General features: G+C 65.5%; 52 protein-coding genes, 1 tRNA gene and 2 riboswitches (1 of these 55 only partly in view). Of the genes, 31 read left to right on the top strand and 22 right to left on the bottom strand.

Annotated features, from left to right (window positions below):
- On the bottom strand, nt 1-1,350 hold the 5' portion of the coding sequence (locus CVV68_RS17850) for a DEAD/DEAH box helicase (RefSeq protein WP_110502355.1). It extends 339 nt beyond the left edge of the window; the window shows 1,350 of its 1,689 coding nt (coding positions 1-1,350); it begins with the start codon at nt 1,348-1,350; its stop codon lies beyond the left edge, outside the window.
- Nucleotides 1,351-1,611: 261 nt separating this feature from the next.
- Nucleotides 1,612-2,628, bottom strand: a complete 1,017-nt coding sequence (locus CVV68_RS17845) for an Lrp/AsnC family transcriptional regulator (RefSeq protein ID WP_110502373.1) — start codon at nt 2,626-2,628, stop codon at nt 1,612-1,614.
- Nucleotides 2,629-2,722: 94 nt separating this feature from the next.
- Between CVV68_RS17845 and CVV68_RS17840 the strand changes: the two genes are divergently transcribed.
- The 9 genes from CVV68_RS17840 to CVV68_RS17800 all read left to right on the top strand — a co-directional run bounded on the left by CVV68_RS17840 (nt 2,723) and on the right by CVV68_RS17800 (nt 18,385).
- Nucleotides 2,723-4,018: a M20 metallopeptidase family protein gene (locus CVV68_RS17840; protein ID WP_110502354.1), complete on the top strand. Its 1,296-nt coding sequence runs from the start codon at nt 2,723-2,725 to the stop codon at nt 4,016-4,018.
- A complete protein-coding gene (locus tag CVV68_RS17835; protein ID WP_110502353.1) occupies nt 4,015-5,319 on the top strand; it encodes an MFS transporter in 1,305 nt (434 codons plus the stop codon). Before CVV68_RS17840 ends, CVV68_RS17835 begins: the two co-directional genes overlap by 4 nt.
- 136 nt (nt 5,320-5,455) lie before the next feature.
- Nucleotides 5,456-6,412, top strand: coding sequence for a tRNA (guanosine(46)-N7)-methyltransferase TrmB (gene trmB / locus CVV68_RS17830; RefSeq protein ID WP_110502352.1), 957 nt, complete (start codon nt 5,456-5,458; stop codon nt 6,410-6,412).
- A 179-nt stretch (nt 6,413-6,591) separates the two neighbouring features.
- The gene (locus tag CVV68_RS17825) at nt 6,592-10,305 is read left to right on the top strand and encodes a nitrate reductase subunit alpha (protein ID WP_211320892.1); all 3,714 of its coding nucleotides are present in this window, start codon (nt 6,592-6,594) and stop codon (nt 10,303-10,305) included.
- Complete coding sequence (narH, locus tag CVV68_RS17820; protein WP_110502350.1) at nt 10,305-12,017, top strand: nitrate reductase subunit beta; 1,713 nt, start codon at nt 10,305-10,307, stop codon at nt 12,015-12,017. The genes CVV68_RS17825 and narH overlap by 1 nt, the downstream gene beginning before the upstream one ends.
- A complete protein-coding gene (gene narJ, locus CVV68_RS17815) occupies nt 12,014-12,646 on the top strand; it encodes a nitrate reductase molybdenum cofactor assembly chaperone (RefSeq protein ID WP_245933625.1) in 633 nt (210 codons plus the stop codon). Before narH ends, narJ begins: the two co-directional genes overlap by 4 nt.
- Nucleotides 12,647-12,648: 2 nt before the next feature.
- A complete protein-coding gene (narI, locus tag CVV68_RS17810; RefSeq protein ID WP_110502349.1) occupies nt 12,649-13,395 on the top strand; it encodes a respiratory nitrate reductase subunit gamma in 747 nt (248 codons plus the stop codon).
- Nucleotides 13,396-13,426: 31 nt separating this feature from the next.
- Nucleotides 13,427-14,668: a nitrate/nitrite transporter gene (locus CVV68_RS17805; RefSeq protein ID WP_110502348.1), complete on the top strand. Its 1,242-nt coding sequence runs from the start codon at nt 13,427-13,429 to the stop codon at nt 14,666-14,668.
- A gap of 273 nt (nt 14,669-14,941) precedes the next feature.
- Nucleotides 14,942-18,385, top strand: a complete 3,444-nt coding sequence (locus CVV68_RS17800; protein WP_110502347.1) for a DEAD/DEAH box helicase — start codon at nt 14,942-14,944, stop codon at nt 18,383-18,385.
- Nucleotides 18,386-18,565: 180 nt separating this feature from the next.
- Here CVV68_RS17800 and CVV68_RS17795 read toward each other — a convergent pair whose 3' ends face one another.
- From CVV68_RS17795 to dnaK, 4 genes are all read right to left on the bottom strand, one after another.
- Nucleotides 18,566-19,006: a heat shock protein transcriptional repressor HspR gene (locus CVV68_RS17795; protein ID WP_110502346.1), complete on the bottom strand. Its 441-nt coding sequence runs from the start codon at nt 19,004-19,006 to the stop codon at nt 18,566-18,568.
- Nucleotides 19,007-19,092: 86 nt separating this feature from the next.
- Nucleotides 19,093-20,079 (bottom strand): DnaJ C-terminal domain-containing protein, encoded by a 987-nt coding sequence (locus CVV68_RS17790; protein WP_110502345.1) that lies wholly within the window; start codon nt 20,077-20,079, stop codon nt 19,093-19,095.
- A gap of 137 nt (nt 20,080-20,216) precedes the next feature.
- Nucleotides 20,217-20,789 (bottom strand): nucleotide exchange factor GrpE, encoded by a 573-nt coding sequence (locus CVV68_RS17785; protein WP_110502344.1) that lies wholly within the window; start codon nt 20,787-20,789, stop codon nt 20,217-20,219.
- Between the two features lie 2 nt (nt 20,790-20,791).
- On the bottom strand, nt 20,792-22,663 hold the full coding sequence (dnaK, locus tag CVV68_RS17780; RefSeq protein WP_110502343.1) for a molecular chaperone DnaK: 1,872 nt from the start codon (nt 22,661-22,663) through the stop codon (nt 20,792-20,794).
- Between the two features lie 409 nt (nt 22,664-23,072).
- On the opposite strand from dnaK, the gene CVV68_RS17770 reads away from it, so the two are divergent.
- The 8 genes from CVV68_RS17770 to pabB all read left to right on the top strand — a co-directional run bounded on the left by CVV68_RS17770 (nt 23,073) and on the right by pabB (nt 30,182).
- A complete protein-coding gene (locus tag CVV68_RS17770) occupies nt 23,073-23,915 on the top strand; it encodes a methyltransferase domain-containing protein (protein WP_110502341.1) in 843 nt (280 codons plus the stop codon).
- Between the two features lie 41 nt (nt 23,916-23,956).
- Nucleotides 23,957-24,556, top strand: a complete 600-nt coding sequence (locus tag CVV68_RS17765) for a TMEM175 family protein (protein ID WP_110502340.1) — start codon at nt 23,957-23,959, stop codon at nt 24,554-24,556.
- A 177-nt stretch (nt 24,557-24,733) separates the two neighbouring features.
- Nucleotides 24,734-25,354, top strand: coding sequence for a LysE family transporter (locus CVV68_RS17760; RefSeq protein WP_110502339.1), 621 nt, complete (start codon nt 24,734-24,736; stop codon nt 25,352-25,354).
- A gap of 91 nt (nt 25,355-25,445) precedes the next feature.
- A complete protein-coding gene (locus CVV68_RS17755; RefSeq protein ID WP_146238950.1) occupies nt 25,446-26,486 on the top strand; it encodes a WXG100 family type VII secretion target in 1,041 nt (346 codons plus the stop codon).
- A gap of 80 nt (nt 26,487-26,566) precedes the next feature.
- The gene (locus tag CVV68_RS17750; RefSeq protein WP_110502337.1) at nt 26,567-27,241 is read left to right on the top strand and encodes a hypothetical protein; all 675 of its coding nucleotides are present in this window, start codon (nt 26,567-26,569) and stop codon (nt 27,239-27,241) included.
- Nucleotides 27,238-27,576: a hypothetical protein gene (locus CVV68_RS17745; protein ID WP_110502336.1), complete on the top strand. Its 339-nt coding sequence runs from the start codon at nt 27,238-27,240 to the stop codon at nt 27,574-27,576. Before CVV68_RS17750 ends, CVV68_RS17745 begins: the two co-directional genes overlap by 4 nt.
- Nucleotides 27,577-27,607: 31 nt before the next feature.
- The gene (locus CVV68_RS17740; RefSeq protein ID WP_110502335.1) at nt 27,608-28,111 is read left to right on the top strand and encodes a low molecular weight protein-tyrosine-phosphatase; all 504 of its coding nucleotides are present in this window, start codon (nt 27,608-27,610) and stop codon (nt 28,109-28,111) included.
- Nucleotides 28,104-30,182, top strand: a complete 2,079-nt coding sequence (pabB, locus tag CVV68_RS17735; RefSeq protein ID WP_110502334.1) for an aminodeoxychorismate synthase component I — start codon at nt 28,104-28,106, stop codon at nt 30,180-30,182. The genes CVV68_RS17740 and pabB overlap by 8 nt, the downstream gene beginning before the upstream one ends.
- 432 nt (nt 30,183-30,614) lie before the next feature.
- Here the strand turns inward: pabB and cls are convergent, their stop codons facing one another.
- Nucleotides 30,615-32,108, bottom strand: coding sequence for a cardiolipin synthase (gene cls / locus CVV68_RS17730; protein WP_110502333.1), 1,494 nt, complete (start codon nt 32,106-32,108; stop codon nt 30,615-30,617).
- A 153-nt stretch (nt 32,109-32,261) separates the two neighbouring features.
- On the opposite strand from cls, the gene CVV68_RS17725 reads away from it, so the two are divergent.
- Together CVV68_RS17725 and CVV68_RS17720 are read left to right on the top strand one after the other, a co-directional pair.
- Nucleotides 32,262-32,873, top strand: a complete 612-nt coding sequence (locus tag CVV68_RS17725; RefSeq protein WP_110502332.1) for an HdeD family acid-resistance protein — start codon at nt 32,262-32,264, stop codon at nt 32,871-32,873.
- Nucleotides 32,874-32,947: 74 nt separating this feature from the next.
- On the top strand, nt 32,948-33,865 hold the full coding sequence (locus CVV68_RS17720; protein WP_110502331.1) for an aminodeoxychorismate lyase: 918 nt from the start codon (nt 32,948-32,950) through the stop codon (nt 33,863-33,865).
- Here the strand turns inward: CVV68_RS17720 and CVV68_RS17715 are convergent.
- Nucleotides 33,837-34,475 (bottom strand): Pr6Pr family membrane protein, encoded by a 639-nt coding sequence (locus CVV68_RS17715; protein WP_110502330.1) that lies wholly within the window; start codon nt 34,473-34,475, stop codon nt 33,837-33,839. The two genes, CVV68_RS17720 and CVV68_RS17715, sit on opposite strands and share 29 nt — an antisense overlap.
- A 124-nt stretch (nt 34,476-34,599) precedes the next feature.
- Nucleotides 34,600-34,721: riboswitch (SAM riboswitch) on the top strand.
- An 85-nt stretch (nt 34,722-34,806) separates the two neighbouring features.
- Here CVV68_RS17715 and CVV68_RS17710 point away from each other — a divergent pair.
- From CVV68_RS17710 to CVV68_RS17700, 3 genes are read left to right on the top strand one after another with little or no spacing between them, the layout of a single operon-like run.
- Nucleotides 34,807-35,067, top strand: coding sequence for a DUF1737 domain-containing protein (locus CVV68_RS17710; RefSeq protein ID WP_110502329.1), 261 nt, complete (start codon nt 34,807-34,809; stop codon nt 35,065-35,067).
- Nucleotides 35,064-35,456, top strand: a complete 393-nt coding sequence (locus CVV68_RS17705) for a rhodanese-like domain-containing protein (protein ID WP_110502328.1) — start codon at nt 35,064-35,066, stop codon at nt 35,454-35,456. Before CVV68_RS17710 ends, CVV68_RS17705 begins: the two co-directional genes overlap by 4 nt.
- A gap of 57 nt (nt 35,457-35,513) precedes the next feature.
- Complete coding sequence (locus CVV68_RS17700) at nt 35,514-36,725, top strand: O-succinylhomoserine sulfhydrylase (protein WP_110502327.1); 1,212 nt, start codon at nt 35,514-35,516, stop codon at nt 36,723-36,725.
- Nucleotides 36,726-36,956: 231 nt separating this feature from the next.
- Here CVV68_RS17700 and CVV68_RS17695 read toward each other — a convergent pair whose 3' ends face one another.
- The 4 genes from CVV68_RS17695 to CVV68_RS17680 form a co-directional block, all read right to left on the bottom strand.
- On the bottom strand, nt 36,957-38,489 hold the full coding sequence (locus tag CVV68_RS17695; protein ID WP_110502326.1) for a UDP-N-acetylglucosamine 1-carboxyvinyltransferase: 1,533 nt from the start codon (nt 38,487-38,489) through the stop codon (nt 36,957-36,959).
- Between the two features lie 262 nt (nt 38,490-38,751).
- Nucleotides 38,752-39,549, bottom strand: coding sequence for an energy-coupling factor transporter transmembrane component T family protein (locus tag CVV68_RS17690; RefSeq protein WP_110502325.1), 798 nt, complete (start codon nt 39,547-39,549; stop codon nt 38,752-38,754).
- Nucleotides 39,546-41,132 carry an ABC transporter ATP-binding protein gene (locus CVV68_RS17685; protein ID WP_110502324.1) on the bottom strand — a complete coding sequence of 529 codons (1,587 nt, stop codon included), beginning with the start codon at nt 41,130-41,132 and terminating at the stop codon, nt 39,546-39,548. The genes CVV68_RS17690 and CVV68_RS17685 overlap by 4 nt, the downstream gene beginning before the upstream one ends.
- A gap of 2 nt (nt 41,133-41,134) precedes the next feature.
- On the bottom strand, nt 41,135-41,761 hold the full coding sequence (locus CVV68_RS17680) for an ECF transporter S component (RefSeq protein WP_110502323.1): 627 nt from the start codon (nt 41,759-41,761) through the stop codon (nt 41,135-41,137).
- Nucleotides 41,762-41,805: 44 nt separating this feature from the next.
- Nucleotides 41,806-41,927, bottom strand: a riboswitch (TPP riboswitch).
- Between the two features lie 153 nt (nt 41,928-42,080).
- Here CVV68_RS17680 and CVV68_RS17675 point away from each other — a divergent pair.
- Nucleotides 42,081-42,341: a DUF4235 domain-containing protein gene (locus CVV68_RS17675; RefSeq protein ID WP_110502322.1), complete on the top strand. Its 261-nt coding sequence runs from the start codon at nt 42,081-42,083 to the stop codon at nt 42,339-42,341.
- On the opposite strand, the gene mnhG is transcribed toward CVV68_RS17675, so the two are convergent.
- From mnhG to CVV68_RS17645, 6 genes are read right to left on the bottom strand one after another with little or no spacing between them, the layout of a single operon-like run.
- Nucleotides 42,338-42,703, bottom strand: a complete 366-nt coding sequence (mnhG, locus tag CVV68_RS17670) for a monovalent cation/H(+) antiporter subunit G (RefSeq protein WP_110502321.1) — start codon at nt 42,701-42,703, stop codon at nt 42,338-42,340. The genes CVV68_RS17675 and mnhG overlap by 4 nt on opposite strands.
- Nucleotides 42,700-42,966 carry an MrpF/PhaF family protein gene (locus CVV68_RS17665; protein ID WP_110502371.1) on the bottom strand — a complete coding sequence of 89 codons (267 nt, stop codon included), beginning with the start codon at nt 42,964-42,966 and terminating at the stop codon, nt 42,700-42,702. Before CVV68_RS17665 ends, mnhG begins: the two co-directional genes overlap by 4 nt.
- 5 nt (nt 42,967-42,971) lie before the next feature.
- On the bottom strand, nt 42,972-43,559 hold the full coding sequence (locus CVV68_RS17660; RefSeq protein WP_110502320.1) for a Na+/H+ antiporter subunit E: 588 nt from the start codon (nt 43,557-43,559) through the stop codon (nt 42,972-42,974).
- Nucleotides 43,556-45,184 carry a Na+/H+ antiporter subunit D gene (locus CVV68_RS17655; protein WP_110502319.1) on the bottom strand — a complete coding sequence of 543 codons (1,629 nt, stop codon included), beginning with the start codon at nt 45,182-45,184 and terminating at the stop codon, nt 43,556-43,558. Before CVV68_RS17655 ends, CVV68_RS17660 begins: the two co-directional genes overlap by 4 nt.
- Nucleotides 45,181-45,693, bottom strand: coding sequence for a Na(+)/H(+) antiporter subunit C (locus CVV68_RS17650; RefSeq protein ID WP_110502318.1), 513 nt, complete (start codon nt 45,691-45,693; stop codon nt 45,181-45,183). The genes CVV68_RS17655 and CVV68_RS17650 overlap by 4 nt, the downstream gene beginning before the upstream one ends.
- A complete protein-coding gene (locus CVV68_RS17645) occupies nt 45,690-48,683 on the bottom strand; it encodes a Na+/H+ antiporter subunit A (protein WP_110502317.1) in 2,994 nt (997 codons plus the stop codon). Before CVV68_RS17645 ends, CVV68_RS17650 begins: the two co-directional genes overlap by 4 nt.
- Before the next feature lie 198 nt (nt 48,684-48,881).
- Between CVV68_RS17645 and CVV68_RS17640 the strand changes: the two genes are divergently transcribed.
- Entirely contained in the window at nt 48,882-50,207 is a 1,326-nt protein-coding gene (locus CVV68_RS17640) for an MFS transporter (protein ID WP_245933624.1), read from the top strand.
- A 35-nt stretch (nt 50,208-50,242) separates the two neighbouring features.
- Here CVV68_RS17640 and dcd read toward each other — a convergent pair whose 3' ends face one another.
- Nucleotides 50,243-50,818 carry a dCTP deaminase gene (dcd, locus tag CVV68_RS17635; RefSeq protein ID WP_110502315.1) on the bottom strand — a complete coding sequence of 192 codons (576 nt, stop codon included), beginning with the start codon at nt 50,816-50,818 and terminating at the stop codon, nt 50,243-50,245.
- A gap of 133 nt (nt 50,819-50,951) precedes the next feature.
- Between dcd and CVV68_RS17630 the strand changes: the two genes are divergently transcribed.
- The 6 genes from CVV68_RS17630 to CVV68_RS17610 all read left to right on the top strand — a co-directional run bounded on the left by CVV68_RS17630 (nt 50,952) and on the right by CVV68_RS17610 (nt 54,683).
- The gene (locus tag CVV68_RS17630; RefSeq protein WP_110502314.1) at nt 50,952-51,437 is read left to right on the top strand and encodes a cation:proton antiporter regulatory subunit; all 486 of its coding nucleotides are present in this window, start codon (nt 50,952-50,954) and stop codon (nt 51,435-51,437) included.
- A 7-nt stretch (nt 51,438-51,444) separates the two neighbouring features.
- Nucleotides 51,445-52,638 carry a cation:proton antiporter gene (locus CVV68_RS17625; protein WP_110502313.1) on the top strand — a complete coding sequence of 398 codons (1,194 nt, stop codon included), beginning with the start codon at nt 51,445-51,447 and terminating at the stop codon, nt 52,636-52,638.
- A gap of 124 nt (nt 52,639-52,762) precedes the next feature.
- Nucleotides 52,763-53,056, top strand: coding sequence for an SHOCT domain-containing protein (locus CVV68_RS17620; RefSeq protein WP_110502312.1), 294 nt, complete (start codon nt 52,763-52,765; stop codon nt 53,054-53,056).
- A gap of 107 nt (nt 53,057-53,163) precedes the next feature.
- Nucleotides 53,164-53,234: transfer RNA gene (locus CVV68_RS17615), tRNA-Gly, on the top strand.
- A 142-nt stretch (nt 53,235-53,376) separates the two neighbouring features.
- Entirely contained in the window at nt 53,377-53,511 is a 135-nt protein-coding gene (locus tag CVV68_RS24665) for a hypothetical protein (RefSeq protein WP_281268300.1), read from the top strand.
- On the top strand, nt 53,508-54,683 hold the full coding sequence (locus CVV68_RS17610) for a N(5)-(carboxyethyl)ornithine synthase (RefSeq protein ID WP_110502311.1): 1,176 nt from the start codon (nt 53,508-53,510) through the stop codon (nt 54,681-54,683). The genes CVV68_RS24665 and CVV68_RS17610 overlap by 4 nt, the downstream gene beginning before the upstream one ends.
- A gap of 21 nt (nt 54,684-54,704) precedes the next feature.
- Here the strand turns inward: CVV68_RS17610 and CVV68_RS17605 are convergent, their stop codons facing one another.
- Both CVV68_RS17605 and CVV68_RS17600 read right to left on the bottom strand, forming a co-directional pair.
- A complete protein-coding gene (locus CVV68_RS17605) occupies nt 54,705-55,118 on the bottom strand; it encodes a VOC family protein (protein WP_110502310.1) in 414 nt (137 codons plus the stop codon).
- Between the two features lie 33 nt (nt 55,119-55,151).
- Entirely contained in the window at nt 55,152-55,445 is a 294-nt protein-coding gene (locus CVV68_RS17600) for a ribbon-helix-helix protein, CopG family (protein ID WP_110502309.1), read from the bottom strand.
- Between the two features lie 163 nt (nt 55,446-55,608).
- Between CVV68_RS17600 and CVV68_RS17595 the strand changes: the two genes are divergently transcribed.
- Complete coding sequence (locus CVV68_RS17595; protein WP_110502308.1) at nt 55,609-56,064, top strand: very short patch repair endonuclease; 456 nt, start codon at nt 55,609-55,611, stop codon at nt 56,062-56,064.
- Nucleotides 56,065-56,313: 249 nt separating this feature from the next.
- Here CVV68_RS17595 and CVV68_RS17590 read toward each other — a convergent pair whose 3' ends face one another.
- Entirely contained in the window at nt 56,314-57,360 is a 1,047-nt protein-coding gene (locus CVV68_RS17590; protein WP_110502370.1) for a fatty acid desaturase family protein, read from the bottom strand.
- Between the last annotated feature and the right edge of the window lie 171 nt (nt 57,361-57,531).

The raw sequence follows: 57,531 nt of genomic DNA, 5'->3' as shown, positions 1-57,531 counted from the left end.
GTCGGCGGGGCCGTCGGAGGAGACCCGACCGCGCCCTCCACGGCCGCCACGGCCCCCGGCGGTCGGGGCTGCGCCCCGGCGGGCGCGCTTTCGCTCGGCGTTGGCACCGGTGGACTCGCCACCGCCATGGGACGGCTGCTTGGCCGCCAGCAGTGCCGCCCGGGTGCGGGGGTCAATCTTGCCGGCAACCTCGCCCACCAGGTTCGCGATGGTGGGCGAGCTGGCGGTGACGCGCTCAAAGTTCACGTCAACGCCGGCGGCCCTCATCAGCTTCTTCACATCGCTCTGCTGCTCGGGAAGCGTCAGGGTGACGACAACGCCGTCGGACCCGGCGCGAGCCGTACGGCCTGAGCGGTGCAGGTATGCCTTGTGCTCTGTGGGCGGGTCAACGTGGATTACCAGTTCAATGTCATCAACGTGGACGCCGCGGGCGGCAACGTCGGTGGCCACCAGGACGCGGACGCCGCCGGTGGAGAACTCTGCCAGGTTCCGGTCACGCGCGTTCTGTGAAAGGTTTCCGTGGAGGTCGACGGCGGGAATGCCGGCGTCGGTCAGAGTCTTGGCCAGCTTGCGGGCATGGTGCTTGGTGCGCATGAACAGGATGCGTCGCCCGGCACCGGAGGCCAGCTCCACGATGACCTGCTTCTTCACGGTCTGGTCGTTGACCACCAGAACGTGGTGCTCCATGGTGGAGACGGCGGCCGTGGCCTCGTCCACTGAGTGGGTGAGCTGGTTGGAGAGGTAGCGCTGGACAATCTTGTCCACGCCGTTGTCGAGGGTGGCGGAGAACAGCATGCGCTGGCCCTGGGTGGGCGTGGTGTCCAGCAGGCGCTTGACGACGGGCAGGAAGCCGAGGTCGGCCATGTGGTCGGCCTCATCCAGGACGGTGATCTCGACGCTCTCCAGCGACACGATGCGCTGCTTCATGAGGTCTTCGAGGCGGCCCGGGCAGGCGATGACGATGTCGACGCCGGCGCGCAGCGCCTTTTCCTGGCGGGCCTGGGAGACGCCACCGTAGATGACCGTGGTGTTCAGGCCCATGGCCTTGGCGAGCGGCTCAATGGTGTTGTTCAGCTGGGTGGCCAGCTCGCGGGTGGGCGCCAGGACCAGGCCCATGGGGCGGCCGGGCTTGCGGAAGTACGGCGCCTCGCGCTCGGCCAGGCGGGCCACGAGCGGGATGGCGAAGGCGATGGTCTTGCCGGAGCCCGTCCGGCCGCGGCCCAGAACGTCGCGCCCGGCAAGTGTGTCGGGGAGGGTCTTGACCTGAATGGGGAATGCTTCCTCAATGCCGTTGGAGGCAAGTGAAGCAACGATTTCCTTGGGCGCGCCAAGGGCAGCAAAAGTTGTCATGTAAAGAAGGAGTCTTTCTTAAGGCGGTTCAACGGCCCGCGGACAGTTTTGACCACGGGTTCGCCGATTCAAAGCCAGAGCGTGTCAACCACCACCCTGTGGGCCCGGATGCGGGTTGCCGGTGGGACAAGTTGAATGCGTTCATCGACGCAGAATGCGCATGAAACGCATTAAGTGTTTCCATTCTAGCAGTGGCACGACGCCGGACGGTCACCTTGGTGGGGCATCTCACCTTTAGCCGGTGGCCGGGCCTGCCCCGACTCAGCGCACCTCCGTGCCGGGCCCGGCAACGGCGGCCAGCGCGGTGCCGTCCGGGCGCAGTTTTCGTCCCACCCGTTTGGCGCAGGCCAGCATCACTACGCTTTCCTGCAGCTCAATGTCGGGGATGTTTTGCTGCAGCGTCAGCTCCACGTCCATGATGTCCGCCACGGAACGCAGCCACATGATGATGGTGAAGTTGCTTTGCCCGGTTGTGGAGGCGATGAAACGGACATTTCGTAGCCGCCGCAGTGTTGCCGCGGCCGCCTCGTGCTGGCCGGCGGGCACCTTGGCAAACCATTGGCATGTCACCGGATAGCCGGAGAGTGACTGGGCCATGTCACAGCGCAGGGACACGGTGCCCGAGGCGAGGACCCTGTTCAGCTGCCGCTGCACCGTGGCGGCCGTCCGCCCCAGCTCGCGCGCCATCGACGCGGCGGTGGCCCGGCCGTCGCGGGCCAGAAATGGCAGCAGGTCCAAGTGGCTTTGCGGCAGGTGTCCGGGCACATGCTCGGTCCGGGCCAACTCCCGCATGTGTTGCTGCTGGCCGCGGGAAAGCACATTCAGCCGCCATGAGCTGCCGTTGAAATGCTGACGCGTGCAGAGTGAAACATCGAAGCCAAGCACGCCGTCAATGGCGCGCAGGCGCGGGATGACGTCCCCGCTGAGCTGGGCCATGGACTCCGTGATCACGGTCAGGACGAGGGCGCGACTGCTGGCGGTCTGCTCCACGGTGATGATTTCCGGCATGGCGCACAGCTTGTCCACCACCTGCGACTGGTCTTCCATGACGGCATCCACACCGATAAACGACAGCGACACCTCCTGGGGATCACCCATCGGATGGGCTGTCACCCAGGCGGCGCCCGACGTCGTCAGTCGTTCCCAGCGGGCCGCCGCAGAGGTGGGGTGGATGCCAAGTACAGCACCCACGTCCGTCCAGCCTGCGCGTGGCGCGATCTGCAGCACCTGGATGAGTGCCAGATCCTCCTCGCTGAGCGATGCATGAAAATTCGTCATTTTAATAAAGATTTGCATAATTTCATGAATTTGACCAGCTGTGATGCACTTCACGTCACACTTTTAAGCACACCCAATCCCTACAGGAGCTTCCATGCCACTCTCTGCCGCAGACCTCACCGAGGACCTGGTCCGATTCCGCCATGGGATGCACGAGGATCCCGAGATTGGTCTGGACCTGCCACGCACCCAGGAACGCGTGCTCAAGGCACTGGATGGCCTGGGCTACGAAATTTCGGTCGGTGCGGACACCACCTCGGTCACGGCCGTGCTTCGCGGCGGAGCCCCGAAAACAGCGCAGGCACACACCACCTCGGCAGCCGCAGCGGAGGGCAGCAAGCCCGTGGTCCTCCTCCGGGCCGACATGGATGCGCTGCCCGTCCAGGAACGCAGCGGCGTCAGCTTCACCTCCCGGGTCGACGGGGCCATGCATGCCTGTGGCCACGACCTCCACACCGCCATGCTGACGGGAGCCGCCACGCTCCTGTCCGACCGGCGTGAGCAGCTTGAGGGCGACGTGGTCCTGATGTTCCAGCCCGGCGAGGAAGGGCTCGACGGCGCGTCCGTGATGATCCGCGAGGGCGTCCTGGACGCCGCGGGAGGCCGTGCCGACGCGGCGTTTGGCATGCACGTCTTCTCAGGGCTCGCCCCGCACGGGCAGTTCGTCACCAAACCCGGCGTCATGATGAGCGCTTCCGACGGTTTGGTGGTGACAGTACTCGGCGCCGGCGGCCACGGCTCCGCCCCGCACATGGCCAAGGACCCCGTGCCCGTCATCACCGAAATCGTCACCGCCCTTCAGGTCATGGTCACCCGCCAGTTCGACATGTTCGATCCGGTGGTGCTTAGCGTGGGCCTGCTCCGGGCCGGCAGCAAGCGCAACGTCATTCCGGAAAGCGCCCACTTTGAGGCCACCATCCGCACCTTCTCCGAGGCATCCCGGGAAAGGATGCGCATGGCAGCACCCCGGCTCGTGAAGAACATCGCCGCCGCCCATGGCCTGGACGTGGACGTCGACTACCAGACCGAATACCCCGTCAGCATCACCGACCTCACCGAAACCGAACACGCCGAAGGCATCATCTCCGGAATGTACGGTACCGAGCGCCTCACCCGCCTGGCCACCCCCATCAGCGGCTCCGAGGACTTTTCGCGTGTGATGGCCGCCGTCCCCGGAACGTTCATCGGCCTCAGCGCCGTTGCCCCGGGGCAGGACCACACCGCCACGGCGTTCAACCACTCCCCCTACGCCACGTTCGACGACGCCGTGCTCACCGATGGCGCCGCCCTCTACGCCGAGCTGGCCACCAGCCGCCTGGCCACCCTTGCCGCCGCCCGGCCGGCCCTTTCAACAACACCGCAGCCCAATAAGACGAAGGTTTCATCATGACAACCGCAATTAACCCGAAGGCAGCCACGGCGGCCGCCCGCCGCCCGCTGTGGCGGACCCTGGTCGGCACCGGCATCGGCAACGCCGTTGAATGGTACGACTGGGCTGTTTACGCCACTTTCACCCCCTTCCTGGCTGGCGCCCTGTTCAGCAAGGCAGACAAAACGTCGGCCGTCCTGGCCACCCTTGCCATCTTCGCGGTTGGCTTCGTGGCCCGCCCGTTTGGCGGATTCCTGTTTGGCTGGATCGGGGACAGGATCGGGCGCAAGTCCTCCATGACATTGGCCGTCGGCCTGGCCTCGCTGGGCAGCCTGTTGATCGCCGTCGCCCCCGGCTACGCCCAGGTCGGAGCGCTGGCATCGGCCACGCTCCTGGTGGCCCGCCTCCTGCAGGGACTGGCACACGGCGGCGAGCTCCCGTCGTCGCAAACGTACCTGTCCGAGATGGCACCCAAGGAGCACCGCGGCTTCTGGGCGACGTTGATCTACACCTCCGGCACCGCCGGCATCCTGTTCGGCACCCTGCTGGGTGCGGTCATGACAGTGGTCCTGCCCAAGGTGGACATGCAGGTGTGGGGCTGGCGTGTGCCGTTCGCCGTCGGTGCCGCATTGGGCCTGTACGCGCTGTACATGCGGTCCCGGTTGCATGAGTCGGAGGTCTTCACCGGCGAGGAAGCAAAGGCCAAGCGCGCCCGGATCTGGCCGCAGATTGTGCGCCACCGCAAGCAGGCCCTGCAGGTGATCGGGCTGACCGTGGGCCTGACCGTGATCTATTACGTCTGGGGCGTGGTGGCACCTAGCCATGCGGCCACCGACTTGGGCATGGACCGCGGTGCTGCCCTGTGGGCCAGCGTCATCGGCAACCTCGTGTTCATCGCAGCCCTGCCGTTCTGGGGCAAGCTTTCCGATCGGATCGGCCGCAGGAAGGTGCTGTTGACCGGGGCGATTGGCACCGCCGTCCTGCACTTCCCCATGACGTGGCTGTTGAAGGACCAGCCGTGGGAACTGGCGGTCAGCATGTCGGTGATGCTGATCTTCATCGCCGCCAGCGCCTCCATTGTGCCGGCTGTCTATGCCGAGCTGTTTCCCACCAGCATCCGCACCATTGGCGTCGGCGTTCCGTACTCCATCTGCGTGGCTGTCTTTGGCGGCACGGCGCCGTACCTGCAGTCGTGGCTCGGGTCCATCCACCTGGGCGTCCTGTTCAGCGTCTATGCCGTGGTCCTGCTGCTGGTGAGCGCAGCGTTCGTCTTCACCCTCCCGGAGACCATGGGCAAGGACCTCGCGGAGGACGCCGTGTGATTGGCCCATCCGGCGGGCAACGACGCCACGCCGGGCCGAGAGCACAGCTATGGCGGCCTTCCCCGAGGTCAGGCCGCCATAGCAGTACCCTGGGCCGCAACGGCGGGGGCCGTGGAACCCCGGTACGCTTAACTCGATGACCGAAATCCCAGCTTCCGCCCCCGCCACGCCCGCTGCTGCTGCTGCTGCTTCAGGACGCATCCCCGCCCCGGCAGGACAAATAGCCCCGGCGGAGCAAAAGGCCCCACGCACCGAGGACGGCACGGCCCGCCCCGTCACGCCGGGAAGCCAGGCGGCCGAGGGCACGTACCGCAACCAGCCCGTCTCCTTTGTGCGCCGCGGAACCCGGCTGCAGGGCCGCCGTCAAAAGGCCTGGGACGACCACTCCGCCACCTTGGCCGTGGACGTCCCCCGCCACATCTCGGACACGTCCGTCCACCCGGACTATGTCTTCAACGCGGCACAGACCTTTGGCCGTACCGCACCGCTGGTGGTCGAAATCGGCTCCGGTCTTGGCGACGCGGTGGTCCACGCCGCCAAGGAAAATCCAGACAAGGACTTTTTGGCCGTGGAGGTTTACACGCCGGGGCTGGCACAAACCATCCAAAAGATCGTCGCGGCCGGGCTGGACAATGTCAGGGTGGTCCAGGCCAACGCCCCTGAAGTCCTCTCCACCATGCTCCCGGCCGGCTCCGTCAGCGAGGTCTGGGTGTTCTTCCCTGACCCGTGGCACAAAACCAAGCACAACAAGCGGCGCATGGTCAAGGATTCGTTCGCCCCGCTGGCGGCACGCGTGCTGGCACCGGGCGGGCTGTGGCGCCTGGCCACGGACTGGTCCACCTATGCCGAACAAATGCGCGGGGTAGGCGCCGCCTCCCCGGACTTTGAGAACGTACACGACGGCGAGCGTGCCGGCTCCGAAAGCCCACTCACGCAGGCGAGGCTCACCGGCGTCGACTGTGAGGCCAGCAACGAGCCGGACAGTGCCGGCGGCTGGGCACCGCGCTTCGACGGACGGGTCTTGACAAGTTTTGAAAACAAGGCTCACAAAGCCGGGCGGGCCATCTTTGATCTGACCCTTCGGCGCAGTTGAGGCTGACAAATCATAGCGTCACAAAAACTGTTCGTCACGTAACATTCAACGCCCTCCGGCGTACACGGAATCCACAAAAGCCTAAAAGTCGCATAGTTTGTGCAAGAAATGCAACACCCTCCTGTGGGCTAATTCAAGGGGCGTAGAACCCCCCACTTGATCCGCCCTAGTGTGTTGCCATGACTGTAGAACCTTTTGTTGCCGGGGTCGATGGACCGGCTTCCGATGTGATGTTGAAGCTGGGCCGGTTCTTCACCAAATGGGACGAGACCGCCGATTCACGGGCAGTTTTCCGCGAGGGGGGACGCAAGGGCGACATCTTCTACCGGGACAGGTGGAGCCACGACAAGGTGGTGCGCTCCACGCACGGGGTGAACTGCACGGGCTCGTGTTCGTGGAAGGTCTACGTCAAGGACGGGATCATCACCTGGGAATCCCAACAGACCGATTACCCGTCCGTGGGGCCGGACAGTCCGGAGTACGAGCCGCGCGGCTGCCCCCGTGGCGCGGCGTTCTCCTGGTACACCTACTCACCCACCCGGGTCCGCTTCCCGTATGCCCGCGGCGTGCTCGTGGAAATGTACCGCGAGGCCAAGGCGCGACTGAAGGACCCGGTACTGGCCTTTGCCGAAATCGCCGGCGATCCCGAAAAGCGCCGCCGCTACCAAAACGCACGCGGCAAGGGCGGCCTGGTCCGCACCACCTGGGCCGAGGCCCTTGAAATATCGGCCGCCGCGCACGTGAACACCATCAAGAACTACGGCCCCGACCGGGTCTCGGGCTTCTCCCCCATCCCAGCCATGTCCATGGTCAGCCACACCATCGGCACCCGCTTTGTGCAGCTCATCGGCGGCGTCATGACGTCCTTCTACGACTGGTACGCCGACCTTCCCGTCGCCAGCCCGCAGGTGTTTGGCGATCAGACCGACGTCCCGGAGTCCGGGGACTGGTGGGATGCCACCTACCTGATGATGTGGGGCTCCAACGTCCCCGTCACGCGCACCCCCGACGCCCACTGGATGACCGAGGTCCGGTACCGCGGCACCAAGGTGATCGCCGTCAGTCCCGACTATGCGGACAACACGAAGTTCGCCGACGAATGGCTCCCCGCTGCGGCCGGCACCGACGCCGCCCTCGCCATGGGCATGGGCCACGTCACGCTCAAGGAATTCTTTGTCGATCGGCAGGTGCCATACTTCCAGGACTACGTTCGCCAGTACACCGACCTGCCGTTCCTCCTCCGCCTGGAAAAGCGCGACGACGGGACGTACAGCGCCGGGAAGTTCCTCACCGCCGCGGATGTCCCGGCAGTCGCGGACACTGAGGACGCCGCTTTCCGAACCATGATGTTTGACAAGGCAACCGGGCGGGCGGTGGTGCCCAACGGCACCCTGGGCGACCGATATTCCAAGTCGGGGGAAGGCAAGTGGAACCTGGACCTGGCTGGCTTGGAGCCGGCCCTGAGCCTGGCCGAAGTATCCTCCGAGTCGGTGGAAATCCTGCTGCCGTGCTTTGAGGATCCGGCGGGCAACGGCTCGGTCCTCCGGCGCGGCGTGCCCACCACCATGGTGGACGGCCACCTCGTCACCACGGTGTTCGACCTTATGCTGGCCCAGTACGGTGTGGGCCGCCCTGGGCTCCCCGGGGATTGGGCCAAGGACTACAACGATGCCAGCACCCCCTACACCCCGGCCTGGCAGGAGGAGATCACCTCCGTGCCCGCCCAGGCCTGTATCCGCGTGGCCCGCGAATTTGCCCGCAACGCCGAGCAGTCCAACGGCCGGTCCATGATCATCATGGGCGCCGGCATCTGCCAGTGGTTCCACGGCGACACGACCTACCGTGCCATCCTGGCCATGGTCATGCTGACCGGCTGCATGGGCCGCAACGGCGGCGGCTGGGCCCACTATGTGGGCCAGGAAAAGACCCGCCCGCTCACCGGCTGGGTGTCGCTGGCGAACGCGCTGGACTGGTCGCGGCCGCCGCGGACCATGATCGGCACCGGCTACTGGTACATGCACACCGACCAGTGGCGCCAGGACGGTTATTCCGCCGATGCCTTGAAGTCGCCGCTGTCCACGGGACACCTGGACGGCATGCACACGGCCGACGCGCTGGCGCTGTCGGCGCGGCTGGGCTGGATGCCGTTCTACCCCTACTTTGATACGAACCCGCTGGACATCGCCGACCAGGCAGCCGCCGCGGTCGCCGCCGGGGAGGCCCCCGATGAAAAGACCTGGGTGGCGCAGTCCCTGAAGAACAGGACCCTGAACCCCGCCATCGAGGACATCGATGCCCCGGAGAACTGGCCCCGGACGCTGGTGCTGTGGCGCTCGAACCTGTTTGGCTCCTCGGCGAAGGGCAACGAATACTTCCTGCGCAACCTGTTGGGCACACACAACAACGTGATGGGCCAGGACAGCGAGGCGTCCCTGAAACCCCGGGATGTGAAATGGCATGACAAGGGCCCCGAGGGCAAGCTGGACTTCCTGATGTCCGCGGACTTCCGCATGACCAGCACCACCCTGCTTTCGGACGTCGTGTTCCCGGCCGCTACCTGGTATGAAAAGCACGACCTCTCCTCCACGGACATGCACCCGTTCGTGCACGCCTTCACCCCGGCCATCGACCCACCGTGGGAGACCAAGACGGACTTTGAAATGTTCACGCTGCTGGCGGAGGAATTCTCCCGCCAGGCCGCCGTGCACCTGGGCACCCGCAGGGACCTGGTCACCGTCCCGATGATCCACGACACTGTGGGCCAGATCGCCCAGCCAGGCGGGGTGGTCCGCGACTGGCGCGAGGACGGCATCGAAGGGGTGCCCGGACAAAACATGCCCAATTTCACTGTTGTGGAGCGGGACTATACGGCCATCGCCCACAAGCTGGCCGCCGTCGGGCCCCTGGCAGACAAACTCGGATTCACCGTCAAGGACGTCAACTACAAGCTGGAGAAGGCCCTCGGGTACCTGGCCAAGGCGAACGGCGTCATGATGGGCGGCTTTGCCCACGGGCGGCCGGCCATCGACACCGACGCCAAGATGGCCGAGGCCATCCTGACCTTCTCCGGAACCTGCAACGGCCAGCTGGCCGTGGCAGGGTTCAAAGAGCTGGAAAAGCGCACGGGTGTGAAGCTGGCGGACCTGGCCGAAGGATCCGAGGAAAAGCACATTTCCTTCGCCATGACCCAGGCCGGGCCGGTGCCGGTCATCACGTCCCCGGAATGGTCCGGCTCGGAGACCGGCGGGCGCAGGTATTCCCCGTTCACGCAGAACATTGAACGGCTCAAGCCGTTCCACACGCTGACCGGGCGCATGCACTTCTTCCTCGACCACGACTGGATGATCGACATTGGCGAGGCGCTGCCAATCTACCGGCCGCCGCTGGACATGCAGCGCCTGTTCGGCGAGCCGAAGTTTGGCCCGAACGGGGAGAAGGAGGTGGTGGTCCGCTACCTGACACCGCACTCGAAGTGGTCCATTCACTCCGAATACCAGGACAACCTGTTGATGCTCTCGCTCTCCCGCGGCGGCCCCACGGTCTGGATGAGCCCGCAGGACGCCAAGTCCATCAAGGTGCTGGACAACGACTGGGTGGAATGCGTGAACATGAACGGCGTGTTCGTGGCCCGCGCCGTGGTCAGCCACCGCATGCCGGAGGGCGTGGTGTACGTCTACCACGCACAGGAACGCACCATCGACGTGCCGAAATCGGAGGCCACCGGGCGCCGCGGCGGCATCCACAACTCGCTCACGCGCCTGCTCGTCAAGCCCTCGCACCTGATCGGCGCCTACGGGCAGCAGACCTACGCGTTCAACTACCTGGGGCCCACGGGCAACCAGCGGGACAACATTTCCACCATCCGCCGGCGTTCCCAGGAGGTGCAGTACTAATGCGTGTTATGGCCCAGATGGGCATGGTCATGAACCTGGACAAGTGCATCGGCTGCCACACGTGCTCCGTCACGTGCAAGCAGGCATGGACCAACCGGGCGGGGGTGGAATACGTCTGGTTCAACAACGTGGAAACCCGCCCCGGGCAGGGCTATCCGCGCCGGTACGAGGACCAGGAAAAGTGGAAGGGCGGCTGGGAGCTGAACAAGCGCGGCCGCCTGAAACTGAAGGCCGGCGGGCGCGTGAAGAAGTTGTTCGGGCTCTTCGCCAGCCCCGTCCAGCCCGAGCTGAAGGACTACTACGAGCCCTGGACCTACGACTACAAGACACTGGTGGACGCGCCCCTGGGCGACGATTTCCCGGTGGCCCGGCCCAAGAGCCTGATCACCGGCAAGGACACCAAGATCACGTGGAGCGCCAACTGGGACGACGACCTCGGCGGCACCGAACAGCTGGGTCACCTGGACCCGATCGTGGAGAAGGTGCGCCGCGAGTCCGAGGACAAGATCAAGTTTGAGTTTGAACAGACGTTCATGTTCTACCTGCCGCGCATTTGCGAGCACTGCCTGAACCCCTCCTGCATGGCCTCCTGCCCGTCCGGCGCCATTTACAAACGCGTGGAGGACGGCATTGTGCTGGTTGACCAGGACCAATGCCGGGGCTGGCGCCAGTGCATGACCGGCTGCCCGTACAAGAAGATCTACTTCAACCACAAGACCGGCAAGGCCGAAAAGTGCACCTTCTGCTATCCGCGCATCGAGGTCGGCCTGCCCACCGTGTGCTCCGAGACATGCGTGGGCCGGCTGCGGTACCTGGGGCTTTTCCTCTACGACGCCGACGCCGTCACCGCCGCCGCCTCCGTCACCGACCCGAAGGACCTGTACCAGTCCCAGATGGACGTCCTGCTGGACCCGAACGACCCGGCCGTCATGGCTGCGGCCCGCGAGCAGGGCATCGCCGAGGACTGGATTGAGGCAGCCCAAAAGTCGCCCGTGTACGCGCTGACCAAGGTGTACAAGCTGGCCCTGCCGCTGCACCCGGAGTACCGGACCATGCCGATGGTCTGGTACATCCCGCCGCTGTCCCCCGTGGTCGACCTGCTGCGGGACCAAGGGCACGACGCCGAAAACCAGGACGTGCTGTTCGGCGCCATTGACGCCCTGCGCATCCCGGTCGAGTATCTGGCCGAGCTGTTCACGGCCGGGGACACGGAGCTGGTCACGGAGGTGCTGCGCAAGCTGGCGGCGATGCGCGCCTACATGCGCGGCATTTCGCTGGGCAACGACCCGGACGACTCCATCCCCGCCTCGGTGGGCATGGACGGGGCCACCATGTACGAGATGTACCGGCTCATGGCCATCGCCAAGTACGACGAGCGCTATGTCATCCCCAAGGCGCACGCCGAGCAGGCCCACGATCTGGAGGAGATGGGCTGTTCGCTGGACTTCGACGGCGGGCCCGGCATGGGTGCCATGGGCAACTCCCCCTTTGGCGAGGCCAGCGGGCGGCCCACGCCGGTGGCCGTGGAAACCTTCAATGCGCTCAAGGACCGGCAGACCTCCGACTCGGTGGCCGGCGCCGACACCTTAAGCGGGCGGGTGAACCTGCTCAACTGGGACGGCAACGGCGCACCGCCCGGGCTGTTTCCGCAACACCACCCCACCGAGCCGCCCGCCGACGTACCGGCCCTGGAAGGTGGTGGCGGGGCATGAGCGGGGGATTGAACAAAAGGACACGCATTACCTACCTGGCCGCGGCATGGTGCCTTTCCTACCCCGACGCCGAACTGGTCGCCCGGGTGCCGATGATGCGGTCCGCGCTGGACGAGTTCGCCGGCGCCCTGGCCCCGTTTGAGGAGGTGCTGCGCCGGCTTGAGTCGCAGGACCTGATGGCCGTGCAGGCGCAGTACGTGCAGGAATTTGACCTGGGCAAGCGGCACGCCCTGCACCTTTCCTACTGGACGGACGGGGACACGCGGCGCCGCGGCGAGGTGCTGGGCGCCTTCAAGAAGGTGTACCGCGGCGCTGACATTCTCGTGGACACCCACGGCGAGCTGCCCGACTACCTGCCCATGGTGCTCGAGTTTTCCGCGACGGTGGACCTGGCTGCCGGACAGGATCTGCTCCAGTCGTACCGGCCCAGTCTGGAACTGATCAAGTTCGGGCTGCTGCGCGACAAGCTGCCGCACACACACATCGTGGCCGCCGTGTGTGACACCCTGCCCGGCGCGTCACCCGTGGACGAGCAGGCCGTCATGCGCATGGCCGGCCATGGCCCGCCCACCGAATCCGTGGGGCTCGATCCCTATGATCCCCGGCTGCTGCCCATGAAAGGGGCATAAAAGTGGACATCATCCTGTGGGGCGTGCTTCCGTACGTCATGATCGTGGTGCTCGTTGGGGGGCTCATCTGGCGTTACCGCTATGACCAGTTTGGCTGGACTACCCGGTCCTCCCAACTGTATGAATCCAGGCTGCTGCGTATCGGCTCGCCCGTCTTCCACTTTGGCCTCCTGGCCGTCATTGCCGGACACTTCTTTGGCTTGGTCATCCCGAAGTCATGGACCGAGGCCCTGGGCATGTCCGAGAGCCTGTATCACTTCAACGCCTTGTTTGTGGGGTCCGTTGCCGGGCTGGGCACGCTGAGCGGGATCATCATCCTGATCTACCGCCGCCGCAAGACCGGCCCGGTCTTCATGGCCACCACCAACAATGACAAGCTCATGTACGTGGTGCTGCTGGCCGCCATTCTCTTTGGCCTGTGGACCACGCTCGCCAGCGTGTTCTTCGACGAGCACGGACTCACCTATCGCGACACCGTCTCACCCTGGTTCCGTTCGCTATTCATCTTCCAACCGGACGTGGCCTCCATGGCCGCGGCGCCGACGTCGTTCCACATCCACACGCTGGTGGGCATGCTGCTGTTCATCGTGTGGCCGTTCACCCGCCTGGTGCACGCCTTCACCGCACCCCTGCATTACCTCTTTCGCCCCTACATTGTCTACCGCTCCCGCGACAAGGGCGCCAGCGTTCCCAACCGCAGCGGCTGGTCCGACGTGGGCACCCGCGACCGCGACACCCGACAACGCTAATTTCCGCGCACGTTTTTTTGAGGGAGAAACCATGACGCAGCCAAAGCCGGCAACGGCGGCAGCACCGCCGCCCCTAAAGGGCCAGGCCCTGAACCTGGTCCTGGCAACCGTCGCCTCCGTGGTGGGGTTCTGGGCCTGGAACGTGGTTGCCACCCTGAGCACCCACTACGCAAAGAACATGGACCTCTCCGCCGGGGCCATGGGTATCCTGGTGGCCATGCCCATCTTCGTCGGCTCACTGGGCCGGGTCGTTGTCGGCACCATGACAGACCGCTTTGGCGGCCGCGCGCTGTTTACCTTTGTGCTCCTGGCCAGCATCCCGCCGGTGCTTCTTGTTGCCCTCGGCGGCTCGCTGAATTCCTTTGTCATGGTGCTTGTGGCCGGCTTCCTGCTCGGTGTGGCGGGTACGGTGTTCGCCGTTGGCATCCCCTTCGTCAGCGCCTGGTACCCGCCGGCCCGCCGCGGCTTCGCCACCGGCATTTTCGGTACCGGCATGGTCGGCACCGCCCTGGCGGCGTTCCTGAACCCGCGCCTGGTGAAGTCCATCGGCTACGTGCCCACGCACTTCCTGCTGGCCGCCGTGCTGGCCATCATGGCGGTGGTGGTGTGGCTCTTCATGAAGAACGCCCCCGGCTGGCAGCCCAGCAAGGAGCCGGTCCTGCCCGAGCTGATGGATGCCGCCAAGCTGGCCGTGACCTGGAAGATGTGTTTCCTGTATGCGGTGGTGTTTGGCGGCTTCGTCTCCTTTGCCACCTACCTTCCCACCTATTTGCGCGATGTGTATGACTTCGACCCCAGCGCCGCGGGGGCCCGCACGGCCGGCTTTGCCGTGGCCGCTGTGATCGCCAGGCCCATCGGCGGCGTGTTGGCGGACAAGATCGGCTCCAAGCCCGTGGTACTCATTTCCCTGGCCGGCGTGGCAGTGCTGGGCTGGCTGGTGGCCCTGCAGCCAGCCGCCGATGTGCAGGCCGGCCCGGTGTTCCTGGCCCTGGCCGCCTCCCTGGGGCTGGGCACGGGCGGCGTTTTTGCCTGGGTGGGGGTGCTGGCCCCGGTCGGAAAGGTGGGCAGCGTCAGCGGGATCGTCAGCGCCGCCGGCGGGCTGGGCGGCTATTTTCCCCCGCTCATCATGGGCTTGACGTACAACCCGGACGCGGCGAACTATAAGTATGCCATCGGCCTGTCGCTGCTGGTGGCCACCGCCCTTGTCGCGCTGGTGTTCACCCTGGTGTTTGTGAAGGCCCCGTCGCGCCAGCCGGTCCGCGTCCCCCAATAGAGGTTCAGGGACTGGGCCACAGTCGCCGGGCCCACGGGCGCGAGGACCAGCGGGCGACCCGGCGCGAGGACCGGCGGGCGACCCGGCGCGAGCCTGCGAGCGTCTGGGGATTACCGCGCGGAACCCCTTGCCTTAAGGCGAAACAGGGGTGCTCTGCCCCCTGATTAGTGCCGTGCTGAACGACGGGATGAAATTGTCGGCCAATCCCGCCTAAGATTGGTTAGATGTGGTTCCCCGATTGGGGCCGCACAATTCCGTTAGGAAGAAAGCTCTGTGACGTATTCCTCTGCCGATTCACGCTTGCTGACGCGGATCGCCGAGTTCACCGAAAATTCGATCACTGCCGGCCGCGCCTACGCCGACGAGGACCGGGTTCAGGACATCACACTCGAGCCGGCCACCGGGCTGCTGTCCGGAAAAGTCATGGGCAGCATCGCCTACCGCTCCACGGCCAAGCTGGTGCGCGAGCACGACGGCGTGGTGGCCTGCCGCGTGGGCATTTGCAACTGCCCGGTGCGCCAGAACTGCAAGCACGTGGTGGCGTTGATTGCCGCCGCCGAAGCCGACCCCAGCTTTCAAGACTTCTTTGTCCCTGAGGAAACAGTCCACGAGCCAACCTATCTGGAAACCCTGCTGGCCAACGCCAAGGGCGGCAGGCCGGGAAACACCGGGAAGGTCGCTGCCGCGCCCGCCACGAACGGTGACACCCCCGACTGGGAAGCCTCGCTGGCCGAACTGCTGCCGGCCGCCGTGCATGCCCCGCCCGCCGACACACCCGCCCTGGGCCTGCAATTTGAGCTCCAGGTGCCGCCGCCCCGCTTTTCCTACCGGGGCAAGGGCGGCAAGGTTGACTCGGCGCCCATTCTCAACGTCCGTCCCGTAGTCATGGGCACCCGCGGCAAGTGGGTCAAGACGGGTGTCAGCTGGAACACGCTGGGCTACCTGAGCTATGGCCGCCAGCATGATCCCGCCCAGCTGGAATGGCTGAGCGAATTCCTGACCTCGCACAGCCCCCGGCAATACAGCCACAGCAGCGCCGCGTCCTGGCTGGCCGTCAACGACTTTGCCGGCCGCAACCTGTGGCAGCTGCTGGCGGACGCACACAAGCACGGAGTGGCCCTGGTCCAGGCCGGCACCGGGGACCCCGTGCGGATTTCCACCGACGACGCCTCAGTGCAGCTTGACGTCTCGCGGGCCCAGTCCGGCGGGCTGGACGTGGGACCACTGATCGAGGCCGGAGGGGTTCCCGTCACCGAAGCCATTGTGGGCACCATCGGCACACCCGTCCACGGCCTGTTCTTCAGCGACCAGAACGACGGTGCACTCAACGTGGGCAGCGGCACCTCCGGGCGTAACGCCGTCGTGCGGGGGACCATCACGCTGGCGCCGCTGGCACCGAACACCTCCGCACAGATGCTGGAGTTCGCCCTCCGCAAGCAGTCCGTGCACGTGCCCCAGGCGGGCGAGGAGAAATTCCTTACACAGATCTACCCGCAGCTGAAACAGGCGGCGCCCGTGGTGTCGGCGGACCAGTCGGTGGAACTGCCGGCGTACGTTGAACCCACGCTGTCGCTGCTGGCCGCCTACGGCGACGACCACACCCTGCGGCTGCACTGGGAATGGCACTACCAGGTGGGCAGCAGGGTCAACTCGCGCCCGCTGTGGCCCGAGCCCGGTGAATCCGCGGTCCGCGACGCCGGCGCCGAGGAACGCCTCATCAAGAGCGTGGGACAGCCGTGGACGTCCGTCGCCGCCATGGGCGTGGCCGCGAACAGCGCGTGGGGCGAGCCCAAGCTGGCCGGCTCCGCCACCCTGACCGGCCTTGACACCATGGCGTTCACCGAGACCGTCCTCCCGGAGCTGCGCGAACTGCCCGGGGTCACGGTGGAAACCAGCGGCGACATTGCCAGCTACCGCGAGGTCACCGAGGCGCCGATCGTGAAGATTTCCACGCACGCCACGGACGAACGTGACTGGTTTGACCTGGGCATTGTCATCACGGTGGAGGGCCAGTTTGTCTCCTTCGCGGCCGTGTTCTCGGCCCTGGCGGCGGGGCAGAGCCGGATGCTGCTGCCCAGCGGCGCCTACTTCTCCCTAGACCGCCCGGAACTGCACGAACTGCGCGCCCTCATTGACGAAGCGCGCGGCATGAACGATTCCAAGGACGGCGAGCTGCGCATCAGCCGCTTCCAGGCCGGGTTGTGGGACGAGCTGGCCCAGCTGGGCATTGTGGATGAGCAGGCGGAGGCCTGGCGGAAGTCGGTGTCCGGCCTGCTCGACGGCGGCCCCTTGGAACCGCTCCCCACCCCCCCTGCGCTGAACGCCACCCTGCGTCCCTACCAGGGCGACGGCTTTAACTGGCTGAACTTCCTCTACACCCATGGGATGGGCGGGGTGCTGGCGGACGACATGGGCCTGGGCAAGACCGTGCAGACGCTGGCGTTGATCACGCAGGTCAAGGCCTCGGGCACGAACGACCTGCCGTTCCTAGTGGTGGCCCCGACCTCCGTGGTGGGCAACTGGGCCAGTGAAAGCGCGAAGTTTGCGCCGGGGCTGAAGGTGGTGACGGTATCGGAAACCTTTGCCAAGAGCGCGATGAACTCGGCCGCCTTCTTTGCCGGAGCCGACATTGTCATCACGTCCTACGCGCTGTTCCGCATCGATTTCGCCGAATACGGGACGCAGCCGTTTGCCGGCTTGATCCTTGACGAGGCCCAGTTTGTAAAGAACCACCAGTCGAAGGCGTACCAGTGTGCGCGCAAGCTTGACGCCCCGTTCAAGCTGGCCGTGACCGGCACGCCGCTGGAGAACAACCTGATGGAACTGTGGACGCTGCTGTCCATTGTGGCTCCGGGCCTGTTCCCCAGCCCCAAGCGCTTTGCCGAGTTTTACCAGCGCCCCATTGAAAAGAACGGCAATGCCAAGCTGCTGGGCAAGCTGCGCACGCGCGTGAAGCCGCTGATGCTGCGCCGCACCAAGGAACAGGTCATCAAGGACCTGCCGGCAAAGCAGGAACAAATTCTGGATGTGGTGCTGAACCCGCGCCACCAGAAGGTCTACCAAACGCACCTGCAGCGGGAGCGGGCCAAGATCCTGGGCCTGTTGGAGGACGTGAACAAGAACCGCTTCACCATTTTCCAGTCGCTGACACTGCTGCGCCAGCTCAGCCTCGATGTTTCGCTGGTGGACGAGGAACATGCAGGCGTGCGGTCCTCCAAGCTCGACGTCTTGTTTGAACAGCTCGAGGACGTGGTGAAGGAAGGCCACCGTGCGCTGATCTTCAGCCAGTTCACCGGATTCCTGGGCAAGGTGCGCGAACGCCTCGTCGCCGAGGAAATCCCGTTCACCTATCTGGACGGCTCCACTCGGAACAGGGCCGCCGTCGTCGATGAATTCAAGAACGGCGATGCCCCGCTTTTCCTGATCAGCCTCAAGGCCGGTGGCTTTGGCCTGAACCTGACCGAGGCCGACTATGTGTTCATCCTGGACCCGTGGTGGAACCCGGCCTCGGAGGCACAGGCCGTGGACCGAACACACCGCATCGGCCAAAAAAAGAATGTCATGGTGTACCGCCTGGTCGCCAAGGACACCATCGAGGAGAAGGTCATGGCGCTGAAGGCGAAAAAGTCGCAGCTGTTCTCAGACGTTATGAGCGGGGACTCGCTGTCCGGCGGCGCCCTGACGGCCACCGATCTGGCCGGCCTGTTCAGCGAATAGCGGGTTCTGGAATGGCGGCGGAGCCGGCATTTTTTGTAGGCGACGCAAAGGAAACGCCAAAGGCCGCCCGCGGCCGACGCGTCGGATGGGCCCCAAGCGCTCCCACTGCTCGCAAACTCGCAGCGGGGTCCTCGCGGTTGTGGGCCCAGCCGGAAAAATGCCGGACCGCCGCCATTTACATCAGCGCTGGGGGCGCCAGACGACGACGGCCTGGCTGCGGGCGCGCGGACGCTGGCCCCGCGCCAGGGCCACGATGTCGCCGCCGGACAGGCCCGCCGCAAACACCCGGCTGCCGGGCCGCTGCGGACGTGACTGGATTTCCTCCGCTGCGGACTCCAACTGCTCGCTGAGCTCAGCGACCTTCAACCGCAGAACCTCGACCTGGTTCTCCAGCTGCATGATGCGCCGGATTCCTTCCAGGGAGACACCTTCCTGGGAGAGCCGCTGCACCTCGCGCAACATGGTCACGTCATGCTGTGAATAGCGCCGCGAACGCCCGGGGGCGCGATTTGGCTTCACAATGCCCAGACGGTCGTATTGCCGCAGGGTTTGCGGGTGCATGTCGGCCAGTTCGGCCGCCACGGAGATCACAAAGATGGGCGCGTAGGGGTCAACGTTCATGGTGATCTCCTTCCTTCCCACCACTCCACCACCTCGTTTCCCGGCCGGGGAACGAGGTGGGCGTGAGCCCAGTGGGTAATTGTTGATTAAAGCCTGGCTTTGGCCTGCAGCCCGGCCCGGGGGTTGCCGTCCGTGGTGGCTTCGGCGAACGCCTTGACCGCCTCTTCGGCCTCCTTGGTCAACTTCTGCGGCACCGTGACGTCGATGGTCACCAGGAGGTCGCCGGTGGACTTGGACGTTTTCACGCCTTGGCCCTTGACCCGCAGGGTGCGCCCGGACGGGGTCCCCGCAGGGACGCGCAGACGGACGGATTCACCGGTCAGCGTCGGGACGTCGATGTCGGCCCCCAGTGCTGCTTCAGGGAACGTCACGGGCACGTGAATGCGGATGTTGTTGCCGTCGCGGGTGAAGAAATCGTGCCCCTTGACGGAGACGGTGACCATCAGGTCGCCGGGTCCGGCTGCTCCGCCCTGGCCCTTGCCCTTGACCCGGACCTTTTGGCCGTCCTTGATGCCGGCCGGGATGCGCACGTCAATGACCTCGCCGTTCGGCTCACGCAAGCCAATCTTGGTGCCGTTGATGGAACCACCAAAGGAGATGCTGGTCGACGCCGTCCGGTCCGCACCCTTGGTGGGCGTTGGCTGGTAACCGCCAAATCCGCCGTTCCCAAAGAGGTCCGCGAATTCCGGGGGCAGCCCGGATCCGCCGGCTCCGCCGAATCCGGGTGTGGCCCGGCGGCCTCCGCCGCGTCCTCCCCCAAAGAGGTCGCCGAAAACGTCCTCAAATCCTGCGGGGCCGCCCTGCCCGCCGGCGCCGCCGGCACTGAAACGGGCACCGCCGCCCATCGCACGGATGGCATCGTACTGTTCGCGGTCTTCCTTGTCGGAGAGCACGGAATACGCCTCGGAGACGTCCTTGAAAGTCTTTTCCGACGCCGCATCCCCGGGGTTGGTGTCCGGGTGGTATTTGCGGGCCAGCTTCCGGTAGGCCTTCTTGATGTCGGCGTCCGACGCATCTTTGGTCACCCCAAGAATCTTGTAAAAGTCCTTATCGACCCAGTCCTGACTTGCCAAGACGCCTCCTTTTCTAAAGTTTGTTGGTTAATCCCCAGACGCTCCCTAGCCTCGTTCCTCGGCCAGGGTCCCTCGCGTCCGTGGGCCCCCGTCGAGACCGTAGTCTCGACGGGGGCACTCGATCAAGGGATTATGTGTTACTCCGGTACGGCGACAATCACCTGGGCGGCGCGCAAAATGCGTTCCCCGGACTTGTAGCCCTTGCGCAGCACCTGGCTGACAGTGTCAACCTCGACGTCGCCCGACGGCTGCTGGATGAGTGCCTCGTGGACGGTCGGATCGAAGGGAACACCGGTGTCGGCAATCCGTTCCAGTCCGTACGTTTCCAAGGCCGTCTCCAGCTTCGCCGCAATCGCGGCAAACGGGCCGTCCACAATGTCGCCATGGACACGCCCGGCGTCAATGTCGTCAAGGACCGGCAGAAGCGAGTTCAGCACGCCGATGACGGCCATCTGGCCGGCCACTGCCCGGTCCCGCTCAACGCGCTTGCGGTAGTTGACATACTCGGCCTGGAGGCGAAGAAGGTCGTTCTTCAGCTCAGCGGCCTGAGCCTTGTCGGTTCCCTGCGCCACGGCCTCCCCGGCCGGAACCTCAACATCGTTGAGGATGTCCTCGGCCTGGGAGAGCGCGTCGCCGCTGGGGGTCTCGACTGGCTCGACCACCGGATCTGCCTCCGGCTTGCCCTCTTCGGGGTTTACGGATTCAGACATGGCTACTTCTTCTCGTCTGCGTCTTCGTCGATGATTTCGGCGTCAACGATGTCCTCGTCGGCACCGGGCTCCGAAGCTGCGGCACCGTCGGAAGCACCGGCGTCGGCCGTTGCACCCTCAGCGGAAGCGGCCGCGTAAATGGCCTCGCCCAGCGTGGACTGGGAAGCCTGCAGCTTCTCAAACGCGGCCTTCACGGCTGCGTCGTCGTCGCCGGCGAGAGCGGTCTTGAGCGCGGTGACATCTTCCTTCACCGGGTTCTTGACGTCATCGCTGAGCTTGTCGTCGTTGTCGGCCAGGATCTTGTCCACCGAGTAGTGCAGCTGCTCGGCGGAGTTGCGAAGGTCAGCTGCCTCGCGGCGGGCCTTGTCCTCGGAGGCGTGCTCCTCAGCTTCGCGGACCATGCGCTCGATGTCGTCCTTGGACAGCGAGGAACCACCCGTGATGGTCATGGACTGCTCGACGCCGGTGCCCTTGTCCTTGGCGGACACGTGCACGATGCCGTTGGCGTCGATGTCGAAGGTGACCTCAACCTGGGGGACGCCGCGCGGGGCCGGGGCAATGCCGGTCAGCTCGAACGTGCCCAGCGGCTTGTTGTCGCGGGTGAACTGGCGCTCGCCCTGGAAGACCTGAATGGCGACGGACGGCTGGTTGTCGTCAGCGGTCGTGAACGTCTCGGACCTCTTGGTGGGGATGGCCGTGTTGCGCTCGATCAGGTTGGTCATCACTCCGCCCTTGGTCTCGATGCCCAGGGACAGCGGGGTGACGTCGATGAGCAGGACATCCTTGCGCTCGCCCTTCAGCACGCCGGCCTGCAGTGCGGCGCCAACGGCCACAACCTCATCCGGGTTGACGCCCTTGTTGGGCTCCTTGCCGCCGGCCAGTTCCTTTACCAGGTCGTAGACGGCGGGCATGCGGGTGGAACCACCGACGAGCACGATGTGGTCGATGTCGGAAACCTTGATGTTGGCTTCCTTGATGACGTCGTTGAACGGCTTCTTGGTGCGCTCGAGCAGGTCCTTGGTCAGTTCCTGGAACTTGGCGCGGGTGAGCTGCTCGTCCAGGTGCACGGGACCGTCGGGAGTGACGGAGAGGTACTGGAGGGAGACGTTGGTGGAGGACGAGGAGGAGAGTTCCTTCTTGGCCTGCTCCGAGGCTTCCTTCAGGCGCTGCAGGGCGATCTTGTCCTTGGACAGGTCGATGCCCTTGACCTTGAGCTGGTTCAGCAGGTAGTCAACAACGCGCTGGTCCCAGTCGTCGCCGCCGAGGCGGTTGTCGCCGTAGGTGGCGCGGACCTGGATGGTGGAGAAGTCGTCCTCATCCTTGCCCACTTCCAACAGGGAGACGTCAAACGTTCCGCCGCCGAGGTCGAAGACCAGGATGAGCTCATCTTCCTTGCCCTTGTCCAGGCCGTATGCGAGGGCGGCGGCAGTGGGCTCGTTGACAATGCGCAGCACGTTCAGGCCGGCAATTTCGCCGGCCTCCTTCGTGGCCTGGCGCTCAGCGTCGTTGAAGTAGGCCGGGACGGTGACCACAGCGTCGGTGACCTTCTCGCCCAGGTACGCTTCGGCGTCGTTCTTGAGCTTCATGAGTACGCGGGCGGAGATTTCCTGCGCCGTGTACTTCTTGTCGTCGATGGCGACGGACCAGTCGGTGCCCATGTGACGCTTGACGGAGGCGATGGTGCGGTCGATGTTGTTGACCGCCTGGCGCTTGGCGATTTCGCCGACCAGGACCTCGCCGCTCTTGGAGAACGCGACGACGGACGGGGTGGTGCGGCCGCCTTCAGCGTTGGCGATGACGGTGGGCTCGCCGCCCTCCAGCACGGAGACGACTGAGTTGGTGGTTCCGAGGTCAATACCTACGGCACGTGACATAAGTGGTGTTCCTTTCATGGGCCGCTGTGTGAACAAAATCCGCCTTGGGATTGGCGGCGGCTTCGCTCAACCAGCGGGTATTGAGCGTTCTGGACTCAACTTTACTCAGGCTCGTTTCCATGTCAAATGAAGTTGAGTGATGTTGGCTCAACTTTCGCTTTGGGCGTACATGTTCGACGGCGGATGGCCGGGTCCGCCGCTCGGCGTCACCTCTTGCGGGGCTGAGTGTGCCTCGGCGGACTTGGTTTTGCCCCAGGCACGGAAAATGACACCGATCCCGCTTTCTGACCCCGGGATCCCGGGGTCAGAAAGCGGGATCGGTGTCATTTTTGAACGGAGGTTCCGGTGTGGAGGACCGCTTCCTGGGATCCTGTGGCCCCTGGCAGCTCGAAGGCGTACGCTCCCTTTTATGAGCGATCACTCCACCCACGGTCAGGACAAAAGCTCGATTCAGGGCGATGTTTACACCCACGGGCACCACGAAAGCGTGCTGAGATCTCACGCCTCACGGACGGCCGCGAATTCAGCGGCCTACCTCATTCCGCACCTCAGCCACGGGCTCCGGGTCCTGGATGTGGGGTCCGGTCCGGGGACCATCACGGCCGACTTTGCCCGGCTGGTGGCGCCCGGAGAGGTGCTGGGGCTGGACCGCTCGCCGGAAGTGGTCGCTGCCGCCACCGCACTCGCCTCGCAGCAGCACCTCTCCAACTTGAGCTTTGACACCGGCGACATCTACGGCCTCGATTTCCCGGACGACTCCTTTGACGTGGTCCACGCCCACCAGGTGCTGCAGCATTTGACGGACCCGGTGGAAGCGCTGCGCGAGATGCGCAGGGTGGCCAGGCCCGGCGGCATTGTGGCGGTGCGCGACGCGGACTTCCATGGCATGTCCTGGTACCCGCAGCTTCCCGAGCTTGACGACTGGATGGAGCTGTACCAGCGGGTTGCCCGGCACAACAACGCCGAGCCCGACGCCGGCCGGCGGCTGGTTCATTGGGCGCAGGCCGCCGGGCTGAGTGAGGTGGCGCCGTCGTCGGCCAACTGGCTTTACGCCACGGATGACCAGCGCGCCTGGCTGGCGGGGGTCTGGTCGGACCGGGTGGAGAAGTCGGCGTTTGCCCAGCAGGCAGTGGCTTACGGGATGGCCGACGCCGCAGGGCTGGCCAGGATCGCAGCCGGCTGGCGCAGCTGGGGCGCCACCAAGGACGGCTGGTTCCTGATGCCCAACGCCGAGATCATCGCCCGGGCATAACACGCTTCCGGCCGCGAAAACCGCGACGGCGAGGAGACCGCATGGACAAGAACCGACTTGAGGCGCTCAGCGACGGCGTCCTGGCGATCATCATCACCATCATGGTGCTGGAGTTCAAGACCCCGGAGACCGCGGACTGGGCGGGCCTGGCGGGCATCTTTCCGACCCTGCTGAGCTATCTGCTGAGCTTCATTTACATCGGCATCTATTGGAACAACCATCACCACATGATCAAGCTGGCCAATGAGGTGACCGGCGGCATCCTGTGGGCCAACCTTCACCTGCTGTTCTGGCTGTCCCTGGTGCCGTTCATGACCCGCTGGATGGACGAATCCGGCTTCGCTACGGTCCCGGTCTTCGTTTACGGCGTCAACCTGATGTTGGCCGCCGTCGCGTACGCCATTCTGCAGACCGGATTTGTCCGCCAGCAGGGCCCGGACGGCCGCCTTGCCAGCGCGCTGGGGAAAAACGTCAAGGCCCGCGTCTCCCCCGTCATCTACATTGCGGGCTGCGCACTGACTTTCGTCTCGCCAGTGTTTGGCCTTGCCGCCTACGCCGTGGTGGCCGCCATCTGGCTGGTCCCGGACCGCGGGATGGAGCGCGCCATCCGTGGCGGATTGGCTGGATCCCCGGGACATTAGTGCTGGCGGCACGGGCAGCTGAAACGACAGCCGCTCATTGCTCCGCTTGGCGGGCGGGGAGCCGCGGGCGCGTAGGCCTGGTGGAGTATGAGCTCCGTGCCGGAAAGGGGCGGGACACGATTTTGGCGGAGCGGCCCCAGGTGAGGGCGCGGCCCCGGCGCACCGTAAGCTTGGCTGGTGCAATTCTCCTTGTGGCTGGCCCTCGCCGGTGCCGGCGCCATGATCAGCCTCACGCCCGGCGCCGGTGCCATCAACACCATGTCCAACGCGCTTACCTCCGGCTTCAAACGCTCCTTCTGGGGCATTCTTGGCCAACAGCTTGCCCTCGTCATCCACGTGGTCATTGTGGCCGCCGGCGTGGGCATCATCGTTTCCAGCTCCCCCTTCCTCTTCCACCTGATCCGGTACGTGGGCGCCGCCTACCTGGTCTATTTGGGTATCCGGAAGTTGCTGGCCAAGGCGGAGAAGAACGACGGCGACGGCTCACCCGCCGTTTTTGAGTCCGGGTTCTCGATGTTCCGCCGGGGGCTGTGGGTGAACCTGCTCAACCCGAAGGCCATCGTGTTCTTTCTGGCCTTCATGCCCCAGTTCATCCGGCCGGAACAGCCGCTGCTGCCACAGTATGTGGTCCTCACGGCCACCGTGGTGGCAATCGACATTGTCGTCATGTGGTTCGTCTTCGCCGCAGGCGCCAAACAGCTCAAACACCTGACCACCAGCAAGCGCGGGCAGTTGACCCTGAACCGGATTTTCGGCATCCTGTTCATCGGTGTCGGCATCTTGCTTGCACTGGTTTAGCGCAGATGGGCAGCGCTCCCCATTGGCACCACCGCGAAGTCGTGTTTGGGTGGAAGCTGACACTATTTGGATACGCGGGAAGGCCCCTTCGGTGAACGACACAATGCTTGGTGCGGATCCCCAACAGCTGCGCAATCTGGCCAAGGACTTCTCCCACGCCGCGCAGCAGCTCATGCAATTGAGCACCACACTGACCCAGCGGGTCAACCGCCCGGGAAGCTGGAGCGGCCCGGATGCGGACCGCTTCCGCAGCGAGTGGAACGCCAGCCTCCGCCCCAAGATCATGGCGGCCAACAAGTGCTTCGACCAAACGGCGGACGCCCTCCTGCGCAACGCCAAGGAGCAGGACACGGCCAGTGCCGTTTCAGGCCTGGGCGGGACCCCCGGCATTCCCGGCGTTCCCGGCATGCCAGGTTTTCCCGGCTTCCCCGGCTTTCCGGGCGGCGGAAATCCGCCGGGTCTGCTGAAGGGCTTGTTGGGCAACGGCCTTCTGGGCACGGGGGAAACCCTGGCCACCTGGTACACGGCGTTGGCCGGCGGAACCAATGCCTTGAACCTGGCCGGCGTGCTGCGGCTCGGCGGCAGCTTCGCCTCGCTGGAGGGTGCCATGAAGTTTTCCCGCCTGGCGGGCGCGTTTGGGAGCCTGGATGACTTCGCTGCGGGCGGCAACTGGGGAGCGTTGGCCCAAAAGGCCGGCGCACTCATGGGCGACGGCGCCATCGCCGGGAAAATCGGTTCCCTGGCCGGCCCACTCGCAACGGCGGGCAAGGTTCTGGGGCCGGCCGGCGCCGTGCTCGGCGTGCTGACAGTTGGCACGGACATCGCCAAGGGCGACTACGGCCGCGCCGGCTACGACAGCGTGGTGACCGGCTTGGGCGTTGCCGCGCTCCTCACGCCTCCGCCTGCCGACCTGGCCCTGGGTGCGGCCGCCGGTGCCATGGCCGTCGGGCAGCTCGCCTACGACCACATTCCCTTCGTGCACGACGCCGTCGACAATACCGTTGAATTCGTCGGCGACGCCGCCGGGGCTGTCGGCGACGCGGTCTCGGACGCGGCTGGTGCCATAGGCGACGCCGCTTCCGACCTTGGACACGGTGTGGCCAAGGTCGCCGACGACTTGTGGCCCTTCTAATCAGGCCCTGTCCAATCAGGCGCTGTCCAATCAGGCGCTGACACGATGACATCCAATTTCAATTGCAGGGAGAATACACCATGACTGAGACGAACACCGTGCCGGCACCGGACACCGCCGGCCAATCTCCGGCAGTCACCGGCTACGGTGCCGCGGAAATCGCCTACCTCATTTCCCAGGGCACCAACGGGCTGAAGGAAAAGAACGCGGCCGCCATGCAGGTGCGCAATGACGTCCTCACCGAACAGATTGCCGCCCTGGGCGCCTCAAGCCTGCTGGCGCGCGGGGAAATCGTGGCCGACGGCGACGCCATGGAACTGCGCGGCGGCGCCCGCATCCTCAACCAGGCCCTCAATGCCGCGCTTCGGTGGACGGAAGTGGCCATGGTCAACGGAACCGGTGTGGAGGCGGCGCTTTACATCCAAGCCCGTGACGTGTCGGTCTTCCTTCAGCCCGCAGCGCTGAGCACGTGGTTCATGGTGGTCAAGGACCCGCAGGCCAGCGACGCCCAAATGCTCAAGCAAATCCTTGAGAGCAATGTGGCGCGCCATCCGGAGGCCGCCATGTACTTCGGTTCGGAAACTGTCACCGGGCCCAAGGACCACTTCTTCGTCCGGGCCTCCGGCAATGGGCAGTGGGACGTGGCGCATGTGGAAAAGCCGGGCGAGCAGGACAGGACAGACGGGGTCTCCGCAGAAGCCCTCCTGGACCACCTGGCAAAATTGGTTTCCCTTCCGGGCGAGGCCGCCCAGTGAGCACCAACGGATTTGGCCGTCCCCCCGTGCCGTCAGACGACGCCGCCAATCTTCGCGAACCCATGCCGTGGATGAGCCGCCGCCGCACCGGAGGGGCCTACCGCCTGCCCGGCCTGCAATACCCGCTCGGCTCGCTCATCTACGGAGTGGTGTTCATCGCCCTCGGCGTTGTTGCGCTGGTGGCAACGTCGTCGGCCGGTTCCGGCGCCTTGGCGCTCGGGATCCCCTTGTTCCTGATCGCGGCAGGCCTGGGCGTTTGGATGGTCATCATCGCCGCCGTCCGCTGGCCCTGGTACCGGAAGTACGTCCAGGAACACGGGCACCCTCCGTTCTGACTGGCGGCACGGGCCTCGATAGACTGGCCCCATGACCAATCCCTACCGGATCATCACCGTTTGCACGGGCAATATCTGCCGCTCCCCCATGGCCGAATTCATGCTCGCCCGGGCCGCCGACGATGCGGGCCTGGACGTGGTGGTGGACTCCGCCGGAACTTCTTCGTGGGAGGTGGGCAACCCCATGGATCCGCGCGCCATGGAGGTTCTGGCCCGCCACGGAATCATCCCGTCGCACCACGAAGCCCGCACCTTCAACGTTCAATGGTTTGCCGAACGGGACCTTATTCTCGCCCTGGACGTTGACCATTTCGAGGCCCTGCAGGCGCTTGCCCCCACGCCGGAAACCGCGGCAAAGGTGCACATGCTGCGCGCCTTCGACCCTGCGGTGGCCGGCGCACGCCGTGGCGAACAAGGCATTTACGACCCCTGGTACGGCGACAAAAACGACTTCGTGGCCAGCTGGGAGCTGATTTCAGCAGCCATACCGGGGATTTTGGCGCACGCCACCGCCCACGGCAACGCCCGTGGCTGAAACGCAGAGGCCGGTGATCATTGCCGTCGACGGGCGCTCGGGCGCCGGAAAGACGACCGTCGCCCTGGAACTGGCCGCCCTGCTGCGCCGCCACCGCACAGTCTCCTTGTTCCACCTCGAGGACGTCTACCCTGGCTGGGACGGGCTGGCGGACGGCGCCGAACGGTATGTGGGCTCAGTCCTTGAGCCACTGTCGCGGGGCCTGCCGGCGCACTGGACCGCCTGGGACTGGGCTGCCGGGGACGACGGCGACTCCCGCACCACCGCCGTTGCCGACGTCGTACTCGTTGAAGGGGTGGGTGCGGCCCACGCCGACGCCCGGGAGTTCCTGGACGTGGTGATCTGGGTGGATGCGCCCACACCGGCGCGTAAGCGGCGGGCGCTGGAACGCGACGGCGACACCTACGCACCCTTTTGGGACCGCTGGACCGCACAGGAGGACGTGCTTTTTGCTGCCGGGGATGTGGCCGCGACGGCGGACATCGTGGTGGACGGCTCCCTCGGCGTGGACGGTGCGCCCGAGCGGGTGCTCTCCGCACTGGCCGGACTGCCGGCGCTGGAACCGCTGCTGGCTCCAGAACTGGCGCGTCGGCGCGGGCTGGAATTCGCAGCCGTTCGCCTTGACGCGTACCCCTCCGGACCGGGACTTTTCGCGGCACTTTATGGCGAATCCGGCGATGCCGTGTGGCTGGACAGCTCCATCGCGGACCAGGCAGGAGCCGCCGCACAGGGCGGCCGTTCGCGGTTCTCCATCATGGCCGACGCCGCCGGCCACTTCGGCTGCACGGCCACCCACACCGGCGGAATCACCACGGTGGTCTCCGGGCAGGTGACCACGCGCATCCGTGCCCCGTTCTTCCGGTGGCTGGACTCGGTGTGGGGACGCAAGGCCGTGCGCGCCCCCGGCCATTATCCGGGCGATTTCACCCTCGGCTGGCTGGGCTGGCTGGGCTACGGGCTCAAAAGCGAAACCGGAGGAGTGGCCCAGTCCCCTGCCGGGACCTCCGCGTCGCCCGCCCCAACCCCGCCGCCAACGGCCGCGCTCCTGTTCGCGGGCCGGGCCGTCGTCGTCGACCATCAGGAACGGTGCCTGTACCTGCTCACCCTGGCCGAGGCCAACCACCCGCCGTCGCGGGACGAGGCGGCGGCGTGGACCCGGCACGTCCGCGGCGTTCTCGCGGCACTGCCGGAACAGCCTGCACCGGCCCTGCCCGCGCCGGCCTTCACGTTGCGCGACGGCGAGGCCCGCTACAAGGCCATGATCGCTGCCTGTCGGAACGAAATCCACGAGGGGAATTCCTACGAGGTCTGCCTGACCACGCAGCTCGAGGCAACCATCCCGGTGCGCATGAATGCGTGGGACAGCTACCGGGCCCTGCGCCGCCGCAACCCGGCCCCGTTCGCCGCGTTCCTCCGTTTTGGCGACGTGGCGGTCTGCAGCACATCACCGGAAAGGTTCCTGCGCATCGATTCGGCAGGGCTCATGCGCGCCGAACCGATCAAGGGCACCCGGCGCCGCGACGCCAACCCTGCTGTCGACGCCGCGCTCAGGGCCGAGCTGGCGTCTTCGCACAAGGACAGGGCCGAAAACGTGATGATCGTGGACCTGCTGCGCAACGACCTCTCCCACAGCGCCGTCCCGGGAACCGTGTCGGTCCCGCGGCTGTGTGAAATTGAAAGCTACGCCACCGTGCACCAGCTGGTCAGCACCATTGAGGCGCAGCTGGCGCCGGGCAGTTCACGCGCGGAGGCCCTGGCCGCCGCGTTCCCGGCAGGATCCATGACGGGTGCGCCAAAAATCAGCACGATGGCCATCCTCGATGCCTTGGAAGCCGGACCACGCGGCATCTATTCCGGCGGGATCGGCTACTTTTCGCTGAATGCCGCCCTGGACTTGTCCGTCACCATCCGCACGCTGGTCCTGCAGGACATCGACGACGGCGGCACGCACCTTTCGCTGGGCATCGGCGGTGCCATCACGGCCGACTCGGATGACGAGGCCGAATGGCAGGAGATCCAGGCGAAGGCGTTCGGCGTGCTCTCGACCCTGGGTTCGGAGTTCCCGGGCTGATTTCGGCAGGCTCAATCACCGCGCCACGGCACCCGCGCCGAAATCAAAACTGCCGACGGGGAACGGGCGCGGAACTCAGGCTCGACTACCTGCCTTGCAGATCGGCAGGACCGGCCGGGTGCAAAATCCCCGAGAACGGGGCCAACTCGCGAACGCACCGCACAAGATACGCCGTTGTCGCGGGTTGGCCCCGTTCTCGCGAAATATGATCTGTGGAATGCGAGAAGGCCCCGTTTTCACGACTGGATCAATGCGAAATCGCGGCACTTAGTCCAGGCCGCGGCGGGGCCGTGGAACCGGTAGTTTCCGTGGGCTGCGTAAAAGGCGACCGCAGGACCGCCGCCGGAACACCGACGAAGTCGTGTGTGGCGAGGTGCGGGCATCAGCCCCCCCCCCCCCCCCCATCTCGCGAGAGCGCCGGCGGGTGGGGGACTACTGCAGCGTGGCGGTCAGGCGTGCCACGTTGTCCACGTACCGGGCCAGGATGGGCCGGGTGACCCACTCGTGCAGCTGCAATTCGCGGGACACCGCCCGGTATTGCTCCTCCACGGCGTGCATCTCCTGCACCACGTCCTTGTCGATCATCATGACGGACACTTCCAGGTTCAGCGAGAAGCTGCGCATGTCCATGTTGGAGGAGCCGATCACGGCCACATCCGCGTCGACCGTGAAGTGCTTGGCGTGCAGCACCAGCGGCTTGGGGTAGAGGAAGATCTTCACCCCGGCCCTCAACAAGGCCTCGTAGTAAGAGCACTGGGCGTGATGGACCAGGAACTGGTCGCCCTTCTCGGACACAAACAGCTCCACCCGGACGCCGCGCTGGGCCGCCGTCGTAATCGCGTAGAGCAGCGAGTCGTCCGGCACAAAGTACGGGCTGGAGATGGTGATGCGTTCCTCGGCCGAATACAGCAGCGTGTTGAACAGGCGCAGGTTGTTTTCCGTGACAAAGCCGGGACCGCTGGGCACCACCTGGCACAGCACGCCGCCGTCGAACGAGTCCCAATGGTAGGTGGCCAGCTGTGATTCCAGGTTTTCCTCGGTCTCGCTGGACCAGTCCGTCGCGAACATGACGTTCAGGGTGCCGACGATCGGCCCCTCGAGCCTGGCCATGAGCTCAACCCATTTGCGCCCCACCTTGACGTTGCTTTTCTTCCGGTAGGACGGCTCAATGATATTTTGTGATCCCGTGTAGCCCACCCGGCCGTCGACCACCAGGATCTTGCGGTGGTTGCGCAAATCCGGACGGCGCCACTGGCCCTTCACGGGCAGCAGGGGCAGCATGCGCCGCCACTGGATTTCGCTGGCCTTCAGCCGCCGGATCATGCCCCGGTAGCCGGGCACCCGCAGCGAGCCGATGTGGTCAAAAAGCACCCTGACCCGGACGCCGCGTGCGGCAGCGGCTTCCAGCTCCCGGAACAGCCGGTCCGTGCAGTCGTCGGAACTCATGATGTAGAACTCGGCGTTGACGTAGTCCTTGGCTTCGCTGACGGCGTCGGCCATGGCGTCCAGCGATTCCTGGTACCCCTTGATCAGCTCCACCGAGTTGGCACCCAGGGCCGGGAAGAATCCCAGGTTCCGGTTCAGTTCCACGGCGGAATTGACCCAGGACGGCCCGTCGTAGGGCGTCACCTGCTTGGCAATGTCCCGGGTGCCTTCAACAATGCGAAGGTTGACGGCCGTCTGGGTCTCCCGCCGGCGCCGGGAGAGCCGGAAGTTGCCGAACATGAGGAACAGGGCCAGTCCAATGTAAGGCAGGAAGAAGATGCACAGCAGCCAGGCCATGGCCGTGGTGGGGCGTCGGTTGCCGGGGATGATGCCAAGCACCACGATGCGGATGGCCATGTCCGCGAGCAGCAATAGAGCCGAGAGCCAGGCCGGCCCGGCGGGCAGGCTGAACGCTGTCCAGATCAAGCAGGGCCTCCTCATTTCTCGCCATTTAGGCGGCAAGTGGTATTAGCCTACCGGGTGGCACCGAACGCCCCGGGCGGGAATTTAGCCATTATTTCCGCCGGAACCCAATGGCTGGGGCTAGGATTTGAGCCAGAAGTATCTAAATCGCAACCTTTGGGGAGGAATTTCATGAGTTCACAACAGCACACCGGACCGACCATTGATATTTTCGCTTTGGACCCGGCCAAGTTGGCTGCATCCGCCGTTCGGAGCCTGCGACTTGCCATGGGGATCAGCGGTGCCGTGGCCCTGATCTTGGGAATTGTGCTGCTGCTTTGGCCCACCAAGACGCTCGCCGTGGTGGCCGTCTTTCTGGGTCTGAACTTCCTGATAACCGGCGCAGTCAAGGCGGCAGTGGGCATTTTTAGCTATGGGCTTTCCGCCGGGCTGCGCACCCTGGATATCCTTCTGGGCCTTTTTTTGGTGATTGCCGGAATTGTAGCCATTAAGAATTCCGCGGCAACCGGCGAGGCATTGCTGATCTTTACCGTCATCATTATTGGCGTCGGCTGGATCATTGAAGGAATTTTGGCCATGGTCGAAGGCGGAAAGGGCCCGTCCCGCACCTGGGCCGTCCTTTTTGGCGGCCTCAGCGTGGTGGCCGGCATCGTGGTGCTCGCTGTCCCGGTGTGGTCGGCCGTGTGGCTGCTGCTCATCACGGCCATCGCACTGATTATCCTCGGAGCTGTGGGCATTGCCCGGGCATTCACCTTTGGCCGCGGCGTGGTGCCGCAGGGCTGAGCCACCGGCACGGCGGGTCCGGTCCGGTTACGGCCCGGCCCTGGCCCGCAGGGCCCGGGCACTAAGCTCGAGACATGACTGTCTTGGTGTTTCTCGACCCCGCTTTCCCCGACGGGCGCATTGCCGACGCCGGCTCCCCCGCCCTGCTGGCCACCGACCAGGGCGTGACCCGCGGCGACGGCGTTTTTGAATCCCTTCTGGCTGTCAACAGCGCGCCCCGCAAGGTCCAGGCGCACCTGGGCAGGCTTGCCAAGTCCGCACATGCACTGGACTTGGCCATCCCCGACGCCGAGGCCTGGCTCCGGGCCATTGCGACGGCGGCCCTGGCCTTTGCCGGCGCCTCGCCCCAGGAGCCGGATGAGCACGGCAACACCAACATCGTCATCAAGCTCATTGCCACGCGCGGTCCCGAAGGGGCGGACAAGCCGACGGCCTGGGTGCAGGCTTCCGCCGTTTCACCCCTCCTGGCCGAGCAGCGGGCCAGGGGACTGGACGTGATTCTGCTCGACCGCGGCTACGACAGTTCCGTCAGCGGGCGTGCCCCCTGGCTGCTGCTCGGCGCCAAGACCCTCTCCTACGCTGTCAACATGGCCGCCCTGCGCCACGCCCACGCCCAGGGAGCCGACGACGTGATCTTCACCAGCGGCGACGGGCACGTCTTGGAGGGACCGACGTCGTCCGTCCTGCTCGCACACGTCACCGACGACTCCGGTGCCCCCGTCAAGCGGCTCATCACGCCGAATCTGGACAGCGGCATTTTGCCCGGCACCACCCAGGGCGCACTGTTTGCCGCGGCGAAGGACGCCGGCTGGGAGCTGGGTTACGGCCCCGTGAAGCCGGAGGACCTGCGCGACGCCGACGCCGTGTGGCTGATTTCCAGCATCAGGCTGTTGGCACCGGTGAACACCATCGACGGCAGGGAGATCGGCACTCCCCGGGTGCGGGCCCGGCTGACCGCCGAGCTTAGTGCGCTGCTTGCGCAGACACACTGACCAGCGGGCGGATCCTGTTGCCGGCCAGCAGCAGCACCGCGCTGACGGCGAGGAATGCCACGGCAACGATGACGCACGTCAGTGCCACCGCGCCGTAGCCGCCGTTGTCCGGGTTCAGGAACGGGTACGCATACCAATGGATGGCGGCCCCACGGACCAGCGAGTACGCCAGGTAGGCCAGCGGGAATAGGACGGCAATCCACAGGCTGCGAAAGGAAATGGACGTCCGGGGTGGCTGGAAGAGCCAGTCAACGACCACGGCAATGGGCATCACGTAGTGCAGCCAGGTGTTGATCCAGGGCAGCAGCGACCCCAGGTCCACGTCGCGCAGCAGGGCGCTGAACACAATCCCCACCAGCGCCATGCACACCACGGAGACCCAGCGCAGGATCTGCCAGGCGGGGCCGAGCTCCCTGCCGCGCCACACCAGGACTGACTCCACCAGCAGTACCACGGCGGCGAAGATGTTGCCCAGATTGGTGAAGTAGCTGAAGAAGTTCAGTACGTTGTAGCCGTGCCCCACATGGATGCCCAGTTGAATGCCGACGGCGGTCAGGGTCACCCCGCCGAGGAGGAAGCGCAGGGCGGCCAGGACGCGGCGGGTTGTCATGACCTTATCCTGCCATCCGGACCGGCGTTTGATGGCCGTGCCGGATGAACAAATATGTCATGGTGGGCCACATTGACGGTTCGGGGCGGCCCGCGGCAGGGTGCGGTGTGTTAGTTTTCAAGTGAGTAACGAGTGCCAGCGCCAAGCCCTGACTTGCTGGACGGCAACCCTCTGTGTCGGCGGGGTGCCTCAGGTGACTACTCGGCAAACCCGGCTAACTGCGGCTGTGGCTTGCAAGCGCGAACTGCCCCGCGGTGTGCCTGGTATCAAGAACCCGTGCACCGCATGAGTACCCGCTTGCAGCGACCGCCACCTGCACTGAGGAGTACACATGTCCGCTGAAGAATCCCCGTTGGCCTACCGGCTGATCACCGGGCCCGACGACCGCTCCTTCTGTGAGCGGATCTCCGCCGCCCTGGCCGAGGGCTACATCCTGCACGGCGGCCCCGCCGTGACTTTCAACGGCACCTCCGTGGTGTGTGCCCAGGCCGTCATTCGCCCGCACGCCGTTGCCTCCTCCGACGCCGCCGTGGCCAACGCCGTCGCGGGCCTGGAAGATCCCGAGGAGTTCGACGGCGAGGGTATCGCATGAGCTACGCCGGAGACCTGGCGCCCGCCCAGGCCTGGGACAAGGTGGCCGGCGGCGCCGTCCTGGTCGACGTGCGCACCGACGGCGAATGGGCGCACATTGGCGTCCCGGACATTTCCGTCCTGAACACCGAGCCCGTCTTCATCCAGTGGAACCTTGCCACGGGCGGGCCGAATTCCGCCTTTCTGGCAGAGCTGCAAGCGGCCGTGCCCCTCGAGAAGCCGCTGGTGATCCTGTGCCGCTCGGGCGCCCGATCCATTGCCGCCGCCGAGGCCGCCACCGCTGCCGGGTACACGGCATTCAATGTGCTCGAGGGCTTCGAGGGCGTGCCCGACGGCTACGGGGACAGGATTGTCAACGGCTGGAAGAACCGCAAGCTGCCCTGGAAATAGCAACATTTTCGCCCTCGAACCCGGCACCACCAGCGAAAGCTAAGGAAACAACAGCAATTGAGCAACTTTAATGAGCACGCCGCCACATGGGCGGAAGACACCCAGGCTGTGCGCGGCGGTCTGGACCGCAGCAACTTCCAGGAGACGTCCGAGGCCATCTTCCTGAACTCGGGCTTCGTTTACGAATCCGCCGAGCATGCCGAGCAGTCCTTCACCGGCGAGGTGGACCGTTTCGTGTATTCCCGCTACGGCAACCCCTCCGTGGCCACCTTCCAGGAGCGGCTGCGCCTGCTCGAAGGCAAGGAAGCCTGCTTTGCGACGGCGTCCGGCATGTCCGCCGTGTTCACCGCCCTGGGCGCCCTGCTGGGTGCCGGGGACCGCGTGGTGGCCTCCCGTTCCCTGTTCGGCTCCTGCTTTGTCATCTTGAACGAACTGCTTCCCCGCTGGGGCGTGGAAACGGTGTTTGTCGACGGACCGGACTTGGACCAGTGGCGGTCGGCTTTGTCCGTGCCGACGACCGCGGTGTTCTTTGAATCGCCGTCCAACCCCATGCAGGAAATTGTGGACATTGCCGCTGTCTGCGAGCTGGCCCATGCGGCCGGCGCCAAGGTCGTGGCGGATAACGTGTTTGCCACCCCCCTGCTCCAGCGCTGCGGCGACTTTGGCGCGGACATCGTTGTCTACTCCGGCACCAAGCACATTGACGGGCAGGGCAGGGTTCTGGGCGGCGCCATCCTGGGCACCAAGGAGTTCATTGACGGCCCAGTGAAAAACCTGATGCGCCACACGGGCCCGGCACTGTCAGCCTTCAACGCGTGGGTCCTGACCAAGGGCCTGGAAACCATGGGCCTGCGCGTCAACGCCTCCTGCGCCAGCGCCCTGGCCCTGGGCGAATACCTGGAGGCCGCGCCGCAGATCAGTTGGGTCAAGTACCCGCTGCTGCCCTCGCACCCGCAGTATGAGCTGGCCACAAAGCAGATGAAGGCCGGGGGCACCGTGCTGACCTTTGAACTGGCGCAGCCCGCTAGCGGAACCCGCAAGGACGCCGCCTTCAAGCTGTTGAATGCCCTGCAGATCGTTGACATCTCCAACAACCTCGGCGACACCAAGTCCTTGATCACCCACCCGGCCACCACCACTCACCGCGCCATGGGACCGGAGGGCCGTGCCGCCATCGGCCTGTCCGACGGCGTCCTGCGCCTCTCCGTGGGCCTGGAGGACCTGGGTGACCTGAAGAAGGACCTGGAACAGGCGCTGGCCGCGATCTAGAACAACCGAGGGTAAGAGAGCTGGCGAGGGACCCGCTGCGGGGGCCCACTGCCGCGAGGGCCCCGCTGCGAGCTTGCGAGCAGTGGGAACGGCCGGGGACTTGCGAGCAGTGGGAACGGCCGGGGACTTGCGAGCAGTGGGAACGGCCGGGGACTTGCGAGCAGTGGGAGGCAGCAAACGGGGAGGTGGCCTTCCAGGGGAAGGTGACCGGCCGCCGTCGTACTTTGGCGCTTAGTCCTGGAAGTACTCGATTTCCGCGCCAATGGTGTTCAGGCGCTCGGCCAGGTCCTCGTAGCCGCGCTCGATGACGTAAATGTTGCGCAGCTCGGACGTGCCCTTGGCGGCAAGCATGGCCAGCAGGATGCAGGCGGCGGGGCGGAGTGCCGGCGGGCAGCCGATCTCGGCCGCGCGCCACGCCGTGGGGCCCTTGATGTCGATCCGGTGCGGGTCCAGCAGCCGCACCCCGGCGCCGAGCCGGTTCAGCTCGGTGAGATAGATGGCGCGGCCCTCGTACACCCAGTCGTGGATGAGCGTGGTGCCCTCGGCGCAGGAGGCGATGACGGCGAAGAACGGCAGGTTGTCGATGTTCAGCCCCGGGAACGGCATGGGGTGGATCTTGTCGGGCGAGGCATGCAGCTCCGAGGGCAGCGTGGTGATGTCCACCAGGCGGGTCTTGCCGTTGCGGGCCGTGTATTCGGCTGATTTCAGGTAGCGGAAGCCCATCTGCTCGAGCACCTTGAGTTCAATTTCCATGAACTCGATGGGCACGCGCGTGACGGTGACTTCCGACTTGGTAACGATGCCCGCGGTGATCAGGCTCATGGCCTCAATGGGGTCCTCGGACGGCGCGTATTCAATGTCCACGTCGATGCGGGACTTGCCGCGGATGGTCAGCGTGGTGGAGCCGATGCCCTCCACCTGCACGCCCAGTTCCTGCAGGTAGAAGCACAGGTCCTGCACCATGTAGTTCGGGCTCGCATTGCGGATCACGGTGGTGCCAACACGGTGCGCGGCGGCCATGATGGCGTTTTCGGTGACAGTGTCGCCGCGTTCGGTCAGGACAAACGTGCGGTCTTCGGCGTCGCTGACGGGTGCCTGCACCTGGTAAAAACCGGCGTGGGCGGTGACGGCCAGGCCAAACTCACGCAGGGCCTGCATGTGGGGCTCCACCGTGCGGGTGCCAAGGTCGCAGCCGCCGGCGTAGGGGATGCGGTAAACGTCCTGTTGGTCCAGCAGCGGGCCCAGCAGCATGATGACGGAACGGGTGCGCTTGGCCGCGTCAATGTCCATGGCGGCCAGGTCCAGCGTGGCGGGGCGGCGGATCTGCAGGTCGTTGGCGTTGAGCCATTCACACTCGACGCCAATGCTGGTGAGCAACTCCACGATGCGGTTGACCTCTTCAATGCGGGCCAGGCGGCGCAACGTGGTGGTGCCGCGGTTCAGGAGGCTGGCGCACAGCAGCGCGACGCCGGCGTTCTTGCTGGAGTTGACCTCCACGCTGCCGGAGAGCTCACGGCCGCCGTGCACGCGCAGGTGGGTCACCACGTTCTTGGGGATGCCACCCACATTGACGATGCGTTTGCCCAGCAGGGATTCCATGCGCTGGATCATCTTCAAGCTAAGGTTTTGCTTGCCCTGTTCCATGCGCGCCACGGCGCTTTGGCTGGTGCCCAATTGCGCCGCGAGTTGCAGCTGGGTCCATCCCCGGTCATTGCGCGCATCCCGGACCAATACACCTACGGTTTCTGCAGCCACTTGAGTCATAGCACTTTTATATCATGAGAAGCATATATCATCGGTATTTAGTGACTTACACGCTAATAATGGCGCCATGGTTGTGAAATTAACCACCCTGTGCGATAAATCGCATGCGGGGCGGGCGTTCCCGCCTCACCAAGGCTACTCCTGCCCACCCGGGGGTGGGTCTCCGCCACGCAAGCTTCCCCGGCGAGGTAGCGGGTCGGTGCCGAGACCGGCGAACATGTGGCCGGGTTTCGACACGGACCCGCTACGCAGGCGGCAGGGTTTAGCCCAGCACCGGGTTCCAGCTCCCCAGGACGACGGCGGCTGCCACCGACACCGCGGCGATCACCAGTCCCCCAGCCGCCACCCAGACATCACGGCCGGTGAACGTGGATTCCCGGGCCCACGTGCGCGGCCCGGCACCAAAGCCCTTGGCCTCCATGGTGACCGCCAGCCGCGACGCCCGGCGGATGGCCTGGACCAGCAGGGCCATGGCCTGTCCCAGCGAGGCCTTCAACCCGCTGAAGAAGCCCGGTTCCCCACCCACGCCGCGGGCGCGCCGCGCCATGCCCAGCGTCTGCCACTCCGCCACCAGCAGCCCCACCAGGCGCATGGCGGCGAGCGCGCCCAGCACAAAGCGGTGCGGGAGGCGCAGTTTTTGCGCCAGCGCGTCGGCCAGGTCCGTGGGATCGGTGCTGGCCAGCACAATGATGCCCGGGAGCGCAATGGCCAGCCCGCGCAGCGCAATCGCCACACCGGCCACCACCGACCCGGAGGTAAACGTCAGTGGACCCACGGCCAGGAGCATCTCCCCGGTTTTGGGGGCCAGCAGGGCCGTGCCATAGCCCCCCACCACGGCGGCCATCAAGATCGGCCAGCCGCGCCGCAGCAATGTGCCGGCAGCCAGGCCGGCGAGGGGCAGCAGCGCAAGTTCCAGCACCAGCGCCACCGTGGCCGACACCCAGTCAACGCTGACCAGCAGGACAAGGGTGATGGCCATGCCGGCACCCAGCTTGGCCAACGGATTGGCCCGGGACAGCCATGCGCGTGAGCGCGGCTGCGCCAAAATGTCTACACTCATCGCCGCACCGCCTTGGCCGGGGCGGCAGGGTGCGCAGTACCCGCGGAGCGGTCACCATCTCCAACTTCAACAGTGTCACCCAGCACCAGCCTGTCTCCGCCCAGCACCGTGGTGAACGCCGCGTCGTGAGTCACGGACACCACGGCCGTGCCGGCGTCGAGCAGTTCGGTCAGCAGCGAGGCCAGCTCTGCCCAGGTGTTCGCGTCCTGGCCGAACGTGGGTTCATCCAGGACCAGCACCTGCGGGCTGGCGGCCAGCACCGTGGCCACGGACAGCCGCCGTTTTTCCCCGCCGGACAAGGTAAACGGGTTGGCGTCGGCCACGTGGTCCAGCCGCAGCCGGGTCAGCAGTTCCTCCACTTTTTCCCCGCCCTGGCCCAACAGCCGCGGGGCAAACAACAGCTCGTCCCGCACGCTTCCGGTCACAAATTGGTGCTCCGGCTCCTGGAAGACAGTGCCGATCCGGCTGATCAGCTCCCTTCCGCGCCATTTCAGTGGCGCACTGCCGGCACCGCGGGCCAAGGGCTCGTTCGCGTGGAGGCGTCCCCCCACGGCAGGCAGGAGTCCCGCCAGTGTCAGTGCCAGCGTCGACTTCCCTGCACCGTTGGGCCCGGTCACGCTGAGCACCTGTCCGGCGGATATCCGCACCGAGGGCACGACGGCGGCCGGCACCGCCGGGTGCCCGCGCCGGCTTTTCTGCCGGGAGACGGCAAGATCCTCCGCCTCCAGCAGCAGGCGGGAACCGGCGTCGCCCGAGGGGAGGGACGTGCGCGGGCGCACGGCGGGCACGTGCCCGGGCACCCACACCCCGGCCGCCATCAACAATCCGCCGGCCTGGGCAAGCACCGCGGCGGGAGGGCCGTCCAGCAGCACTCCGCCGGGCTCCCCTGCGGCCGTGGGGGCCAGCACCACAATCCTGTCCACCACGTCGAGCCAGACCGATACGCGGTGTTCCACGACGACCAGTGTGGCGCCCGTTTCATCCAGGCTGCGCCGCACGGCGTCGCGCACGTCCACCACGCCGGCCGGGTCGAGATTCGCGGTGGGCTCGTCGAGGAGCAACAGGCCGGGCCGCATGGCGAGCATGCCGGCGAGGCCAAGGCGCTGCTTTTGCCCGCCGGACAGAGCGGAGCTGGGGTGGTCCAGCGGCAGCGCCAGGCCGACGGCGTCGAGCGCGGCGGGCACGCGGCGCCAGATTTCCTCCCGCGGCACGGCGAGGTTTTCGGCACCAAAGGCAACGTCATCGCCGATGCGCGAGAGCACCACCTGCGAGTCGGGATCCTGCTGCATGAGCCCGGTCCGGCCGCGTGCCTGCGCCACGGGCGCGCCGTCGATAAGGAGGGAGCCAAACTCGTCGGCGTCTTCATCGGCGCCCAGCACCCCCGCCAGCGCGTGCAGCAGCGTCGACTTTCCGGCGCCCGAGGGCCCCAGCAGCAGCACGCGTTCGCCCGGCTCGATCGCAAGGTTGAGATCGTGGATGGCCTTGGCGGCGCGGCCCGAATGCTGCCAGCCCCACCCCTTGGCGCTGATCCGCGCCGGGGCAACGCCAACGTCGCCGGCTGAGGACCGGCCTGCGGAGCCCATCCCTACACCAGCGGTTCGGCGGCCGCGCCGCGGGAGGGCAGGTTGGCCAGTGCGCCGGTGCGGGCAAGTCCGCGCACGGCCAGCCAGGACAGCAGGCCGGCAATGACGGCGCCTGAAACGGCGGCCAGGACAATGTAGACCAGCTTCCATCCCAGCGCCCAGGCCACGTTGTAGACCAGGGAGTCGTTCAGGCCCAAGGCCACGCCGGACAGCGCCCCGGCCAGCAGCGCCACCGGCAGCGTAAACCTGCGGTAGCGGAACAGCGCAAAGACGGCTTCGGCGCCGAGCCCCTGAACCAGGCCGGACAACAGCACGGTGAAGCCGAAGTGGGTGCCCAGCAGGCCTTCCACAATGGCGGCGACCAGTTCGCAGTACAGGGCCGCGCCGGGCTTGCGGATCACCAGGGCGCCGAGGACGCCGGCAATCAGCCAGCCGCCGCCGTAGAGGGCAGCGGCGGGCGGGAAGGCGACGGTGACGGCGGCGATGATGCCGTATCCGGCAGACCACAGCCAGAAGATCACGCCCACGGCCACGGCCAGCACGGATGCCACCACGATGTCCACCACGCGCCAGGTGGTTTTGGGGGCTGCCTTGGAATTTGCGGAACTGCCCGCGACAAACTTACTCATGTTTCCTCCTTTGCAGGAGGGGCGGCTGGCGGTATTTCCGCGCAGCCGAAGAGAACTCGACTCCCTTCGCCGGTACTAGCCGGAGCAGGTTCGAGGGTCTGCGGTGAACCGCACTCTCAGCGCCATGTTCCAAGGTTTGGAACACGACGCTCCCCTGTCGTGTTGAATTGCGGCTTCAGTCTACCCGCGCCGACACGCCGCGGCGAATGCCGATTCGGCACAAAAGTCACGGGCACTTGTTAGCTGCTCCCGCCGACCCGTTAGGCTGGCAGGGAAGCAACTGCCACGGCGGGCCCGCCGCATACCAAGGAGTGTATTTGTGAATATCGTGTTCAAGCTGCTCGGCACGGGCGTGAGCCTGGGTGCCGGGTTCGTTGCCAGCAAGATCGTGGACAGCGCCTGGGAAAAGAGCACCGGGAACAAGCCGCCCAAGGACGGTGCCGACCTGGAAAACAGCCTGCGCTCGGCGCTCACGTTCGCCCTCGTGTCCTCCGCCGTCGCCGCCATCATCCAGGTACTGGCCGGGCGCACCGCGCAAAAGGCGATCGCCCGCTTCAACCAGCACCCCGAAGAGGTCTAGCGCGGATCCGGCTCGCTGCCCTCCACCACAGCGTCCACCACGTCGTTGAGTTCGTCCGCGCTGAGCAGTTCCGGGCGGCGGTGCTTGGTGCGGTACCCGGCACGGCCCACCATGTGCGCGGACACCGGCACCGTCAGCAGCTGGAACAGCCACGCAACAATTAATGGCGGCACCAGCGGCCATGCGCGTAGCTGCAGCCCGATGGCCGCCAACATCAAGAACAGGCCCAGCACCTGCGGCTTCGTTGCCGCGTGCATCCGGCTCATCAAGTCGGGGAACCGCAACAGGCCAATGGCGGCGGCCAAGCTCATCAGTGCGCCGCCCAGCAGGCAAATGGCGGTCAGGACGTCAATCACGCTCATGCCTCCTCCTTCCGGTGTGCGACAAACCTGGCCACCGTGACGGAGCCGATGAAGCCGATCACGCTCATCACCACCAGCAGTGCCAGGTTGTCCGTGTGCCGGTTTATGGCCATTTCCGTGGCCAGCGCCGCACCAAAGATGGCCAGCAAAACGTCGGCGGCAATCACGCGGTCCAACAGGGAGGGTCCCGCGGCAATGCGGTAGATCGTCCCGGCCGCCGCCAGTGTAAGCACGACGGCGACAATCACCCCTACAACTTCCAAACCTGTCACTGTGCCTCCTTGGGCAGTTCGCGGTGACCTGCCCCCTCAACGTTCAACGCGGCCATCTCTTCCCGGCTGCCCATGATGCGGATCAGCCGGGCCTCAATGTCGCGGATCCCCCCGCGGACCTTTTCCACACTTTCCGGAGTTGGCGCGTTCATGGCGTGAACGTACAGGGTTGAGCAGCCTCGGTCCACCTCCACCACCAGGGAGCCCGGAATCAGGGACAGCACGTGCCCCACGGCCGTCATGATCAAATCGGACTTGCTGCGCAGCGGTACCGCGACGACAGCATTGCGGATCCGGGGCCCCTTCATGACGGCCCAAAACAGCACCTGGAAGCTGGCCACGGTGACCTCCCTGAGGAACCACAGCGCAAACCACAGTGCCCGGAGCACGTTGAAGCGGCCGCTCAGTTCAATGGGCGGCAGGTACAACACCCGGGACACGCCGATGGCGATCAGCAGCCCAAACACCAGGTTACCCGGGCTGAAGTCCTGCCACAGCGCACCCCACACCACCACCGGCCACACCAGCAGCGGCACCTTCTGCCAGGCGCCGTGTCGTTTTCCGGTACCCGTCGCCCGGCTCACGGCTGCCCCGCCCCGGCGCCCAGCACGGCCTCAATGTACGGGGTGCGGGCCAGCATGCCCTCGGCGGCGTGTTGGCTGAGGTCAAACAACGGTCCGGCAAAAACACTCAGGGCCACGCCCAGGGCCACCAGCCCCATGGTGGAGTAAACCATCGTTTTTGGCAGGATGGGGATTTCGTTCTCGCCCGAGAACCGGCCCTCGGTGGCGTCCACGTGCTTGCTGGTGCGCAGGGCACGCATGCTGCTCACGCCCGAGGCATCCGGCGCGGTGGCAAGCAGCACGGGGTCAGGATCCTCGGCGTCGGCCGTGGTGCGCCAAAACGCGCGGTTCCACACGCGCGCCATGACCAGCAGCGTCAGCAGGCTGGCCGCCACACCGCCCACCACGAGAGCGTAGGCCAGCGGGGAGCCGTCGGCCACACCGGCCTCCAGCAGCCCGAGTTTGCCAAGGAACCCGGAGAACGGCGGGATACCGGCCAGGTTCATGGCAGGGATGAAATAGAGCACGGCCAGGACGGGGGAAAGCTTGGCCAGCCCGCCCAGCCGCGTGAGGGCCGACGTCCCGCCGCGGCGTTCCACCAGCCCCGTCACCATGAACAAGCTGGTTTGGATGGTGATGTGGTGGATGACGTAGAAGATGGTGGCGGCCAGGCCCAGCACCGAGGATAGTGCGACGCCGAAGATCATGTACCCGATGTGGCTCACCAGGGTAAACGAGAGCATGCGCTTGATGTCGGTCTGGGCCACGGCGCCCAGGATTCCCACGATCATGGTCAGCAGGGCCACCCACAGCAAAACCGAATTAAAATGGTCCGTGGGGAACAGCAGCGTTTCGGTACGGATGATCGCGTAGACGCCCACCTTGGTGAGCAGCCCGGCGAACACCGCCGTCACGGGGGCAGGCGCCGTGGGGTAGGAGTCGGGCAGCCAGAAGGAGAGCGGGAAGACGGCCGCCTTGATGCCGAACGCCACCAGCAGCAGCACGTGCAGCAGGTGCTGGGTGCCCGGGTCCAGGGCGCCGAGTTTGACGGCCAGGTCAGCCAGCGTCACCGTCCCGGTGGCGCCGTAGATCATGGCGATGGCGATCAGGAACAACAGCGAGGACACCACGCTGACCACCACGTAGGTGATGCCGGCCCGGATGCGCGAGCCCGTGCCACCGAGCGTCATCAGCACATAACTGGCCGTCAGCAGGATTTCAAAGCCCACGTACAGGTTGAACAGGTCCCCTGCCAGGAACGCGTTGGACACGCCCGCCACCAGGATCAGGTAGGTCGGGTGGAAAACGGACACAGGCCCGCTTTCCTCATCGTCGGCCGCGCCCTGCCCGGATGCGTAGATCAGCACCGAGAGGCTGACGGCGGAGGAAATCACCAGCAGCAGCGAGGAAAACTGGTCCGCCACCATGACGATGCCGAACGGTGGCGCCCAGCCGCCCAGGTGCACGGCGACGGGCCCGGCGGTCCACACAAAGGCCAGCAGCCAGACCTCCAGTCCGAGTGTGAGGGCAAGGGTGCCAATGCTGAAACGGCGCTGGGCACGGGGGTGGCGGATGAGCACAAACGCCAGCGCCGCTCCCAGCATGGGAAGGGCGACGGCGAGCGGTGCCAGGGATGCCACACTCATGCGTTGTCCGTCCGTTCGGGGTGGGGGCCGGGACGCACGGTTTTCTTCAACGTCACCCCGGGAATCATCTCGCGGCTGGCCGCGGGGTGGTCGTTTTCGTGGAAATCGGAAACTTCGACGGCGATCTCGGAATCTTCCTCCGCATCGAAGAGGTCCTGCGTTGCCACGCGGCGGTCCTCACGGTCGTCCTGGATGTGGTCGGCACGGCTGAGCAGCCACGACCGGTAGATCAGGCTGAGCATGAACGCCGTGACGGCAAAGGAAATCACGATGGACGTCAGGATGAACGCCTGCGGCAGCGGATCGTTGAATTCCGCTGCGGGAATGTCCTTGTTGAAGATCGGCGCCAGTCCGGCATAGCCGCCGGTGGCCAGCAGCAGCAGGTTTACGGCGTTGGCCAGCAGCATCAGTCCCAGCAGCACCCGGGTCAGGCTGCGCTCGAGCAGCAGGTAGATGCCAATGGCAAACAGCACGCCCATCACCAGCAGCAGTGTCAGGTTCACGCTCACCGGGCCACCTCCAGCGGCTCGTCGTCTTCAATCATGGTGATGGCACCGATTCCGTTTTCTTCATGCTGGTCAATTTCAGAGCCGAGGCTGCGCAGCACATCGATGACCAGCCCGACCACCACCAGGTAAACGCCGATGTCAAAGAGCGTGGAAGTGACGAACTTGACGTGCCCAAACACCGGCAGATCAAAGGTGAGGATGGCACTTTGGAAGACTTCCCCGCCGAAGAACAGCGGTGCAATGCCCGTCAGTGCCGCGGCCGCCAGTCCCACACCGAGGAGGGTTCCGGCGGAGACCCGGGTGGCCTCGGCCAGTTCAAAGCGGCCGCCGGCCAGGTAGCGTATCGTCAGCGCCAGCCCCGCCACGAGCCCTCCGGCAAAGCCGCCGCCGGTGCCGTTGTGGCCGGCCAGCAGCAGGTAGATGGACAGCACGATAATGCTGTGGAACACCAGGCGGGTGACCACCTCAAAGATGACGGAACGCCGCTCCGGGGCCAGGGTGCGCCCGGCCACCAGCCAGGGGTTGGCGGGCACAACGGCAAAGCGCTTGGCAAGTTCAACGACGGGACTCGGAACCCGCCCCGGCTCGCCAACGCGGCCTATGCTGCCGGGCGCCACCGTCTCGGCCCGGGCCAGGCGCTGTCCGCGGCCCCGGACAAAGATCAGGCTGGCCACGCCAGTGGCGGCGATGGCCAGGACGGAAATCTCCCCGAAGGTGTCCCATACGCGGATGTCCACCAAGGTCACGTTGACCACGTTGAGGCCGCCACCGCCCTCATAGGCCATCTTCGGCAGGCTCAAGCTGACGGGCGTGGCGATGCGCGATCCCATGGCAACAATGCCCACCACCACCATGAGTGCGCCAAACGCGGTGCCCAGGATGGCGCGCAGCACCTTATGTTCGCCCGCCCCACGCTCCGCCAGCCCCGGCGGAAGTGAACGCAGGGCCAACACAAACGCCACCAGGATGATGGTTTCCACCAGCATTTGGGTCAACGCCAGGTCGGGGGCACCCTGCAGGGCGAAAATCAAGGCCATTCCATAACCGGTCACCGAGACCATCAGCACGGCCATGAAGCGCCTTTTGGCGCCGGCCGCGCCAAAAGCGCCCACCAGCATCGCAATGCCGGCGATCACCTGGAACGGCGAGCCGGGGTCCACGAAGTATTTTTGCGCCGTCCAGCTTGGTTCGGTCCATACCAGCACCGCGCCGACTGACGCGATGGCCGTCGCCAGGATGACGGCCAGGTAGAAGAACAGGGAGCCGCGCTGGGTGCGGCCCGTAACCCAGATGGCCACCTGGTCAAGGACCACGATCAGCTGCCGGTACCCGCGCTCAAAGTCGATGCCCGTCCGCAGTTTCCCCTGCAGGGCTTCGAAACGGCCCCTCACCAGGAACAGGCCCAGGCCGCCGGCCACCACCACGCCACTCAAGGCCAGCGGCAGCGTGAACCCGTGCCATAGCGCCAGATGCAGTCCATGCGGGTCATCTGCCGGAAACAGTGCACTGTAGGGCGCGATCCACGCTTCCACGACGGGCGGGTACAGCCCATACGCCAAGGTCAGCGCGCTGAGCAGTGCCGGGGCGCCCAGGAACAGCCAGCCGACCGGCTTGAACGGCGTGGCGGCGGCCAGGCCCATGCCGGAGGGCTTGCTGGCAAAACCGCCCCACATGAAGCGGGCGGAGTAGGCGAACGTCAGGATGGAGCCCAGCACCATGACGGCCAGCACTGCCACGCCGATCATGTGTCCGGCAGAACCGTAACGGGCGTTGGCCTCGAAAGCGGCAAACACTGATTCCTTGGCGACAAAGCCGGCCAGCGGAGGCAGCCCGGCCATGGATGCGGCACCGATGAGGGCCACCACCCCGAGCTTCGGTGCCGAGCGGAACACGCCGGAGAGTTCGCGGATGTCGCGCGTGCCCGACTGGTGGTCAATGATGCCCACGACCAGGAACAGAGTGGCCTTGAACAAGCCGTGCGCCAGCACCATGGCCATGCCGGCCAGGGCGGCTTCCCTGCTGCCCAACCCCACCACGGTCATGATGAAGCCCAACTGGCTCACGGTGCCGTAGGCGAGGATGAGCTTGAGATCGTGCTGGCGCAGCGCCCGCCAGCCGCCGAGCAGCATGGTGGCCAGGCCCAGGACGGTGATGAGCACCTGCCAGTATTCGGTGCCGGAAAAGCCGGGCGCCAGGCGGGCCACCAGGTAGATGCCGGCCTTCACCATGGCCGCCGCGTGCAGGTACGCACTGACGGGGGTGGGCGCGGCCATGGCGCCGGGCAGCCAGAAGTGGAAGGGCAGCAGCGCCGACTTCGTCACGGCGCCCACCAGGATCAGGGCAATGCCAATGTCCAGCACCCTTCCGGGCGTTCCCTGGGCCGCCACCAGTTCCGGCGCCTTCGCCAGCACGCCGGAGATGCTGTACGTCCCGGCGCCCTCCCCCACCATGATCAGGCCCACCAGCATGGCCAGGCCACCAAAGGTGGTGACGATCAGCGCCTGCAGGGCGGCGCGACGGGCGGCAATGCGGGTGCGCGCGTAGCCAATGAGCAGGTAGGACAGAACCGTGGTCAATTCCCAGAACACAAAGAGCAGGATCAGGTTGTCAGCGGTGACCAGGCCAAACATGGTCCCGGCGAAAGCCAGCAGCTGCGCACCAAAGCCGCCCAGTCCGGCGTCGGCCGACTTGAAATAGCGGGTACAGTAGGCCAGCACGAGCGCGCCAACGCCCAGGACCAGCAGTGACATCAGCCAGGACAACTGGTCCATGCGGAAGGTGAGGTTGAGGTCGAGGGCAGGGACCCAGGGGATGTCCAGCGTGGGACTGGGCGCGGAATCGGAGTACACATTGCCGTATTGGGCCAATAACCAGACAAAGCTGGCGGCGGGAACGGCGGCGAGGACATAGAAAGCCGCACGGCCCCAGCGCGAAAACAAAATGGGCGCGAGCATGGCCACGATGAAATGTGCGCACAGGACAATCAACAAGGTGGCTCCGCAAGGTTCGGGCAGGACGAAAGAAGCGTTGGAGTTTGAAGTCGGTTCCCGACCGTCCCAGCCTACCAAGACGCATCAGATCTCCGGCGGCGGTGAGGCTTGTCCCGTAAGGATGTGCCGTCTCTCACACGAAGGGCCGTCCGCCGGATGTTCACCTGACGGACCCCGGGTGCCTATAGCATGTGCCCTATGACTGAGTACCCTCCGGCGGCCGCCTTCCCACCTGTCGACACGGCCAAGGCGCCCGGCACCCTGTGGCAGATTACTGCGTGGTCGCTGTGGGACTGGGGCGGCGCTGCCTTCAACTCGGTTATGACCACGTTTATCTTCACGGCGCTGTACCTGACCGGCGATGCCTTTGGCGGGGCCGACCACGCCACGGCCGTGCTGGCCTTGGCCATGTCCATTTCCGGCTTCGCCATCGCCCTGCTGGCCCCGGTTGCCGGGCAGCGTACCGACCACAGCGGGCGGCGGAAGCTGTGGCTGGGCATCAACACACTCATTGTCGCCCTGCTGACCGGGGCCTGCTTCTTTGTCCAGCCGCATGAATCGTACCTGCTGCTTGGCTGCATGCTCATTGCCGCCGGCCACGTGTTTTTTGAGATTGCCGGCGTGAACTACAACGCCATGATGCTGCAGATTTCCACGAAGCACACCATTGGCAAGATCAGCGGCTTTGGCTGGGCGGCCGGGTACCTCGGCGGCATCGTGGCCCTGCTGCTGGTGTACTTTGGGCTGATCAAGCCCGACGTCGGCGTCTTCGGCATCACCAGCGCCGACGGCATGACGTACCGTGCCGTCGCCGTGTTCTCGGCCTTGTGGATCATCATCTTTTCCATCCCGGTTCTCTTCGCCATCCCGGAAAGGAAGCCTGACCCCGCCATGCCGCGGGTGGGATTTTTCCGGTCCTACCTGGAACTGTTCCGCACGGTGGTCCGCCTGGGCCGGACCGAGCCGCACACGTTGTACTTTTTGATTTCGTCCGCGATTTTCCGGGACGGCCTTGCCGCCATCTTCACCTTTGGCGCGGTCCTGGCGGTGGGGTCCTTTGGTTTCAAGACCGGTGACGTGCTGATCTTCGCCATTGCCGGGAACGTGGTGGCCGCCCTCGGCGCCCTGTCCGCGGGTTTTTTCGATGACAGGTTCGGCCCCAAGGCCGTCATCGTCACCTCGCTTTGCGGGCTGCTGCTCTCCGGCGGCATGCTGCTGTTCCTGGACGGCAAGACGGCTTTTTGGGTCTTTGGCCTGATCCTGACGCTGTTTGTGGGCCCGGCGCAGTCGTCTGCACGGACGTTCATGGGCCGTCTGGCGCCTGAGGGGCAGGAGGGCGAGCTCTTTGGCTTGTATGCCACCACCGGCCGGGCCGTGTCCTTCCTGGCCCCACTGCTCTTTGGCTGGTGCATCGTGATCTTTGGCGCGCAAAAGTGGGGCATCATCGGCATTCTCGTGGTGTTGCTGGCCGGCCTGTTGCTCCTGCTGCCCGTCAAGGCCCCGGCCCACGCCGCCGCCCGTTGAGGAACCTCGGCCAAGGGAACCCGGACGCGGGACGCTTAGATCTTGGTGCGGTGGAAGTTCTGGAAGGACTTGGACGCCGTGGGGCCGCGCTGGCCCTGGTAGCGGTTGCCGTATTTCCCGGTGCCGTAGGCATGCTCGGCCGGCGAGGACAGCTGGAAGAAGCACAGCTGGCCGATCTTCATGCCGGGCCACAGCTTGATGGGCAGGGTGGCCACATTGGAGAGTTCCAGCGTGATGTGCCCGGAAAAGCCCGGATCGATAAAGCCGGCCGTGGAGTGCGTGAGCAAGCCCAAACGGCCCAGGGACGACTTTCCCTCAAGGCGGGCGGCCACATTGTCCGGCAACGTCACGGTCTCATACGTGGAGGCGAGCGCGAATTCGCCCGGGTGCAGGATGAAGGCCTCGTCCGGTTCAACCTCCACAAGGTGGGTCAGCTCGGGCTGCTCCTCCGCCGGATCAATGTGCGCGTAGCGGTGGTTGTCAAAGAGCCGGAAGTACCGGTCCATGCGCACGTCAACGCTTGACGGCTGCACCATGGCGGGATCGTAGGGGTCCAAGACAATGCGCTTGGCGTCGATTTCGGCTCGTATGTCGCGGTCTGAGATCAGCACCCTCTAAAAATAGCGCATGCGCCCCGCCCCTGGAGTCCGAATGCCGCAGGATCCGTCCGCGGGACTATATTGCGTGCCGCAGGCGTTGGAACATAACGTCAATAGCTTGCTGATGACGACTAAGGTAAGAGGCATGAATATTGAAGAGACCCCTCTTCCTGGCATAGGCGTCCGCCGGGAGGTCAGGCTCGCCACGGGCCGCAGGATCGGTGTTGTCACGCACCGCGACGGCCACACCGAGCTGATCCTCTCCCGCATGGACGACCCGGACGCCTGCGCCGCGTCCATCCCACTCAGCGCCGAGGAAGCTGCAGCGCTCGGTTCCCTTCTGGGTTCGGCCCAGCTCATCGCCCAGCTATCTGCCGAGCAGAAGGACGTCGCCGGAGTCACAACGCATCAGATCCTGCTCCGCCCGGGTTCGACGTACGCGGGACGCCCGCTGGGCGACACACAGATGCGCACACTGACCGGCACGTCCATCGTGGCACTGCTGCGCGGCGAGCAGGTCATTGGTTCCCCGCGCCCGGACCAGGTTCTGGAAGTCGGCGACATGGTGGTCATTGTCGGCACGGAGGCCGGTCTGGCGAAGGCAGCCCAGATCCTGCAATCCCGATCGTAGTGTCCTTGTGGATCCAACCACCCTCTCCCTCATCCAACTCGGCATTGTCTTCTTCGCGTTGGGCTTTTTGGGAAGGCTGGCCGGACGCATCGGCATGTCCCCTGTACCCCTCTATCTGCTGGGCGGGTTGGCCTTCGGCCATGGCGGACTGATTGACTTCGGCAGCATCAACGACTTCGCGCACATCGCCAGCGAAATCGGTGTGATTTTGCTGCTGCTCATGCTTGGCCTGGAATACACGGCCCGCGAATTGGTCACCGGTCTTCGCCAGTCATGGATGGCTGGCCTGCTGGACCTGGTGCTGAACATGGCACCCGGGGTTGCCATAGCATTCCTGCTGGGCTGGGGGCCCGTGGGTGCACTGGTCATGGCAGGGATCACCTACAGCTCCTCCTCCGGCATCATTGCCAAGGTCCTGGGCGACCTGGGCCGGCTCGGCAACCGGGAAACCCCGGTGGTTCTGGCCATCCTGGTGATCGAGGACCTCGCCATGGCCGCCTACCTGCCCATCCTGACCGCCGTCCTGTCCGGGGTGTCGTTCCTGGGCGGGCTGACCGCCGTCGGAATTTCACTGGCGGTCATCACGGCCGTGCTGCTCGGTGCGCTGCGGTACGGGCACATTGTCTCCAACGTGCTCGACAGCCCCGACCGGGAGTCGTTCCTTCTCAAGCTTTTGGGCTCCGCGCTGCTGGTGGCAGGACTGGCGTCGGCGCTGCAGGTCTCCGCAGCCGTGGGCGCGTTCCTGCTGGGCATCGCGATCTCCGGGGGGACCGCGACGAACGCCACCCGGGTGCTGGAGCCCTTGCGCGACCTCTTTGCCGCCATGTTCTTTGTGCTGTTCGGCCTAAACACCGACCCCCGCAGCATCCCTCCCGTGCTGGGCTTTGCACTGATCCTGGCCGTGGTCACTTCCGCGACCAAGGTGGCCACCGGCTGGTGGGCGGCCCGCCGGCAGGGCATCGCCATCTTGGGCCAGGCCCGTGCCGGTGCCGCGCTCATCGCCCGTGGCGAGTTTTCCATTGTCATCGCCGGGCTGGCCGTGGCCTCCGGTGCCGTACCGAAGGAACTGGCGGCCCTGGCCACCACTTATGTGCTGATCATGGCTGTCTTTGGCCCCATCGCCGCACGCTACGTGGAGCCGTTCGTCCGCCTGTTCCAAGGCAAAAAGTCCCCCGGGAAGGAACCCGAGGTCATCCTTTAGCCGCGTCGATTGGAGTACGACGGCGGGACGTGCCACCCGTCCTTGTTCCCCCCGGCGCTGTGGACCCGTAGGATAAAGGCATTCGCGGCCAACCCATCGAACCGCCACCCACGAAGAGTGCACCATGGCTTTTGGCAGACGCAACCGACCGTCACTTTTGCGCACCGCGGCAAGGACCGCCGTCGTGGCCGGAACCGCCACCGCTGCCAGCAATGCGGTGCACGCCAAGGCCGCCGGCCGGCAAGCGGCCGAGCAGCAGGCTCAGGCACCCTTGTCAGCCGCACCCGTAGCGGCCCCGGTGGGGGAAGCCACCGGTGAAGACCTGCTGTCCAAACTGGAGCGGCTCGCCGCCCTGCATGCCTCCGGCGCCTTGACGGATGCCGAATTTTCCACGGTGAAGGCCTCCATCATTGGCTGACGGATTTCACCGCTGGGCGTGCCTGTCCAAGGGTGCTCCCAACATCCGCTAGACTTTTGTTCGAAGCACACCGCCGGGGCCAAAATCCACGGCGGAGCGTGCCTTATGCGGGCGTAGCTCAATGGTAGAGCGCTAGCTTCCCAAGCTCGATACGCGGGTTCGATTCCCGTCGCCCGCTCCCCCAGACCAGTGCCCCTGCTGCTCAGAGCAGGGGCACTGCTTTTTTTGATAAGGTGGCTCGTTTATCAGCTTTGGCATTGACCCAGGACGTGTAAGGTCAGGGCTACGGGACCATCTTCGGTTCCACTTAGGGAGCTGACATGGGCGACAAATCACCACGGCAAACCGCTTCGAAGAAGTCGAGCAAGTCCATCAAGGAAAAGCGCGCCGACAAAAGGTCCGGCGAAGCAGGCGCGGCCATCGCGGACAAACCCACGCCCGCTAAGAAGAAATGATGGCCGCAAGTACCCCGCTGCGGCTCGGTGTCCTGGGGACCTCGCGCAAGCCGGATGAACGCCGCGCCCCCATCCACCCGGACCACTTTTCCAACATTGAACAGGAAATCCGCGACCGCATGGTGGTGGAGGAAGGCTATGGCGTGCAGTTTGGCGTATCCGACGCCGCCCTGGCTGCCCTGGTCGGCGCCGTGTCCCCGCGCGACGAAGTGATAGCGGGTGCCGACATCGTGCTTCTGCCCAAGCCGCTGGCCGCGGACCTCGCGGACCTGAAGGACGGACAGATCCTGTGGGGCTGGCCGCACTGTGTCCAGGACCGGGCACTTACCCAGCTGGCCATTGACAAGAAGCTGACGTTGATCGCCTTTGAGGCCATGAACCACTGGGGCTCCGACGGCGGCTTTGGCCTGCACGTTTTCCACAAAAACAACGAGCTGGCCGGGTACTCCTCGGTCATGCATTCGCTGTCCCTGATCGGCTCCACCGGCGACTACGGACGCCGACTCAAGGCCGTGGTGATCGGTTTCGGAGCCACCGCCCGCGGCGCCGTCACCGCCTTGAGGGCCCTGGGCATTTACGATGTGCAGGTGTTGACCCGCCGCAGCGTGGCCGCCGTGGCATCGCCCATCCACGCGGTCGAGATGGTGCAGTTCGAGTTTGCCCCCGAGCCGCCCTACCCCGGCTTCGTCATGCTCGACGACGGCGATGCGCCCCTGGCAACGTTCCTCGCCGAGGCGGACATTGTGGTCAACTGCACGCTGCAGGACCCGAATGCGCCCATGACGTACCTGACCGAGGCCGACCTGGCGGTTTTCCGGCCCGGCAGCCTGATAGTGGACGTCTCCTGCGACGAAGGCATGGGCTTTAGCTGGGCACGGAACACCACCTTCGTCGATCCCATGTTCACGGTGGGCGGGAACATCAACTACTACGCAGTGGACCACAGCCCGTCCTACCTGTGGAATTCCGCGACCTGGGAAATCAGCGAGGGCCTGCTGCCGTTCATCGAGCCCGTACTGGCCGGTCCGGCCGCGTGGCAGGAGAACGAGACCATCCGGCGCGCCATTGAAATCCAGGACGGAGTCATCGGCAACCCTGCCATTCTCCAATTCCAGCGCCGCCAGGAAAGCTACCCGCACCTTCCGCTGCCGGAGGCTGGTTTCGAAAGTTAGGCGGAAGGCCAGTCCGGCGGCTTAACCCGCAGCTTCGGGGCGCGTCGGCTCGTACAGTTCAACGAGGTTGCCGGAGGGGTCCTCAACCAGGACCTGCCGGCCTCCCACCCCGTTGACCACTCCCGTTCGGAACGCCACGCCTGCCTCGCGCAGCCGCGCAGCCTGCGCGGCAACGTCGTCCACCTGCAGGGAAATGCGATTCCAGCCGCCGGGCTGCGGCAGCGTGCCGTCGGCCATGGCCCGGCCGCCGCCTCCGGGTGCGCCGCTGGCGTCCGTGGCGCCTGGGGCGCTGAGCAGCAGCCGCAGGCCGCCGCGGGACAGCATGGCAAATCCGGTGGCGGGGTGCATCACCTCCGTGAAGCCCAGCTGGTGAACGTAAAAGCCGATGGCGGCATCGACGTCGTGCACTATGTAGCGGACGCTGGTCTGATCCATGGTTGCCTTCTCCTTGTTTGCGTAACTGTTCAGTCAGGCGGGCGGCTGCTGTTCGCCCTCGGCCGGTTCAGCGCCGGGGGTCCCGCCTTCGCCGTTCAATTGCGCCATCAGGGCACCAAAAACGGCCAACTCCGCCCGTTGCGTTTCATCCACGTCATGCGCCCAGTACCGGGATTCCAGCACCGGCAGCATGTTTAACAACGCCTCCCGAAGGTAGAAGCCGCGGGAGCGCTGGGTGCGTTCCACCAAGGCATCGAGGCGTGCATACAGCTCAGGTGGCAGCCGAACGGAGACCACTTCCCGCGATTGTTTCGGCAGGGCCGGCATGGTTCCCACTTTCGGTTGCGAACAAGCTTTCAGCTGCAAGGGCGTGTAAACAATGTTTACACGCACCCACAGCTGTTGTCCATGAAAAGCAGCGGGGCGTGTACCCGGGCTACTCGAGTTGGGGACGGGTTTGTCGCCCGTGGCCGCGCGTACCATGGACGCCATGGTTGATTCGTTGACTCGGGACCAGCGCCACAGGGTCATGGCGAACATCAAAGGCAAGGACACGAAACCGGAAATGACAGTCCGTCGCCTGCTTTTTGCGGAGGGTTACCGCTACCGGCTCCATGGCGCCGGGCTGCCTGGCAGGCCGGACATCGTGTTTGGAAGCCGCCGCAAGGCCATTTTTGTCAACGGCTGTTTTTGGCACTCGCATTCCTGCCCGAACGGCACTCGCAAGCCGCAAACCAATCCCGAGTTTTGGGAGGCCAAGCGGAGCCGCACGGTGGAACGCGACGCCAACGCGCTTACGCTCCTTCAGGAGTCCGGGTGGAGCACCTTCACCGTGTGGGAGTGCGAGCTCAAGACAGTCGGGGACGTGGCCGCTGCGCTATTCCGGTTTCTTGGACCGGCCCGCCATGCCCGTCCGCAAGCACCAGCATCGCCGCCGGGCCCATAAAGTATCACTAGTTTGGGTGTCAAATACCCTAAGCCACTAGTGTCCCGCGCCACGGCGTCATATGCTCATGTTTGGAAGTATTTTGCGTTAACGAAAGGGTGAGTTCATTGGGGGTGTCCAAGGGGGAATCGGTTCAAAACGAGGTGCGCCAACAGCATCTGTTGCGCACGCTGCGGAGGGCTTGGACACCGACAGGCTTCTGGCCGCATCAGGGTATCCGCCAAGGACCGGTGGCCGATGACGGGGCGGTCAGCGAAACTGGCGCACCAGCGGGCAGTCAAACGGATCCACAGCAGAGAGGCCTACCCGGTTGAGGTAGGCCACCACAATCGCGTAGGACTCCAGCAGTGAAGTTTCGGTAAACTCAATTCCGTTTCTGGCACACGCCTCGCGCACCAGCGCATTGCTGCGACGCAATTCCGGCCGGGCCATGTCGGGGAACAAGTGGTGTTCCACCTGGTGGTTCAATCCGCCCAGAAGCGTGTCGATGAAGAATCCGCCGCGAATGTTCCTGCTCGTCACCACCTGCCGGGTCAGGAAGTCAACGCGGCTTCCGGCCTCCAGAATGGGCATGCCCTTGTGGTTTGGTGCAAACGAGGCACCCATGTAGAAACCAAATACGCCCATCTGCACGCCCACGAACGCCAGCGCCATGCCCCACGGCAGCACCAGGAACAGCGCCGTGAGCAGGGCCCCAAACCGCAGCACCAACAGACCAATCTCGACGTAGCGGAAACGGACGCCGCGGCGGCCGAAAAGCGTCTTGGCCGAGTCCATGACCAGGCTGAAGCCAAGTAACAAGATCATCGGAAACAGCAGCGTTCCCTGATGCCGGGTGAAGGCAGCCGCCAAACCGCGCTTGGTGGCCGCGCCTTCCTCGTGAAATGCCACCACGCCCGTGTGGATGTCCGGGTCCTTGCCCTTCGTGTTGGGGTTTTGGTGGTGGGCCGTATGCTTCTTGACCCACATGGCATAGCTCATGCCCACCAGCAGCGGTCCTAAGATCCTGGCCGTCCAGTCATTGACGCGGCCGGAGGCAAAGATCTGGTGGTGCGCGGCCTCATGGGCCAGGAAGGCAAACTGGGTAAACAGCACGCCAAGCACCCCTGCAATCACCAGCTGGAACCAGGTTCGTCCCAGCAACACAAAGCCTGTACCGGCCGCTCCCAGAGCAATCAGCAGTATCGCGAACAGCAGGATGTAGAACGTACGACGGCGCCGCAGCAGCCCCGCTGTCCGTACTGTTTTCAACAGGGCTGAGTACGTTTCAATGACGGGGTTGATGGAGTTTGGCATGACCTGCACCTCGGATAGCTCTGCATTAGGTGGCCTTCCGGGGTCTGGGGCGCCACTCTAAGTTTATCTCTCTGCCGGTTACGCGGAAAGGGCGCGCGTTGACTCATCAAAGATGCCCGCGTAGCTGCTATCGAAGAATCATTTGGTAGTGCCCGCGTAGCGGCGCGTCTG

It is taken from the genome of Arthrobacter livingstonensis (assembly GCF_003219815.1).
GTDB lineage: Bacteria > Actinomycetota > Actinomycetes > Actinomycetales > Micrococcaceae > Specibacter > Specibacter livingstonensis.
The sequence above is the reverse complement of the archived record's forward strand: the minus strand, read 5'-3'. Positions and strand labels throughout refer to the sequence as shown.

Coding starts and splice junctions, on each gene's coding strand:
- CVV68_RS17835 (WP_110502353.1), top strand. CDS start 4,015: ATGACAACCGCAATTAACCCGAAGGCAGCCACGGCGGCCGCCCGCCGC.
- CVV68_RS17720 (WP_110502331.1), top strand. CDS start 32,948: ATGACTGTCTTGGTGTTTCTCGACCCCGCTTTCCCCGACGGGCGCATT.
- CVV68_RS17740 (WP_110502335.1), top strand. CDS start 27,608: ATGACCAATCCCTACCGGATCATCACCGTTTGCACGGGCAATATCTGC.
- narH (WP_110502350.1), top strand. CDS start 10,305: ATGCGTGTTATGGCCCAGATGGGCATGGTCATGAACCTGGACAAGTGC.
- CVV68_RS17620 (WP_110502312.1), top strand. CDS start 52,763: ATGGCTTTTGGCAGACGCAACCGACCGTCACTTTTGCGCACCGCGGCA.
- CVV68_RS17695 (WP_110502326.1), bottom strand. CDS start 38,489: ATGACTCAAGTGGCTGCAGAAACCGTAGGTGTATTGGTCCGGGATGCG.
- CVV68_RS17630 (WP_110502314.1), top strand. CDS start 50,952: ATGAATATTGAAGAGACCCCTCTTCCTGGCATAGGCGTCCGCCGGGAG.
- CVV68_RS17680 (WP_110502323.1), bottom strand. CDS start 41,761: ATGAGTAAGTTTGTCGCGGGCAGTTCCGCAAATTCCAAGGCAGCCCCC.
- CVV68_RS17655 (WP_110502319.1), bottom strand. CDS start 45,184: ATGAGTGTGGCATCCCTGGCACCGCTCGCCGTCGCCCTTCCCATGCTG.
- cls (WP_110502333.1), bottom strand. CDS start 32,108: ATGAGGAGGCCCTGCTTGATCTGGACAGCGTTCAGCCTGCCCGCCGGG.
- CVV68_RS17805 (WP_110502348.1), top strand. CDS start 13,427: ATGACGCAGCCAAAGCCGGCAACGGCGGCAGCACCGCCGCCCCTAAAG.
- CVV68_RS17725 (WP_110502332.1), top strand. CDS start 32,262: ATGAGTTCACAACAGCACACCGGACCGACCATTGATATTTTCGCTTTG.
- CVV68_RS24665 (WP_281268300.1), top strand. CDS start 53,377: ATGGGCGACAAATCACCACGGCAAACCGCTTCGAAGAAGTCGAGCAAG.
- CVV68_RS17845 (WP_110502373.1), bottom strand. CDS start 2,628: ATGACGAATTTTCATGCATCGCTCAGCGAGGAGGATCTGGCACTCATC.
- mnhG (WP_110502321.1), bottom strand. CDS start 42,703: ATGAGCGTGATTGACGTCCTGACCGCCATTTGCCTGCTGGGCGGCGCA.
- CVV68_RS17785 (WP_110502344.1), bottom strand. CDS start 20,789: ATGTCTGAATCCGTAAACCCCGAAGAGGGCAAGCCGGAGGCAGATCCG.
- CVV68_RS17795 (WP_110502346.1), bottom strand. CDS start 19,006: ATGAACGTTGACCCCTACGCGCCCATCTTTGTGATCTCCGTGGCGGCC.
- CVV68_RS17590 (WP_110502370.1), bottom strand. CDS start 57,360: ATGCCAAACTCCATCAACCCCGTCATTGAAACGTACTCAGCCCTGTTG.
- CVV68_RS17715 (WP_110502330.1), bottom strand. CDS start 34,475: ATGACAACCCGCCGCGTCCTGGCCGCCCTGCGCTTCCTCCTCGGCGGG.
- CVV68_RS17600 (WP_110502309.1), bottom strand. CDS start 55,445: ATGCCGGCCCTGCCGAAACAATCGCGGGAAGTGGTCTCCGTTCGGCTG.
- trmB (WP_110502352.1), top strand. CDS start 5,456: ATGACCGAAATCCCAGCTTCCGCCCCCGCCACGCCCGCTGCTGCTGCT.
- CVV68_RS17685 (WP_110502324.1), bottom strand. CDS start 41,132: ATGGGCTCCGCAGGCCGGTCCTCAGCCGGCGACGTTGGCGTTGCCCCG.
- dnaK (WP_110502343.1), bottom strand. CDS start 22,663: ATGTCACGTGCCGTAGGTATTGACCTCGGAACCACCAACTCAGTCGTC.
- CVV68_RS17750 (WP_110502337.1), top strand. CDS start 26,567: ATGACTGAGACGAACACCGTGCCGGCACCGGACACCGCCGGCCAATCT.
- CVV68_RS17690 (WP_110502325.1), bottom strand. CDS start 39,549: ATGAGTGTAGACATTTTGGCGCAGCCGCGCTCACGCGCATGGCTGTCC.
- CVV68_RS17640 (WP_245933624.1), top strand. CDS start 48,882: ATGACTGAGTACCCTCCGGCGGCCGCCTTCCCACCTGTCGACACGGCC.
- CVV68_RS17605 (WP_110502310.1), bottom strand. CDS start 55,118: ATGGATCAGACCAGCGTCCGCTACATAGTGCACGACGTCGATGCCGCC.
- CVV68_RS17705 (WP_110502328.1), top strand. CDS start 35,064: ATGAGCTACGCCGGAGACCTGGCGCCCGCCCAGGCCTGGGACAAGGTG.
- CVV68_RS17765 (WP_110502340.1), top strand. CDS start 23,957: ATGGACAAGAACCGACTTGAGGCGCTCAGCGACGGCGTCCTGGCGATC.
- CVV68_RS17710 (WP_110502329.1), top strand. CDS start 34,807: ATGTCCGCTGAAGAATCCCCGTTGGCCTACCGGCTGATCACCGGGCCC.
- CVV68_RS17610 (WP_110502311.1), top strand. CDS start 53,508: ATGATGGCCGCAAGTACCCCGCTGCGGCTCGGTGTCCTGGGGACCTCG.
- CVV68_RS17825 (WP_211320892.1), top strand. CDS start 6,592: ATGACTGTAGAACCTTTTGTTGCCGGGGTCGATGGACCGGCTTCCGAT.
- narJ (WP_245933625.1), top strand. CDS start 12,014: ATGAGCGGGGGATTGAACAAAAGGACACGCATTACCTACCTGGCCGCG.
- CVV68_RS17595 (WP_110502308.1), top strand. CDS start 55,609: ATGGTTGATTCGTTGACTCGGGACCAGCGCCACAGGGTCATGGCGAAC.
- CVV68_RS17840 (WP_110502354.1), top strand. CDS start 2,723: ATGCCACTCTCTGCCGCAGACCTCACCGAGGACCTGGTCCGATTCCGC.
- CVV68_RS17770 (WP_110502341.1), top strand. CDS start 23,073: ATGAGCGATCACTCCACCCACGGTCAGGACAAAAGCTCGATTCAGGGC.